This is a genomic window from Variovorax sp. GW821-FHT09D05, assembly GCF_059416325.1.
Genome location: NZ_JBWKOZ010000012.1, coordinates 1 through 54,886 on the forward strand (window position 1 = coordinate 1; position 54,886 = coordinate 54,886).

The 54,886-nt window shown below is 65.4% G+C and carries 53 protein-coding genes and 1 pseudogene (1 of these 54 cut by a window edge); 26 read left to right on the forward strand and 28 right to left on the reverse strand.

Annotation, left to right across the window (positions count from 1 at the left end; genetic code table 11):
* Positions 1-288 precede the first annotated feature (288 nt).
* Positions 289-2,397, forward strand: coding sequence for an ATP-dependent nuclease (locus AC07O3_RS28545; protein WP_495340901.1), 2,109 nt, complete (start codon positions 289-291; stop codon positions 2,395-2,397).
* Between the two features lie 58 nt (positions 2,398-2,455).
* On the opposite strand, the gene AC07O3_RS28550 is transcribed toward AC07O3_RS28545, so the two are convergent.
* The 6 genes from AC07O3_RS28550 to AC07O3_RS28575 form a co-directional block, all read right to left on the reverse strand.
* On the reverse strand, positions 2,456-3,196 hold the full coding sequence (locus AC07O3_RS28550; protein WP_495340902.1) for a hypothetical protein: 741 nt from the start codon (positions 3,194-3,196) through the stop codon (positions 2,456-2,458).
* 432 nt (positions 3,197-3,628) lie between these two features.
* Complete coding sequence (locus AC07O3_RS28555) at positions 3,629-4,579, reverse strand: retron St85 family RNA-directed DNA polymerase (RefSeq protein WP_495340903.1); 951 nt, start codon at positions 4,577-4,579, stop codon at positions 3,629-3,631.
* Positions 4,572-5,498 (reverse strand): retron St85 family effector protein, encoded by a 927-nt coding sequence (locus AC07O3_RS28560; RefSeq protein ID WP_495340904.1) that lies wholly within the window; start codon positions 5,496-5,498, stop codon positions 4,572-4,574. Before AC07O3_RS28560 ends, AC07O3_RS28555 begins: the two co-directional genes overlap by 8 nt.
* A 433-nt stretch (positions 5,499-5,931) precedes the next feature.
* Entirely contained in the window at positions 5,932-7,251 is a 1,320-nt protein-coding gene (locus AC07O3_RS28565) for a sulfatase family protein (protein ID WP_495340905.1), read from the reverse strand.
* Positions 7,252-7,279: 28 nt separating this feature from the next.
* Positions 7,280-8,266 (reverse strand): Bug family tripartite tricarboxylate transporter substrate binding protein, encoded by a 987-nt coding sequence (locus AC07O3_RS28570; protein WP_495340906.1) that lies wholly within the window; start codon positions 8,264-8,266, stop codon positions 7,280-7,282.
* A 154-nt stretch (positions 8,267-8,420) separates the two neighbouring features.
* On the reverse strand, positions 8,421-9,428 hold the full coding sequence (locus tag AC07O3_RS28575; protein WP_495340907.1) for a Bug family tripartite tricarboxylate transporter substrate binding protein: 1,008 nt from the start codon (positions 9,426-9,428) through the stop codon (positions 8,421-8,423).
* A gap of 125 nt (positions 9,429-9,553) precedes the next feature.
* Between AC07O3_RS28575 and AC07O3_RS28580 the strand changes: the two genes are divergently transcribed.
* Entirely contained in the window at positions 9,554-10,483 is a 930-nt protein-coding gene (locus AC07O3_RS28580) for a LysR substrate-binding domain-containing protein (RefSeq protein ID WP_495340908.1), read from the forward strand.
* 4 nt (positions 10,484-10,487) lie between these two features.
* On the opposite strand, the gene AC07O3_RS28585 is transcribed toward AC07O3_RS28580, so the two are convergent.
* Positions 10,488-10,742, reverse strand: a complete 255-nt coding sequence (locus AC07O3_RS28585; RefSeq protein ID WP_093057913.1) for a DUF1488 family protein — start codon at positions 10,740-10,742, stop codon at positions 10,488-10,490.
* Positions 10,743-10,891: 149 nt separating this feature from the next.
* Between AC07O3_RS28585 and AC07O3_RS28590 the strand changes: the two genes are divergently transcribed.
* From AC07O3_RS28590 to AC07O3_RS28600, 3 genes and pseudogenes are all read left to right on the forward strand, one after another.
* Complete coding sequence (locus AC07O3_RS28590) at positions 10,892-11,554, forward strand: suppressor of fused domain protein (RefSeq protein WP_354337518.1); 663 nt, start codon at positions 10,892-10,894, stop codon at positions 11,552-11,554.
* 86 nt (positions 11,555-11,640) lie between these two features.
* Positions 11,641-11,727 (forward strand): annotated as a pseudogene (locus AC07O3_RS28595) (hypothetical protein); the annotation flags it as partial.
* Between the two features lie 13 nt (positions 11,728-11,740).
* Entirely contained in the window at positions 11,741-11,974 is a 234-nt protein-coding gene (locus AC07O3_RS28600) for a TfoX/Sxy family protein (protein ID WP_495340909.1), read from the forward strand.
* Here the strand turns inward: AC07O3_RS28600 and AC07O3_RS28605 are convergent.
* The 3 genes from AC07O3_RS28605 to AC07O3_RS28615 are packed head-to-tail and all read right to left on the reverse strand — an operon-like array spanning position 11,959 to position 15,287.
* On the reverse strand, positions 11,959-14,364 hold the full coding sequence (locus AC07O3_RS28605) for an ATP-binding cassette domain-containing protein (protein WP_495340910.1): 2,406 nt from the start codon (positions 14,362-14,364) through the stop codon (positions 11,959-11,961). The two genes, AC07O3_RS28600 and AC07O3_RS28605, sit on opposite strands and share 16 nt — an antisense overlap.
* A 34-nt stretch (positions 14,365-14,398) precedes the next feature.
* On the reverse strand, positions 14,399-14,809 hold the full coding sequence (locus AC07O3_RS28610) for a VOC family protein (protein ID WP_093079807.1): 411 nt from the start codon (positions 14,807-14,809) through the stop codon (positions 14,399-14,401).
* Between the two features lie 10 nt (positions 14,810-14,819).
* On the reverse strand, positions 14,820-15,287 hold the full coding sequence (locus AC07O3_RS28615; RefSeq protein WP_495340911.1) for a helix-turn-helix transcriptional regulator: 468 nt from the start codon (positions 15,285-15,287) through the stop codon (positions 14,820-14,822).
* A gap of 106 nt (positions 15,288-15,393) precedes the next feature.
* On the opposite strand from AC07O3_RS28615, the gene AC07O3_RS28620 reads away from it, so the two are divergent.
* Positions 15,394-16,581 carry a DUF418 domain-containing protein gene (locus tag AC07O3_RS28620; protein WP_093079812.1) on the forward strand — a complete coding sequence of 396 codons (1,188 nt, stop codon included), beginning with the start codon at positions 15,394-15,396 and terminating at the stop codon, positions 16,579-16,581.
* 16 nt (positions 16,582-16,597) lie between these two features.
* On the opposite strand, the gene AC07O3_RS28625 is transcribed toward AC07O3_RS28620, so the two are convergent.
* Genes AC07O3_RS28625 through AC07O3_RS28640 form a run of 4 tightly spaced genes read right to left on the reverse strand, consistent with a single transcriptional unit; the run spans position 16,598 to position 21,420 of the window.
* Complete coding sequence (locus AC07O3_RS28625; protein ID WP_257014878.1) at positions 16,598-16,999, reverse strand: YbaN family protein; 402 nt, start codon at positions 16,997-16,999, stop codon at positions 16,598-16,600.
* Between the two features lie 7 nt (positions 17,000-17,006).
* Positions 17,007-18,080 (reverse strand): mechanosensitive ion channel family protein, encoded by a 1,074-nt coding sequence (locus AC07O3_RS28630; RefSeq protein ID WP_093057906.1) that lies wholly within the window; start codon positions 18,078-18,080, stop codon positions 17,007-17,009.
* Positions 18,080-20,332, reverse strand: a complete 2,253-nt coding sequence (locus AC07O3_RS28635; RefSeq protein WP_495340912.1) for an FUSC family protein — start codon at positions 20,330-20,332, stop codon at positions 18,080-18,082. The genes AC07O3_RS28630 and AC07O3_RS28635 overlap by 1 nt, the downstream gene beginning before the upstream one ends.
* Positions 20,333-20,334: 2 nt before the next feature.
* Positions 20,335-21,420, reverse strand: a complete 1,086-nt coding sequence (locus tag AC07O3_RS28640; RefSeq protein ID WP_495340913.1) for an inositol monophosphatase family protein — start codon at positions 21,418-21,420, stop codon at positions 20,335-20,337.
* Positions 21,421-21,532: 112 nt separating this feature from the next.
* Here AC07O3_RS28640 and AC07O3_RS28645 point away from each other — a divergent pair, with 112 nt between their 5' ends.
* Together AC07O3_RS28645 and cysE are read left to right on the forward strand one after the other, a co-directional pair.
* The gene (locus tag AC07O3_RS28645; RefSeq protein ID WP_093057903.1) at positions 21,533-22,264 is read left to right on the forward strand and encodes an RNA methyltransferase; all 732 of its coding nucleotides are present in this window, start codon (positions 21,533-21,535) and stop codon (positions 22,262-22,264) included.
* 84 nt (positions 22,265-22,348) lie between these two features.
* The gene (cysE, locus tag AC07O3_RS28650) at positions 22,349-23,119 is read left to right on the forward strand and encodes a serine O-acetyltransferase (protein WP_093177697.1); all 771 of its coding nucleotides are present in this window, start codon (positions 22,349-22,351) and stop codon (positions 23,117-23,119) included.
* A gap of 22 nt (positions 23,120-23,141) precedes the next feature.
* On the opposite strand, the gene cadR is transcribed toward cysE, so the two are convergent.
* Positions 23,142-23,612 (reverse strand): Cd(II)/Pb(II)-responsive transcriptional regulator, encoded by a 471-nt coding sequence (cadR, locus tag AC07O3_RS28655; RefSeq protein ID WP_495340914.1) that lies wholly within the window; start codon positions 23,610-23,612, stop codon positions 23,142-23,144.
* Between the two features lie 70 nt (positions 23,613-23,682).
* Here cadR and AC07O3_RS28660 point away from each other — a divergent pair, with 70 nt between their 5' ends.
* Positions 23,683-25,980: a heavy metal translocating P-type ATPase gene (locus AC07O3_RS28660; protein WP_495340915.1), complete on the forward strand. Its 2,298-nt coding sequence runs from the start codon at positions 23,683-23,685 to the stop codon at positions 25,978-25,980.
* Positions 25,981-25,996: 16 nt separating this feature from the next.
* Here the strand turns inward: AC07O3_RS28660 and AC07O3_RS28665 are convergent, their stop codons facing one another.
* Positions 25,997-26,569, reverse strand: coding sequence for a carboxymuconolactone decarboxylase family protein (locus AC07O3_RS28665; protein WP_495340916.1), 573 nt, complete (start codon positions 26,567-26,569; stop codon positions 25,997-25,999).
* Positions 26,570-26,695: 126 nt separating this feature from the next.
* On the opposite strand from AC07O3_RS28665, the gene AC07O3_RS28670 reads away from it, so the two are divergent.
* Positions 26,696-27,013: a winged helix-turn-helix transcriptional regulator gene (locus AC07O3_RS28670; RefSeq protein ID WP_093057898.1), complete on the forward strand. Its 318-nt coding sequence runs from the start codon at positions 26,696-26,698 to the stop codon at positions 27,011-27,013.
* Between the two features lie 36 nt (positions 27,014-27,049).
* Positions 27,050-28,303 (forward strand): cation:proton antiporter, encoded by a 1,254-nt coding sequence (locus tag AC07O3_RS28675; RefSeq protein WP_093057897.1) that lies wholly within the window; start codon positions 27,050-27,052, stop codon positions 28,301-28,303.
* Here the strand turns inward: AC07O3_RS28675 and AC07O3_RS28680 are convergent.
* Both AC07O3_RS28680 and AC07O3_RS28685 read right to left on the reverse strand, forming a co-directional pair.
* Positions 28,300-29,631 carry a heavy metal sensor histidine kinase gene (locus tag AC07O3_RS28680; protein WP_495340917.1) on the reverse strand — a complete coding sequence of 444 codons (1,332 nt, stop codon included), beginning with the start codon at positions 29,629-29,631 and terminating at the stop codon, positions 28,300-28,302. The two genes, AC07O3_RS28675 and AC07O3_RS28680, sit on opposite strands and share 4 nt — an antisense overlap.
* Before the next feature lie 10 nt (positions 29,632-29,641).
* Positions 29,642-30,319 (reverse strand): heavy metal response regulator transcription factor, encoded by a 678-nt coding sequence (locus AC07O3_RS28685; RefSeq protein ID WP_093057895.1) that lies wholly within the window; start codon positions 30,317-30,319, stop codon positions 29,642-29,644.
* Between the two features lie 161 nt (positions 30,320-30,480).
* Between AC07O3_RS28685 and czcI the strand changes: the two genes are divergently transcribed.
* The 7 genes from czcI (at position 30,481) to AC07O3_RS28720 (ending at position 39,086) form a co-directional block, all read left to right on the forward strand.
* Complete coding sequence (gene czcI, locus AC07O3_RS28690; protein ID WP_495340918.1) at positions 30,481-30,855, forward strand: cation efflux protein, CzcI family; 375 nt, start codon at positions 30,481-30,483, stop codon at positions 30,853-30,855.
* Between the two features lie 97 nt (positions 30,856-30,952).
* Entirely contained in the window at positions 30,953-32,290 is a 1,338-nt protein-coding gene (locus tag AC07O3_RS28695) for a TolC family protein (protein ID WP_495340919.1), read from the forward strand.
* A gap of 26 nt (positions 32,291-32,316) precedes the next feature.
* Entirely contained in the window at positions 32,317-33,666 is a 1,350-nt protein-coding gene (locus AC07O3_RS28700) for an efflux RND transporter periplasmic adaptor subunit (RefSeq protein ID WP_426392301.1), read from the forward strand.
* A gap of 10 nt (positions 33,667-33,676) precedes the next feature.
* Positions 33,677-36,880: a CusA/CzcA family heavy metal efflux RND transporter gene (locus tag AC07O3_RS28705; protein WP_495340920.1), complete on the forward strand. Its 3,204-nt coding sequence runs from the start codon at positions 33,677-33,679 to the stop codon at positions 36,878-36,880.
* On the forward strand, positions 36,870-37,787 hold the full coding sequence (locus AC07O3_RS28710; RefSeq protein WP_495340921.1) for a cation diffusion facilitator family transporter: 918 nt from the start codon (positions 36,870-36,872) through the stop codon (positions 37,785-37,787). The genes AC07O3_RS28705 and AC07O3_RS28710 overlap by 11 nt, the downstream gene beginning before the upstream one ends.
* Positions 37,788-37,915: 128 nt before the next feature.
* On the forward strand, positions 37,916-38,668 hold the full coding sequence (locus tag AC07O3_RS28715; protein WP_495340922.1) for an SDR family oxidoreductase: 753 nt from the start codon (positions 37,916-37,918) through the stop codon (positions 38,666-38,668).
* Positions 38,669-38,678: 10 nt separating this feature from the next.
* Entirely contained in the window at positions 38,679-39,086 is a 408-nt protein-coding gene (locus AC07O3_RS28720; RefSeq protein WP_373423679.1) for a cupin domain-containing protein, read from the forward strand.
* 4 nt (positions 39,087-39,090) lie between these two features.
* On the opposite strand, the gene mog is transcribed toward AC07O3_RS28720, so the two are convergent.
* Both mog and yjgA read right to left on the reverse strand, forming a co-directional pair.
* Complete coding sequence (gene mog, locus AC07O3_RS28725; RefSeq protein WP_495340923.1) at positions 39,091-39,681, reverse strand: molybdopterin adenylyltransferase; 591 nt, start codon at positions 39,679-39,681, stop codon at positions 39,091-39,093.
* Entirely contained in the window at positions 39,678-40,334 is a 657-nt protein-coding gene (gene yjgA, locus AC07O3_RS28730) for a ribosome biogenesis factor YjgA (RefSeq protein WP_093057887.1), read from the reverse strand. Before yjgA ends, mog begins: the two co-directional genes overlap by 4 nt.
* Before the next feature lie 95 nt (positions 40,335-40,429).
* Here yjgA and pmbA point away from each other — a divergent pair, with 95 nt between their 5' ends.
* Together pmbA and AC07O3_RS28740 are read left to right on the forward strand one after the other, a co-directional pair.
* Positions 40,430-41,800, forward strand: a complete 1,371-nt coding sequence (gene pmbA, locus AC07O3_RS28735) for a metalloprotease PmbA (protein ID WP_093079849.1) — start codon at positions 40,430-40,432, stop codon at positions 41,798-41,800.
* A 39-nt stretch (positions 41,801-41,839) separates the two neighbouring features.
* Positions 41,840-42,787: a helix-turn-helix domain-containing protein gene (locus AC07O3_RS28740; protein ID WP_354337505.1), complete on the forward strand. Its 948-nt coding sequence runs from the start codon at positions 41,840-41,842 to the stop codon at positions 42,785-42,787.
* A 21-nt stretch (positions 42,788-42,808) separates the two neighbouring features.
* Here AC07O3_RS28740 and AC07O3_RS28745 read toward each other — a convergent pair whose 3' ends face one another.
* The gene (locus tag AC07O3_RS28745; protein ID WP_495340924.1) at positions 42,809-44,044 is read right to left on the reverse strand and encodes an MFS transporter; all 1,236 of its coding nucleotides are present in this window, start codon (positions 44,042-44,044) and stop codon (positions 42,809-42,811) included.
* 15 nt (positions 44,045-44,059) lie between these two features.
* Positions 44,060-44,923: an alpha/beta fold hydrolase gene (locus AC07O3_RS28750; protein ID WP_495340925.1), complete on the reverse strand. Its 864-nt coding sequence runs from the start codon at positions 44,921-44,923 to the stop codon at positions 44,060-44,062.
* A gap of 285 nt (positions 44,924-45,208) precedes the next feature.
* Between AC07O3_RS28750 and AC07O3_RS28755 the strand changes: the two genes are divergently transcribed.
* From AC07O3_RS28755 to AC07O3_RS28775, 5 genes are read left to right on the forward strand one after another with little or no spacing between them, the layout of a single operon-like run.
* The gene (locus AC07O3_RS28755; protein ID WP_093177672.1) at positions 45,209-46,489 is read left to right on the forward strand and encodes an ABC transporter substrate-binding protein; all 1,281 of its coding nucleotides are present in this window, start codon (positions 45,209-45,211) and stop codon (positions 46,487-46,489) included.
* Positions 46,489-47,370: a carbohydrate ABC transporter permease gene (locus tag AC07O3_RS28760; RefSeq protein ID WP_093057883.1), complete on the forward strand. Its 882-nt coding sequence runs from the start codon at positions 46,489-46,491 to the stop codon at positions 47,368-47,370. The genes AC07O3_RS28755 and AC07O3_RS28760 overlap by 1 nt, the downstream gene beginning before the upstream one ends.
* A complete protein-coding gene (locus AC07O3_RS28765) occupies positions 47,367-48,215 on the forward strand; it encodes a carbohydrate ABC transporter permease (RefSeq protein WP_495340926.1) in 849 nt (282 codons plus the stop codon). Before AC07O3_RS28760 ends, AC07O3_RS28765 begins: the two co-directional genes overlap by 4 nt.
* Positions 48,216-48,247: 32 nt before the next feature.
* Complete coding sequence (locus AC07O3_RS28770) at positions 48,248-49,351, forward strand: ABC transporter ATP-binding protein (protein ID WP_495340927.1); 1,104 nt, start codon at positions 48,248-48,250, stop codon at positions 49,349-49,351.
* A 41-nt stretch (positions 49,352-49,392) separates the two neighbouring features.
* Positions 49,393-50,445: an NAD(P)-dependent alcohol dehydrogenase gene (locus AC07O3_RS28775; protein WP_354337500.1), complete on the forward strand. Its 1,053-nt coding sequence runs from the start codon at positions 49,393-49,395 to the stop codon at positions 50,443-50,445.
* On the opposite strand, the gene AC07O3_RS28780 is transcribed toward AC07O3_RS28775, so the two are convergent.
* Positions 50,432-51,337, reverse strand: a complete 906-nt coding sequence (locus AC07O3_RS28780) for a LysR family transcriptional regulator (protein ID WP_093057881.1) — start codon at positions 51,335-51,337, stop codon at positions 50,432-50,434. The genes AC07O3_RS28775 and AC07O3_RS28780 overlap by 14 nt on opposite strands.
* Positions 51,338-51,439: 102 nt before the next feature.
* On the opposite strand from AC07O3_RS28780, the gene AC07O3_RS28785 reads away from it, so the two are divergent.
* A complete protein-coding gene (locus AC07O3_RS28785) occupies positions 51,440-52,195 on the forward strand; it encodes a sulfite exporter TauE/SafE family protein (protein ID WP_354337498.1) in 756 nt (251 codons plus the stop codon).
* Positions 52,196-52,202: 7 nt separating this feature from the next.
* Here the strand turns inward: AC07O3_RS28785 and AC07O3_RS28790 are convergent, their stop codons facing one another.
* From AC07O3_RS28790 to AC07O3_RS28810, 5 genes are all read right to left on the reverse strand, one after another.
* The gene (locus tag AC07O3_RS28790; protein WP_093080012.1) at positions 52,203-52,679 is read right to left on the reverse strand and encodes an NUDIX domain-containing protein; all 477 of its coding nucleotides are present in this window, start codon (positions 52,677-52,679) and stop codon (positions 52,203-52,205) included.
* Between the two features lie 2 nt (positions 52,680-52,681).
* Complete coding sequence (locus AC07O3_RS28795) at positions 52,682-53,131, reverse strand: GatB/YqeY domain-containing protein (RefSeq protein ID WP_495340928.1); 450 nt, start codon at positions 53,129-53,131, stop codon at positions 52,682-52,684.
* A 110-nt stretch (positions 53,132-53,241) separates the two neighbouring features.
* A complete protein-coding gene (rpsU, locus tag AC07O3_RS28800; protein ID WP_007833691.1) occupies positions 53,242-53,454 on the reverse strand; it encodes a 30S ribosomal protein S21 in 213 nt (70 codons plus the stop codon).
* A gap of 111 nt (positions 53,455-53,565) precedes the next feature.
* Positions 53,566-54,804, reverse strand: a complete 1,239-nt coding sequence (locus AC07O3_RS28805) for a BaiN/RdsA family NAD(P)/FAD-dependent oxidoreductase (protein WP_495340929.1) — start codon at positions 54,802-54,804, stop codon at positions 53,566-53,568.
* A protein-coding gene (locus tag AC07O3_RS28810; protein WP_495340930.1) for a YaeF family permuted papain-like enzyme crosses the window boundary here: on the reverse strand, positions 54,801-54,886 show its final stretch. It continues 703 nt past the right edge of the window; 86 of the gene's 789 nt are visible here — the last part of the coding sequence; its start codon lies beyond the right edge, outside the window — the gene reads right to left on this strand; the stop codon is at positions 54,801-54,803. Before AC07O3_RS28810 ends, AC07O3_RS28805 begins: the two co-directional genes overlap by 4 nt.

The window sequence follows — 54,886 nt, forward strand, 5'->3', positions numbered from 1 at the left end:
ACTCTTCTTCATGGGCTCCTCTTCGGGCGGGAGCCATCTTCCTAGAAATCAATGTCTCGGAGAAACCGGGCAGGTCAGGTTGGGGTAGGGCGAAGCGCTAGCGCCCCAGTCAGCTTCAACTGGGCATCCCACAAAGAGGGGATGCCCAGGACCTTGCACTTCGCTACCGTAGTGCAGGGGAGCACCACAAAGGTACGGGTCGAAAGATGGCTTGGAAAGCGGCGAGCATAGCTATAGCGGCGTTTCCAGTTGCCGTCAGGTTGCCCTTTGCCTTCGAGGGAGGTCACTTTGAAGCTTGAGAAAATAACCATCTCCAACTTTAAGAGCCTGCGTCATCAGGTGTTTGAACCGACTCGGTTTGGCTGCTTGGTAGGAGAGAACAACGCAGGAAAGTCTTCAGTCCTTCAGGCAGTTGTTACTGCTCTAAATCGTCCAGCGCAGTTGCCGCTGAGTCACTTTTACGATCCAACAGAGCCAGTTGAATTCGTTGTTCGCTTCACCGATGTGAGTGAAAGGCATCTCGCTAGGCTGGCCCTTGAGCACAGAGCGAGGATTGGGGCTATCGTGGTCAACGAGGTTTTGACACTGTGCGTCCGCTACAGGGCAGCAGAAAGAGTTGAAGTCGCCGCGTATCGCCTAGTTCCGCGAGACGTTCGCTTTCGACAGGAAACCATTGATGCTGAGCTCGGTGGGCTAAGAGGCGCGGCGATACGAGAGACCGTCGCTCGGGTGTATCCCGAGTTCATAACAGTGATGCCAGAGACTTTTCCTACACTCGCGACGGCTAAAGCATTTCTGCAGCAAAGGGTCGAGGAACTGCCAAGGGAAGAGATGGAAATGATCGAAGGGCCTTTGCCTTCGGGAATTGCACCGTCTATCTCGATGTTGTTGCCCGAGGCAATCTACATCCCTGCAGTCAAGAACCTCAGTGATGACCTCAAGACGACGCAGTCGACATCCTTCGGACGACTGCTGTCTCTACTGCTCGAAGACATGACACCAGATTTGGAAGATGTAGAGCGATCACTGTCGATACTGAATGCGTTGTTTAATCGTGTGACTGAAGGGGATCGAGTAGTAGATCAACGGCATCCCAAAGTGCGAGCTCTTGAGTCGCGTGTTGAATCTCTCCTTGGAGAGAATTTCCCTAGCGTTAGAGTGCAACTCCACATACCACCTCCGGAACTAAAGACCATTCTGAGCACTGCTCAGATTTATATCGATGACGGCTCGCGCGACCTAATAGAGAACAAGGGTGATGGCATCAAGAGGTCGCTGACGTTCGCACTCCTGCAGGCATATGTTCTTCACCTAGAAGAGCAAGGGCAGGCAGACCCGAATGAGGGCGCGGTTTCACGACCTTTGTTCTTTCTTTTCGAAGAGCCAGAGCTTTACTTGCATCCAAAGTCGCAGCGAGTTCTGTTCAACACATTGGCGCGCATTGCAAGTACACATCAAGTCACGTTAACGACGCACTCGCCGTTGTTCTTTGCGCCGGGAGTGACCGCTGCGTTCGTACGTATTGCTAAGCGAGCAGTAGCGGAGGCGAAACCTGAAGGAGTTCTCTATCCGGTTAACTTTGATTTAGACCCTGCGAACGCAGAAATATTTCAGCTAGCTCGCTTTGAGAATGCTGATGCTGCATTCTTCAGCCAACGGGTGATTCTTTTTGAAGGAGAGTCAGATGACGCTTATTGTCGGCATGTTGCCAAGATACTGAACCCGGATTGGGACTTCGATAAAAGAAACGTCGCGCTTGTCCGTGTATCAGGTAAGGGAAACTTCGCGAAGTTCAGAAGATTCTTCTCCGCTTTCGGTATTGAGATTAAGGTGGTCGCGGATCTTGATGCGCTCTTCGAGGGGTATCAGCATCTTGGTGCCAGCGCCGATATCGCCGCTCTCCGGCAGACAATGCTTCGCCAGATAGACACCAGAATCGCTGTGCTAGGCATGGTTGCAGAGCCTAAAGCCCGTCAGATCAAAGCAAGGGTTCAGCAAGAGTCTTGGAAGGCGAAGTACGACATCGTGAAAGGAACCCTTCGTGCAATTCAAGCTTCTCGCCAAGTTAACGACGAGGCATTGGCACTGTTGGATGACTTGTTTACATGGGAGCAAGAGACGGCGCGCATACAGGCCTGCGAAGCGGACGCAGACGCTGCCGCAGCGTTGATTCCGGTCTTGGACGCATTGCGAGCCGAAGGGATCTGTGTTCTCGCTCGTGGCGCTATCGAAGACTACTATCCGACCGATGCCCCGACTTCGGGATCTAAACCGGAGCGAGCGATTGCAGCCTCGGGTTTAGTCACGAATCTTGGCGAAGCTGTAGCGCTGGGCAGACCGCTAGCGACTGGACGCCTTAGCGAACTTCAAGAGGTTTTTGAAGAACTCTTTCGGTAGCTGAGTTGGTTTTTGGCTGTACCTCGATAGCTCTACTTGTTTTCTATTTTGTTGCTCATCACATACGGCTAACACCAGGTATGCCGCTGATCAATTCATCTATCGGGTTGTCAGGGTGGGCGTATATGCGATGCTCGTCTTTCAGAAACGCGTCATCAAGCAGAGGCCTCTCCGATCGATAGAAAAGTGCCTTGCGCGAATAGACTTGAATGGCGTGATTGCACTGATCCACCTCCAGCTCGCGGAGCACTACCGTTGATAGGCGAGGAGAAGCCCTGAAGGACCGAGGCCTGCTAATGATCACACTCATCGAGGGCGTAATCGGAACTAACAACTTTGGGTTGCGCGGAGCGACAGTCAAAGCCTTGAGGTTATGGAAGAACCCGTCGCCGTAGATAAATTCCTTCTTTGGTGAAAATAGAACTACGAATTTTGCAGTTGCACCAATACTGTCGGCGATAGTCCGTTGATAGCTGCGTATGTTCAATCCGATGAGTGCATTGCGCTCGCTGGATGCCAAAGGACCTCGCAGATCTTCCGCAAATACTACTGATGCTTCACGAGTCGCAGGGCTACGCACAGCCAGCGAAACCACGCTTTCGGTGAATGCGCACAGCTGTTCATCAGTGGCGGTTTGAGCGAGATACCTAGTGGCAGGATCGGAAGAGTCCGAAGACTTTCTTTCGAGGCTTTCGAGCCAAGTGATCAACGACGGAAAGTTGTTGTCGGCTGCATCGAACTCCTTCTCGAAACTGAAATCCCAAGGCGTCGAGTCTGCCGCTTCTGAGGCGAGCTTCACGTGATGTCCATTGTTGATGAGCCCCAGTTGATCGGGTGGAACTCGAATCTCGGTGCCATCCGGTTTGATCCAACCAATCTTTCCGTCTGCTGCCGACCATTTACGGGATACGCACCGAGGCCACCAATGATGTCGCTCTGACTTCAACTTAGGCACGTGTTTTCCTACTGTTCTACGCTTCGAGAAATCAAACTGGCGCGACTGAACTCGCTGCTGTGCTGTTGCTATGGCGACAGCAACGGTGATTCGAGGAAACAAGGGACACCCGGATCGCATGCTCTGGATCGCTGCGGATCTAGCGTGGAAGGCGGAGGCGGGCTGCTGCTGCATGCGTATGACGAGCGGCGGCTTGTCCCTCGTGTGTTTCGGTACGACTGGAATGCGGGCGGTGAGCTGGGCGCCGGAGCACCGGTTGGATCGCGCAGCGAAAATTTATTCCACCGGCCGCAAAGACCGAAGTTCCTCTATTCTTTTGTAGTGTTTGAATGAGAGCTTGGTAAATAACGCGGGATCAACATGCTCAATGTAGGCAAGATGGCCTACTAGCTGAGGCACTTGGTCATGTGCCAATTTTTCGGAATCAAATAGCTTGAGAAGAAGCCGGACGTGATCGCGGTAATCTCCGTGAACGACTACGGCGCCTGAATTGTTCACTCTAAGACCAGTAATTATTGTCGAGCCGCCAGCGCGACTCATATAACGGGTCTTGTTTTCATTAATTTGAAGCGACGGGCTGCTTGTCGTTTTTACGACGTCGTGAAGCAACCCGACAAATTCTTTGCAGGCTCCCCGTTTATTCGTCGAAAAAACGAAATCATCCGCGTAGCGAGTTATGGCCGCAGCGCCAAAACGCGAATCATCCATCACAGCATTGGAAAGCACCGCATCGATACGATGCATCACGATATTTGCAATCGCTGGCGATGTCGAGTAGCCAATAGGAAGCCGATCATTTTGATCAAAGCAAACATCGGAAATAAGCCGAAGTGCGTCCTTTTTAATTGACCACTCTGGAAGTAGATGACGAGACTCGAGCATGACTCGCCAAAGATCTTTAGATTCGATTGAGGGAAAAAAGTCTTTTAAATCCAGTCGAACAGAATAGTTCGCTTCTTTGTGCGTGGAGGCATTTTCAAGAATTGATTTCCCTTTTCTGAAAGCAGTGGCCGCGCAATGTACTGGGAGCAAGTCAAGCACGTTTAGGCTCAGCCACGAAAGAATTGGCTTAACCTTTACCGAGGGTTGAATGATCAGTCGCCTATCCCCATTTTTCTTTGGGATTGAAAATTTTCGGCAGCGAGTTTTGGCCAGCCTGATCGCAATTTCTAATGCTGCGACAGGTATTTTTAAGTCGCCCGAGATTTTGGAGACTACGTTATTCATATGCAAATCGCTGAGGGCTGCGCTTCTGATGGAAAACGCGAAATGCTGCCATCAACGCGTAGACGTCATATTTATATCTGAGGAAAAAGTCAGTCGTCACAGCTTCATAGATGGGAAGCAAATTGGGGGTTGATTTGCTTGCCGAGATATCTGCAACAAGTCCTGCCTCCCTGAGAACAGCGAGCAGACTGCTCGCGGCATCAAAGCTTTTTTGCCCAAATAATGAGATCAGGCACGATATTAGCTCTTTATAGCTTACAGGCCCAGACAGTAATACCAAATCATGCAAAAAATAGAGACTGATCTTGTTCATGCGTAAATCGCCAAGAGTCTCATAATTAACGGGGCCGCCATCGACTGGCTGATGAGTAAGAGCAGCTTCCAGATCCTTAAATATCGCTCCAATGCCATCCGATACTTTAATTCCATTGGAAGCCATCGGATACCACATCACGGGAGATTTTGCCTCTTTCATTGCGGCAATTGGTCCGGTGTTTATGAAGGATTCGCTGTGTTCAAATCTGGCGTTATTAACTACGATTAATTTGTGGCGCAATTTTTCATGCGCAAATGCACCTAACTCGCAGAAGGCGCTTTCGCTTTCTAAAATTATTATTACCTTGTCTGCAACATCGGAAATTCTATGCTCAAGGTCGAGGACGTTTTTTTGCGGACCAAATTTTTTGATTTCATTGAAAATTCCTTCGGCATAAATGACCGTGTAATCCGGTGATATTTGATGAATAAATTTTCTTAAATTTGCGCGCCGTTGTGATGGAGTATTTGGGGCTTGGTTTGCGCCGCACAAAAAAATAAGCTGCTTGGATCGGGACAAAAAAGAAGGGCTGTCCTTTAGGGACAGCCCAAATTCATTAAGTCTGATGCCAACCGCACTATTTTCGTAGAAGAGATTGCGCATACGACTTGCCTACATAGAGCGTCGAAGGAGTCCAACTCGGACTTCCTGCCGACTGGCGGGAATCCGAGTTGGACTCCTTCGCCGTAAGGTAAAAATAAAAGGCGGATCGCAACCCGCGACCCGGCTCAGCCGAAGCTGAACAAATGCTAGGCGAGCCAATTATGCAGACGTTGTTTCTTTTTGTGAACAGCAGCTTCCAGGTTTACGCCAATGGTTTACCCGCACGCGCAATCGTGGGCGGCGACCTACATATCGACAATCAGTCTTAAGTAGTTACTCGACGAGGTTCCGTGGTTGCGCTGTCTGATTACCACGATCTATCAAGACACAACTCGAGCACGTCCATCAGCTCATACTCAGTGGTCTTTGTGCGTCGTTGGAAGCCGCATGCAGGTCCTTCTAACGATCTCACGCATGACCTTGCTGCTGCCCCTCATCTCTGCGGCATATCCTTGACCGAATACCCCAAACTAACCGTCGCATCCTCCGGAATAGCAGGCATCGTCGCATTCCAAGCCGCCCAATCCGCCCGCATTGCAGCCAGTCGTTCAGGCTCCTTCTTCCCAAGATTCGCCCGCTCGCGCTCATCCGCAGGAATGTTGAACAGGTACTCGTTCTCGTCCACCTTCAGATACTTCCAGTCCCCATCGCGCATCGCTTCCTGCCCGCGATGGTTCATGCGCCAGTGCAGCGGCCGGCGGAAGCTGTGCTTCGCGTCTTTCAGCACGGGCATCAGCGACACGCCGTCGAGCGGATAGTCCGGATGCGATGAAACCCCGGCCGCGTCGAGCATGGTGGCTGACCAGTCCATGGTCATGCACAGCTGCGTGCTCTCGCCGCCCTTGCCGATCACCGCAGGCCAGTGCGCGATCCATGGCACGCGGATGCCGCCTTCGGTCAAATCCATCTTGCCGCCCACCAGCGGCCAGTTGTCCGAGAAGCGTTCGCCGCCGTTGTCGCTGGTGAACACCACCAGCGTGTTGTCGGCCATGCCGTGCTTTTGCAGCGCGGCCATGATCCAGCCGATGCCTTCGTCCATGTGATGAATCATGCGGCGGTACACATGAATGTTGCCGCCGGCCAGGTCGAACAGGTTGTCCTTTACGGTGGGCGCCTTGGCTGCGTCGTCACGCGTTTCCCACGGCCAGTGGGGGGCGGTGTAGTGCAGGCTCAGGAAGAAGGGCGCTTCCTGCTCTGACATGCGCTCCACATACTCGACCGCGCGTTTGGAGAGGATGTCGGTGAGGTAGCCCTCTTCCTGCTTGTCTTCCTCGCCAAGCCACAGGTCGTGGCGGCCGGTGGAGTCGCAGTGGGTGAAGTAGTCGACACCGCCCGACATGGGCCCGAAGAATTCGTCGTACCCCGAGCGCAGCGGGCCGAAGGTGGGCGGGTAGCCCAGGTGCCATTTGCCGATGAGCGCGGTCTGGTAGCCGCTGGCTTTCAGCAATGAAGGCAGGGTGGGGTGGTCGGTGGGCAGGCCTAGCGTGGTGCTGCCGCGGCTCTTGCTGTTGATGGGCTCTTCGGCGGCGCCGCGCAGGCGGTACTGGTAGCGGCCGGTGATCATGCCGAAGCGCGTGGGCGAGCACACGGGCGAGTTCGCGTAGCCCTGCGTGAGCTTCAGGCCGTTGGCGGCCAGGCCGTCGAGCACGGGCGACACGGGGCCGAACACGGCATCGCGGCCGCCGTAGCAGCCGAGGTCGGCATAGCCGAGGTCGTCGGCAACGATGAAGATGATGTTGGGTCTTGTGCTCATGTCTCTTTGACGTTCTTCTTGAAGGGGTTCAGGGCTGGTAGCCCGATTTCTGCACTACGGGCGCCCATTGCGCGCGGTAGGCCTTGAGCATGGCGGCGGTCTGCGCCTGCGTGCTCACCACCGGCGTCATGCCTGAGTCCTTGAACTTGCGTTGCGTGTCGGGGTCTTGCATGACTTCGCGGATCAGGTTGGACAGGCGCTCGACCTTGTCCTTCGACATGCTGTTCGGCGCGAAGAAGGTGTTCCAGCCGGTGGCGGAGAGGTCGAGGCCGGCTTCCTTGAAGGTGGGCACGTTCGGCGCAAAGGGCGAGCGCTTGGCGCCCGACAGCGCCAGGATGCGCAGCTTGCCCGCCGCATGCTGCGGCACCACCACGTCTTCGGTGTCGACGGCAATGGGCACCTGCCCGCCGATCAGGTCGTTCAGCAGCGGGGCCGAGCCGCGGTAGCCGATCACCTGGGTCTGCACGTTGGCCTTTTCTCCGACCATGAGGCCGAAGAAGTGCGGCAGGCTGCCGGTGGCCGGCACGCCCACGTTGGCCTGCGTGGGGTTGGCGCGCATCCACGCGAGCAGGTGGTTCAGTTCGCGCACGGGCAGGCTGGGCGAGACGGCCAGCGCAAAGTTGTAGTCGTTGACGTACGACACGGGCACGAAGTCGCGCTCTGGGTCGTAGTTGTTGTCCTTGAAGACCAGCGGCGCGACGATCATCACGGCGGGGTTGGCGAGCATCAGCACGTTCTGGTTGGCGGGCGTGATCTTCACCTGCTGCGCCGCAAGGCGGCCGCCCGCGCCGGGCTTGTTGTCTACCACCACCGCCACGCCCAGCTTTGCACCGAGCTTGTCGCCCACGATGCGCGCCACGCGGTCGGTGGCGCCGCCGGGAGCGTAGCCGACCACGATGTGCAGGGGGGTGTCGAACTTGGCCTGGGCGCTTGCCTGGGGGGCGAAGGCTGCCGCAAAGCCGGCAATGGCCAGCAGGCCGGCGGCGCGGCGGGTGAAAAGGGAGGTCGGCAGCATGATGGGCAAGTCCTTGTCGTCGTCTTCGGTCGGTCGGGCGGTGACCAGTAAGTGTGACCGCGAGGCTCGCGGTTGCGGACGATTCTGAAGACGCTGCGTTCGATTGATCAAATCAACCATTGCGGGGGTTTACCCCGCGACAACACCGGCCTCATCAGTCCACCTTCATGCCGGTTGCCTTGACGATGCGGCCGTAGCGCGCCCGGCTGGCGGCCAGGTGCTCGCTGGCCGCGCTGCCGGTTTCGCCGAGCGGCACCATGTCTAGCGAGGCCAGCCGGGCCTTGACCTCGGGCAGGGCCATCGCCTTCTGCAGCGAGGCGCGCAGCGTCTGCATCACCGGTTCGGGCGTGGCGGCGGGCACCATCGAGATATAGAGCACCTCGAACTCCAGGCCCTTCAGGCCCAGTTCGCCCACGGTGGGCACCTGCGGCAACAGCGGCGAGCGTTGTTTGCCGGTAACGGCCAGCGCGCGCAGCTTGCCCGACTGCACCTGCGGCAGCAGGCCCGGCGTGGCGAGGATGCCAGCCTGCACCTCGTCGCCCATCAGCGCCAGCACGGCCGGCGAGTTGCCTTTGTAGGGCACGTGCGTGATCTTCGCGCCCGTTTCGGTTGCAAAGATCTCGGCGGCAATGTGGCCGGGGCTGCCGTTGCCGGCCGAGCTGAAGGTGGCCGGCTCGGCCTTGGCCTGCGCGATGAACTCGGGCAGCGTCTTCGCCTTGACGCCCGGGGCCACGCCGAAGCTCAGGCCCGAAGAGCTGAAGATCATCAGCGGCTTCAGGTCTTTGGCCGCGAAGGGCATCGACGCGTACAGGTGCGGGTTGATGGTGAAGGTGCTGTCGATGCCCAGCAGCACCGTGTAGCCGTCTGCCGGGCTCTTGGCGACCAGGTCGGCACCGATGTTGCCGCCGGCGCCGGGCCGGTTGTCGACGATGAAGGGCTGCTTCAGGTCTTTCTGCAGCGCGTCGGCCAGCGCGCGGCCGAGGATGTCGATGGGGCCGCCCGCCGGGAAGTTGGTGAGGAACTTCACCGCCTTGGTGGGGTAGGGCGCATCGGCTGCGGTGGCGTGGGGGGCGATGGTGCCAAGGGCGAGTGCCGCGCAGGTAGTGATGGCAAAGGCAAGGCGGCGCGTGCCGCCGAAGGCTTTCGGTGAACCGGTGGTCATGTCTCTGTTTGTCTCCTTGTTGGAGGCAACTCTAGGAGGCTGGGAGCACCGGCACAACTGAAAGCTCTTCTGCCAGGTATTCCTGATGGTTATATTCAAACGGCCGCTCGCTCAAGGAAAGCCCCATGTCAGCCATGAACTTTGCGCGCCTGAAGCTGCGCCATCTGCAATGCCTCGTGATGGTGGCGCAGGAGCGCAACCTCGTGCGCGCGGCCGAGGCGTTGTCGCTCACGCAGCCGGCGGTGTCCAAGACCATCGCCGAGCTGGAAGAGATCGTCGGTCGCCAGCTGCTGCTGCGCCGCCGCCGCGGCGTGGAGCTCACACCGGCCGCCGAGGTGCTGGTGCGCCATGCCGTCTCTGCCCTGCGCGGCCTGCGCGAAGGCATGGGCCTGGCCATGGACCAGCCCGAGGCCGACCAGTTGCGCGTGGCCGTCGGCGCCTTGCCGAACATGGTGGCCAACCTGCTGCCCGAGGCCGTCGCCCTGCTGAACGAAGCGCACCCCGCGCTGCGCGTGCGCGTGATGAGCGGCACCAATGCTCAACTGATGACGCAGCTGCGCCAGGGCGAAATCGACGTCGTGCTCGGCCGCCTCGCGCAGGCCTCGGCGATGGCTGACCTGGCCTTCGAACAGCTCTTCAGCGAGCCGCTGCTGCTGGTGGTGCGCCCCGGCCATCCGCTCGCGTCACGGCGCAAGCCGACGCTCGACGCGCTGGCCGCGCACCCGCTGGTGCTGCCGGTGTCGGGCACGCTCATCAGGCACACGGCCGATGCCTTCCTGATCGCGCAGGGCCTCGCGCTGCCCAATCGGCTGGTGGAGGCGACCGACACGAGCTTCGTGGTGGGGCTGCTGCAGCGCTGCGACGCAGTATGGTTCGCGCCGCAAGGAGCGGTGGAAGGCTTCATCGCGCGCGGCGAGTTGAAGCGCGTGGCCATCGACACGTCGAGCACCGAAGGCCCGGTCGGGTTCACGGTGCGCCGCAGCGGCGAGCTGGGGGAGGGCGCGCGGCTGCTGCTCGCAACGATCCGCGAGATCGTGCTCAAGCGAAAGAGTTGAGGCCCTAGGCGGGAGCCTTGAGGTCGTTTTCCCGCAGCATCACGGGCTCCATCGAGCCCTGTGCCAGCCGGCGCCGCACGGCCGCGTCGATTTCCTGGGCATGAAGGCCGTAGGTGTTCAGTGGGTCGGCGTCTTCGCCGGTGCGGTAGTGATAGCGCAGGGTTTCCCTTCCGATGCTCGCGTTCACGTCGTGGCCTTCCACCGCCACCGAAAAGCGCACCGTGCCCGAAGCGTCGTGAAAGAAGGCGGCGTCAGCCATCGCAAGGCCTGGTGTGTGTCATGGGAGTCCTTTCGGTGATGCGCAGAAAGACATCCGCGTGGGGCACTCTAGTCCTTAATGCCGGTGGCGTCTGTCCGGTCTCACGCTTATGCTCTCGCCGGCATGGACATACAGAGGAGGAGCAGCCGATGAGTTCGTTGGAAGAAGTCTGGGCCTACCGCGAGGAGACCCTTTACCCGCAGCTGTTCGGTGAAAAGCACAACGGCATCTTCGTGCTGGACCACGACGACTTCACGTCGCTGGGCGCCGAAAACGTCGATCCGCGCTGGCTGCATCTCGGCGTGTTCGAGTTCGAGCCGACGCCCGCGCGCAACTCGTGGCTCTACGTCACTTCGGGCGGATCGACGCCCTGGGAGACGGAGCCTGCCGACTACAACCCCGAGGAATATTCGTGGCTGGGCTCCGAGCTGGTCATCGAAGTGCCCTCGCAGCCCAAGGACCAGTGGCCGATCAAGCTGCTGCGCCGGCTGCTGGCCTACAACGTGCTGCTCGCGCACGGGCAATTCGGCGAAGACAAACCGTTGCTCGACTACGGCGGCCGCATCCCCATTGGCGATGTGATCCGCGAGAAGGGCGCCATCGGCCTGCGCTGCGTCGTGCTGGCGGAGCCGAAGCACTATCCCGCCACGGCGCAGCTGGCCTCGGGTCAATTCGACTTTCTTCATGCCGTGGGTATTACCGATTCAGAAAAGGACTGGGCCAGGGCGCACAGCTCCGAAGCGCTGCTCCGGCTGCTCGAAGTGCATGGTGGCTTTCCCGTGACGGACCCGCGACGCAAGGCCGTCGCATGAGCCGTGCAAAAGGAGCTACAACCGCACCAACAAAATCCGAACCGTCGCGTGAGCGTGCGCTCGAGCTGGCCGAGTCGCTGCATGCGATGGGCCCGATCGAGGTCAAGCGCTTCTTCGGCGGCTTCGGGCTGGTCATGCAGGGCGTGCAGTTCGCCTTCGTCATGAAGAGCACGCTCTACCTGCGTAGTGGACGACACCACCCGCCCGGAGTTCGAACGCATCGGGGCGACGCCTTTCACGTATGCCACGCGCGTCTCGAACGTCAAGGTGGCGAGCTACTACCAGGCGCCGGTCGATGCGATGGACGACCCGCACGTGCTGCGCGAATGGGCCGTGAAGGCTTATGCGAGCGCGGTGGGTGCGCAGCGGCCTAAGCCTGCTGCGCCGCGCAAGAAGCGCCCCGCTCAGGCGCCGACGTAGGCCGCGAGATGCTCGCCCGTGAGGGTGGAGCTGGCGGCGACGAGGTCAGCAGGCGTGCCTTCGAACACGACCTGGCCGCCGTCATGCCCGGCGCCGGGGCCGAGGTCGATGATCCAGTCGGCGTGCGCCATCACCGCCTGGTGGTGCTCGACGACGATGACTGACTTGCCTGCATCTACCAGCCGGTCGAGCAGGCCGAGCAGTTGCTCGACGTCGGCAAGGTGCAGGCCGGCGGTCGGCTCGTCGAGCACGTAGACGCCGCCTTTTTCCGCCATGTGAGTTGCCAGCTTGAGCCGCTGCCGCTCGCCGCCCGACAGCGTGGTGAGCGGCTGGCCCAGGCTGAGGTAGCCGAGCCCGACGTCGGCCAGCCGGTCGAGGATGGCGTGCGCAGCCGGCGTGCGTGCATCGCCAGCGCCGAAGAACTCTTTGGCTTCAGTCACCGACATGGCGAGCACTTCGCTGATGTCGCGCCCGCCGAAGTGATGCTCGAGCACCGAGGCGTGAAAGCGCTTGCCCTCGCACTCCTCGCAGGTGGTGGCAACGCCGGCCATCATCGCGAGGTCGGTGTAGATGACGCCCGCGCCGTTGCAGGCGGGGCAGGCGCCCTCGGAGTTGGCGCTGAACAACGCAGGCTTCACGCCGTTGGCCTTTGCGAACGCATTGCGGATCGGGTCGAGCAGCCCGGTGTAGGTGGCAGGGTTGCTGCGCCGCGAGCCGCGTATCGAGCCTTGGTCTACCGACACCACGCCCGCGCCAGCAGGAATCGACCCGTGCACGAGCGAGCTCTTGCCGGAGCCGGCCACGCCGGTCACCACGACCAGCACGCCGAGCGGCACGTCGACGCTCACGTTGCGCAGGTTGTGCGTCTTTGCCCCGCGGATCGGCAGCTTGCCCGTGGGCTTGCGCACCTTCTTCTTGAGAGCGGCCCGGTCGTCGAGGTGCCGGCCGGTGAGAGTGTTGCTGGCCCGCAGTGCTTCGACAGTGCCCTCGAAGCACACGGTGCCACCGGCAGTGCCGGCCCCGGGGCCGAGGTCGACGACGTGGTCGGCGATGGCGATGGCCTCGGGCTTGTGCTCCACCACGAGCACGGTGTTGCCCTTGTCGCGCAGCCGCAGCAGCAGGCTGTTCATGCGCTGGATGTCGTGGGGGTGCAGCCCGATGGTCGGCTCGTCGAAGACGTAGGTCACGTCGGTGAGCGAGGAGCCGAGGTGGCGAATCATCTTCGTGCGCTGCGCCTCGCCGCCCGAGAGCGTGCCCGAGGGCCGGTCGAGGCTCAGGTAGCCGAGCCCGATTTCCACGAACGAGTCGAGCGTGTGTGCCAGCTTGGCGAGCAGCGGCGCCACCGATGGCTCGTCGAGGCCGCGCACCCATTCGGCCAGGTCACTGATCTGCATGGTGCAGGCATCGGCGATGTTGATCTTCTTGATCTTCGAAGACCGGGCCGCCTCGCTGAGCCGGGTGCCTTCGCACTCGGGGCAGGTGCTGAACGTTACCGCGCGCTCCACGAAGGCACGGATGTGCGGCTGCATGGCATCGACGTCTTTCGCGAGGAAAGACTTCTGCACCTGCGGAATCAGCCCCTGGTAGGTGAGGTTGATGCCATCGACCTTGATCTTGGTCGGCTCCTTGTGGAGCAGGGCGTCGAGCTCTTTCTTGGTGAACTTGCGGATCGGCTTGTCGGGGTCGAAGAAGCCGCAGCCGTTGAAGATGCGGCCGTACCAGCCCTCCATGCTGAAGCCGGGAATGGTGAGTGCGCCCTCGTTGAGCGACTTGCTGTCGTCGTAGAACGCGGTCAGGTCGAAGTCGGTAACGGCGCCCCGGCCTTCGCAGCGCGGGCACATGCCTCCGGTGCGGTTGAAGCTTTGTTTCACGGTCTTGCTGGCACCGCGTTCGACGGTGATGACGCCGGTCGCCTTGACCGATGGCACGTTGAATGCAAAGGCGCTGGGCGAGCCGATGTGCGGCTTGCCGAGGCGGCTGAAGAGAATGCGCAGCATCGCGTTGGCGTCAGTCGCGGTGCCGACGGTGGAGCGCGGGTCGCCGCCCATGCGCTCCTGGTCCACGATGATCGCGGTCGTCAGGCCGTCGAGCACGTCGACCTCGGGCCGCGCCAGCGTGGGCATGAAGCCCTGCACGAAGGCGCTGTAGGTTTCGTTGATGAGCCGCTGCGACTCCGCGGCGATGGTGCCGAACACCAGCGAACTCTTGCCCGAGCCCGAGACGCCGGTGAACACGCTCAGCCGCCGCTTCGGCAGCTCGACGCTGATGTCCTTGAGGTTGTTCACGCGGGCGCCCTGCACGCGAATCAGGTCGTGGTGGTCGGCGGCGTGGGGTGCGTTCTTCTGCGTGTCCTTCGAGTACTTCGAGTCCTTCTTTGGGGCCTTGCTCATCGTGTCTCCGTGTCTCCGTCTTTCGGGTGGTGGGTCAGCGCAGCTGCTGGATGCGGATCATGTTGCCCGCCGGGTCGCGCACGGCGCAGTCGCGAACGCCGTAGGGCTGTTCGGTCGGCTCTTCGACGATCTCGGCCTTGGCGGCCTGCAGCCGCGCGAAGGCGCCGTCGAGGTCCTTGGTGGCAAACAGGATCGTGGCGTAGGTGCCCTTGGCCATCATCTCGGCGATGGTGCGGCGCTCGTCGTCGGTGAGGCCGGGCGTGGCGGCCGGCGGATACAGCACGATCGAAATGCCGGGCTGGCCTGCGGGGCCGATCGTGATCCAGCGCATGCCGCCGTATCCGACGTCGTTGCGAATCTCGAAGCCGAGGGTGTCGCGGTAGAAAGCCAGCGAGGTTTCCGGGTCGTCGTGCGGGAGGAAGGTCGAGTGAATGGTGATGTTCATGGCGATAGTGCTAGGTAGGCAGGGGTGGCGATGCTAGCTGCGGCTCCGGGGCCGGCGCTTCTCGATTCCTGATCGGTCGTGTCACCTGCTTGGCCACGCACGAAGGCATTCCCTCGGTCGCGCTCGCTTCCTGGCGCCGGTAGCTGCCGGGCGGCATGCCGACGAGTTCGCTGAAGCGGGTGGTGAAGGTGCCCAGCGACCCGCAGCCGACCGCGAAGCAGACCTCGGTAACGCTCAGGTCGCCGCGGCGCAGCAGCGCCATGGCGCGCTCGATGCGCCGCGTCATCAGGTAGGCGTAGGGCGGCTCGCCGTAGGCGATGCGGAACTGGCGGCTGAGGTGCCCGGCCGACATGCCCGCGTCGCGGGCGAGCGTTTCAAGGTCCAGTGGCTGCGCGTATTCGCGGTCGATCCGGTCGCGAACGCGGCGCAGCCGTGCGAGGTCGCGCAGTTGCTGCGCAGCGGTGGGTCTGCTGGTCATCCGGCGGATCGTGCCACGGTGCGCCGCAGTGCTCAAGCCGAGCGGGGCGTTCGAGATCAAGGGGCTTTTGAATCGCAGATCGGCCGCTTGGTCTAATGGTGGACTCATGAGAAAAGTCGACCCCGAACGCCAGTCGCTGGTCGACGCCCTGCGCGGCTTCGCGCTGCTGGGCATCCTGGTCGTGAACATCGCGAGCTTTTCCTCGACCTACTACGGCGTTGGCGTGCCCGACCCGATGGCGCAATCGGCGCTGGAGCGCGCGGCCCTGCTCGTCAGGACGCTGGTGTTCGAGACCAAGTTCTACCTGCTGTTCTCTTTTCTCTTCGGCTACAGCTTCACCTTGCAGATGCGCGCGGCCGAGCGCGACGGCAAGCCCTTCGCGCCGCGCCTGCTGCGGCGCCTGGGGGCGCTGTGGGTCATCGGCCTGTTGCATGCTGTGGTGCTCTATCACGGCGACATCCTCACCACCTATGCGGTGCTGGGCGCGGTGCTGCTGATGCTGCGGCGGCGCAGCGATGTGTTCCTCGCGCGCTGCGCGGTCGGGCTGGTGCTGGCGACGGCGCTGCTCTGGGCCGGCATGGGGTATCTGTGGGCGCTGGCCGGCATTCCGCAGGACACGATGCGCAATGCCTACGGCGAGGCGGCTGCGGCACTGGGGGCCTATCGCGGAACGCCCGCCACGGTGATCGTCCAGCACCTGCGCGAGCTGTCGCAGATCTGGTGGGTCACGGGGCTGGTGCAGGCGCCGACGGCGCTGGCGATGTTCTTCGCGGGCTTCATCGCCGGGCGGCGCGGGCTCTTCGCAAATGCCGATGCGCATCGTGCGCTGTTCCGGCGACTGCTGTTCTGGGGGCTGGCCATCGGGCTGCCGGGGGCCTTGGTGTATGCCTTTCCGTCGATACGGCTGGACAACGCCGTCCGCGAGCTCTACGGCCTCGCAGCCACGCTGTTGACCGCGCCTTTTCTTGCCGCCGCCTATGCGTCTGGCCTGGTGCTGCTGATGCAGACGCCGCGCGGTCACGTGCTCGAAGGCCTGCTGGCGCCGGCGGGGCGCATGGCGCTGACCAACTACCTGATGCAGTCGCTGGTGTGCGCATGGCTCTTCCTGGCGTACGGGCTGCGCTGGATCGGCACGGTCGGCCCGCTCGCGGCCACGGCAATTGCTTTCGCGATCTTCGCGGCGCAGCTGGTGCTGAGCCGCTGGTGGATGAGCCGCTTCGTCTACGGGCCGGTGGAGTGGCTGCTGCGCGCGTTCACGAACCTCGCGCTTCCTGCGATGCGCCGCAGGCGCTGATCCCTGATCGCAGCGTTTACGGTGGCGGAAGTGGCCGCGACCACAGCCACGCCAGCACCGTCGCCATGCACGCGATGGCCAGTACGGCGAGCCAGGTGCGGTGTGCGGTGAAAGAAACGATCACCGCGCACACCGCCATCGTTGCCGTCGCGCTCCACTTGGCGCGGCGGCTCACGGTACGGCCGTTGGCCCAGTTGTGCAGCAGCGGGCCGAACAGGCGGTGATTCAGCAGCCAGGCGTGCAGCCGCGGCGAGCTGCGGGCGGCGGCCCATGCGGCCATCAGGATGAACACCGTTGTCGGCATGCCGGGCACGACGACGCCGATGAGACCGAGCACCAGGCACAGCAGCGCAAAGCCGTACAGCAGGGCCCGCGTGAGCGCGGAGTGCCGTTCGGGGGGCGGTTGCTCTGGCTTCAAGGCCGGATCAGGCCACAGCCTGCTGGTGTTCGCGCTCCTGGTTGCCTTCGCTCGCGATGCGCGTCTTCGGCAGGAACTGCGGGTACTCGCGCTGCATGAAATCGATCAGCCCCTCGCGCACGCTGCAGCGCAGGTCGAAGGCCAGCCCCGAGGTGGCGGCGGTGCAGAGCACGCGGACCTGCATGGTGCGCTCGGTGGCGTCGGTCACGCGCAGGTTGAAGAAGCGGCCGTCCCACTCGGGCGCGGCCTTCACGATGCGCTCTGCCTCTTCGCGCAGCGGCGCGAGCGGCATGCCGTAGTCGACGTAGATGAAGACCGAGCCGAGCAGCTGGGCCGAGTGACGCGTCCAGTTCTGGAACGGCTTCTCGATGAAGTAGGTCAGCGGCAGGATCAGGCGCCGGTCGTCCCAGATGCGGATGACGACGAAGGTGCCGGTGATTTCTTCGACGCGGCCCCATTCGCCCTCGACCACCAGCACGTCGTCGATGCGGATCGGCTGCGCCAGCGCAATCTGCAGGCCGGCGATGAGGTTGCTGAACACCGGCTTGGCCGCAAGACCGGCCACGATGCCGATCACGCCGGCCGAGGCCAGCAGGCTAGCACCCACCTGCCGCGCGCCGGGAAAGGTCATGAGCATCATCGCGCCGCCGGCCACCACGACCACTGTCATGGCGGTGCGCGCGAGCACGCGGGTCTGCGTGAGCACGCGGCGGGCCTGCAGGTTGTCGGCGATGTCGGAAGGGTTCTGCGCCAGCACGCCGTCGGCGAAACCGCTGATGGCCTTCACGGTGAGCCAGGTGGCGGCGGCGATGAGCAGCAGTCCGTTGAGGTGGCGAACGTTGCCGATGAAGCGCAGGTCGTCAGGCGCCGCCTGGAAGATGAGCAGCAGCGCAACCAGCGGCAGCACCAGACGCGCCGGCGCGTTGCAGTTGATCACCATCGCGTGCACCGTGGGTACGGGGCGGGTGATGCGCTTCAGGACAAGGCCGCCGATGCGGTGAACCAGAAGAGCGAGCGGGATGGCGACGAGGATGGCAATCCATGTGCCGAACCAGGGGTGGGCAAGTATCTCTTTGGTCATCAGGCGGTGGTCGTCGTGGCTGCTGTTGTCTCGTTCAGGGGTTGAAGAATTCGCGCCGCGTCGTCGCGCAGCTGCGTGGCCAGGGCCGTGGCCAGGTCGAGCCGGCGCAGCAGCCAGGGGCTGATGTCGTTGTCGAACGGGTCGGGCAGGGGGATCGGGCCACCGACGGTGGTCGAGCCGGCGCTCTCGGGGTGAGAGGGGCCGGTGGTGGGAGTGGTTCCGATGGCCGCCTCGATACGTTGCGCGGTGCGGCTGATGGGGCCCTCGACCTCTGCCGGCGTGAGGCGGTCGCGCCGCAGCACGAGCATTGACTTCACCGCGCTCAGTTGCGCGAGCAGCTGGTAGCTGTGGGCCTGCAGGTGTTCGAGCGGCTCCAGCGGCGGTTGCACCGCGCGCGGCTCCGACAGCGAGCGCTGCGTGGCCTGCACCAGCGCCGAGAGGCTGTCGTAGGCCTCGCGGCGCGCGAGCCGCCATTCGAGCTCGGGGCTGCTGTCGATGGCCTGCAGTTGGCCCAGGCCGAGCGCCAGGCGCGCATGCCGGGCCTGCGCGGTGAGCACGCGCGACACCAGCGCCGGAATCTGCGTGCGCTCCCACGAGGGCAGCACGTAGCAGAAGCCCCAGGCCAGCGCTGCGCCGATGAGCGTGTCGGCGATGCGCTCGAACAGCGCGAAGATGGGCGCCACGCCCACGTTCAGCATGTGGGCCTGCACCAGGCCGAGCACGGTGGCCGCCACGGCGGTGATGAGGTAGCGCCGCACCGCGAAGCTGTGCGCAATGGCCTGCGCCACGGTCACGATCACCAGCAGCATCAGCGCCGACGGGTGCGCCGACAGCAACCCCACCGCGAGCACGCAGCCCAGCAGCGTGCCGGCCACGCGCGCGTTGCGCCGCTCCAGCGTCTGCGAGAGGCTGCCGCGCAGCACGACCACGATGGTCAGCAGGATCCAGTAGTCGTGAGAGCCCCAGGGCATCGACACGGCGATGGCGTAGCCCGCGGCAATGGCCAGCGCCGCGCGGATGGCGTGGCGCAGCGGCGGCTGGTCCCAGCGCCACAGCGTGAGGAAGGGGCGCAACGACCAGTCGGTCGGGCTCACGAACAGCTGCCAGTTGGCGCGCACCACGGCAAGGTTGGGCTCGGCATCGCCGCGCGCCATGGCCGACAGGCGCAGCACTTCGTCGTTGATGTGGCCGATGCGGCTGGCCAGCCCGCGCGCGAGCATGGCAGCCGTGGGGCCGATGTGGCCGCCGCCTCCACCGTGCATGTTTGCGCTGTCGTCGGCCGAAACGTGGATGGCCGCGAGGCGCGGGCGCCGGTCGGCTACGGCCTCGGGGTGGCGGCCCATCATGAGGGCGTCGGCCAGCGCGATGGTTTCGTCGGCGAGTTCTTCGAGCACGCAGCGCATTTCGATCAGCGCCTCGGCGTGCGCGGGGTGGGCGCGCAGGGTGTCGAGGTCGAGCTCGCTGGCCAGCAGCTGGTCGCGCATTTCGAGCACGATCACCAGCATGGCGGCCAGGCGCTGGCGGCGCGGGGTGCGCGGCGATTCGAGCACGATGTCGCGCGTGGCCTGCAGCTGGTCGGCCAGCGCGGCCTGTTCACGCAGCAGCTGGCCCAGCACCGGCGCGGGGGTGTCGCGCACGTCGCGGGTTTCGTCCTGCGGCAGGAACTGGCTGGCCTCGGTGCGCATCAGCGCGGCCAGCGAATACAGCACGTCGGCTACCGACTGGGTGCGAAAGCGCCCGTTGAGTGCCAGGTTGGCGAGCGTGGCCCAGATCACGTACAGGCCCGCGCCCAGGCCGAAGTGCCAGGTGCGCTCCAGCGCGTCGACCATGCCGGTGGGCGCCGGCGTGGCCATGGAGAACACCATCGAGAACATCACCGCGATCGCGATCGGGATGCCCCGCTTGCCCCAGGCCATGGCCAGGAAGGCCATGAAGGTGGCGGGCACCAGCAGCAGCCCGAGGCGGATTGGCGCGGTGTGCAGCATCTGCACGGCAAAGAACAGCGGCAGGCCGATGAGCGGCGCCGGCAGCATCTGGAAGAACTTGCCGCGGCGCGGGCCGGGCAGGTCGGGCGGCGCGGTGACGATCACGCCGGTGGCGGCGGCCGAGGCAGCGATGGTGCCGAGCCAGAAGTGGATGCCGCCCGAGATGAACAGCAGGCCCAGAGCAACGGTGAGCCCGCTCGCGACGTAGTGGCTCAGCGCAATGCGCAGAGCGGCACGAACGCGGGGCGCGGCGTTGGGCCCCAGCATCGTCACTTGGCGGAAGCGTCGCCCTCGCGGGGCTGGGAAGGCTGGGAAGACTGCGGAGAGGCACCGTTGGCGGGCGCGTCACGGCGCACGCGCGTGAGCTTGCGGGGGGCGGGCTTCGCTTCGGCCGTGGCCGGGGTGGCGCCTTCGGCAGCTTCGTCGGCAAAGTCGACCACGGTGCTGCGGGCGTAGAGGTCAGCCGAGGCATCGTCCGCGTTCGACTTGGTCGAGGCGGACACGGCGCGCACGCGGTCGCTGGCGCGCAGCTTGTCGTCGACGTTGGCGAACTTGGAGTACTTGGCGAGCAGCGGCACCAGCTGGCCATAGATGCGCGGGGCGCCGGCCAGGCATTCGCGCTGTTCGAGGAATTCGGGCTCGCCCGTGAAGTTGCCGATGAGGCCGCCGGCCTCGGTGACCAGCAGCGAACCCGCGGCCACGTCCCAGGGGTTCAGGCCGGTTTCGAAGAATGCGTCGGTGAAGCCGGCGGCCACGTAGGCCAGGTCGAGCGCAGCGGCGCCGGGGCGGCGCAGGCCGGCCGCGCGGGGCATCATGTCCGCCATGATGGCCAGGTACTGCTTGAAGTTGTCGCCGGTGCGGAACGGGAAGCCGGTGGAAATCAGGCACTCGTTCAGGCGGGTGCGCTTCGACACGCGGATACGGCGCTCGTTCATGTAGGCGCCGCGGCCCTTGGTGGCGGTGAACAGGTCGTTGCGGGTGGGGTCGTAGACCACGGCCTGCTCGATCTTGCCGCGCACCGACAGTGCGATGGACACGCAGTACACCGGGAAGCCGTGGATGAAATTGGTGGTGCCGTCGAGCGGATCGATGATCCAGACGTAGTCGGAGTCTTTGGCGCCGTATTCGGTGCCCGATTCTTCGGCCAGGACGCCGTGCCCCGGGTATGCGCCAAGCAGCGTCTCGATGATCGCTTTTTCGCTGGCGTGATCGACTTCGGTGACGAAGTCGTTGACCTGCTTCTGGGAGATGCGCACGGCCTCGACGTCGAGGGCGGCGCGGTTGATGATCGCGCCGGCGGCGCGTGCGGCCTTGACGGCCACGTTGAGCATGGGATGCAGGTTGGGGGACGACATTCTGGATTGTGAGAAGAACGGTGGGGTTGGTCCCCCGGAGGCGACCCGGCGATGCGGGCGGCGAGAATCGGGCATTTTACCGGCTCCGCCCGTTAGTGTCTCCAAACCCGCCATGCGCACCCGTTTCATCCTGATCCAGACCAGCCACGCTGGCAATGTGGGCGCCGCCGCCCGCGCCATGAAAACCATGGGTTTCGACGACCTCGTGCTGGTGGCGCCCCGCTGGGCCAACGTGCTGCGGCGCGAGGAAACCATCCAGCGCGCGAGCGGTGCGCTCGACGTGCTGACCAACGCTCGCATCGTCGAAACCCTGGATGAAGCCCTGGACGGCGTGACCCACCTGTGCGCCACGGCCATGATCCCGCGCGACTTCGGCCCGCCCACCCGCACGCCCCGGGAGCACCTGGAGCCGCTGGCGAAGCAGGGCGACCAGCACGTGGCTTTCCTGTTCGGCTCCGAGCGTTTCGGCATGCGGAACGAAGACGTCTACCGCTGCAACGTGGCGCTGAGCATCCCGACCGACCCGAAGTTCGGCTCGCTGAACCTGGGTGCGGCAATCCAGGTGGTCGCCTACGAGTGGCGGCTGGCGCTCGGCGGCTACGAGGTGCGCGAGGCCATCAACCCGGTGCAGGCGGCCGATGCGCAGGCGGTGGCCGGCATGCTCGACCACTGGGAGCGCTCCCTCGTGGAGATCGGCTTTCTCGACCCAGAGGCGCCCAAGAAGCTCATGCCGAGGCTGCAGCAGCTCTTCAACCGCGCCCAGCCCACACCGGAAGAGATCCACATCCTGCGCGGCATCGCCAAGGCCATGAGCGACGCCACCCGCCCGCCGCGAGGCTCGTAGCCTTTTAAAACCTTATCGCCTGTAAGCGATGACGGCGGGTTATAGACTGCCCGCCCCATATCGATATAACGACAAAAGGCAGCGATGTTCTCTCGACTGCGCGCCGACATCCGGTGCATCCTCGAACGCGACCCGGCCGCCCGCAGCGCCTGGGAAGTGATCACGGTCTACCCCGGCTTCCATGCCGTGGTGCTGCATCGCTGGGCACACGCCTGTTGGACGCATGGCTTCAAGTGGCCCGCCCGCTTCATCGCGCACTGGGCGCGCTGGATGACCGGCATCGAGATTCACCCGGCGGCCAAGATCGGCGAGCGGGTGTTCTTCGACCATGCCATGGGCGTGGTGGTCGGCGAAACGGCCGAGATTGGCGACGGCTGCACCATCTATCAGGGCGTGACGCTGGGCGGCACCTCGCTCTACAAGGGCACCAAGCGGCATCCGACGCTGGGGCGCAATGTGGTGGTGAGCGCGGGGGCCAAGGTGCTGGGCGGGTTCGTCGTCGGCGACGGCGCCAAGATCGGCAGCAATGCGGTGGTCATCAAGCCGGTGCCGGCAGGGGCGACGGCGGTGGGCATTCCCGCACGCATCATCCCGTCGAAGACCGACGAGAGCGCCGATGTGGCCGAACCGCAGAAGTTCTCGGCCTATGGCATCACGCAGGACGACGATCCGCTGAGCCAGGCGCTGCGCGGGCTGGTCGACAGCGCATCAGGGCAGGAGCACCAGATCGCGCTGCTGTGGCAGGCCATCGAGAAGTTGTCGGCGCAGCCCGGCACCAAGGACTGCGTGCCCGGCGACGCGGCGCGCGACGAGAGCTTCGAGGCGGACAAGCTCACGCAGCTCATCGGCAAATAGCGAGCCCGGCCGGCCGGCCTGACTAGCCGGCGCGCTTGGCGGGCGCGTGCAGCGCCCCATGCACGTGGCCTGCGTGCTGGCTGAAGGTTTCGGGTGCGAGCGCGGCGGTGTCCAGCTCCTGCAGGATGCCGCAGGCGCTTGCCGATTCGGGGCCGCAGCACTGTTGGCGCAGCGCCTTCAACTGCTTTTCCAATGTCTTGAGCTCGGTGATGCGCGCGGCCACGTGGCCGATGTGGTCGTCCAGCAGCTGGTTGACCTCGCCGCAGTCTTCCTGTGGTGCGTCGCGAAATTTCAGCAGGCTGCGGATCTCGTCGAGGGTCATGTCCAGCGAGCGGCAACGGCGGATGAAACCCAGGCGCTGGGCGTGGTCTTCGTCGTAGATACGGTAGTTGCCGTCGGTGCGCGCGGGCTCGGGCAGCAGTCGCTCGCGCTCGTAGTACCGGATGGTTTCGACCGGCGTGTTCGCGACCTTGGCCAGTTCACCGATTTTCATGATGCGGCAAATGTACGAGTGGAAATGAGCGGTTGACTCTACACCTGCTTCAGGGTTTCCAATCGATTCCATGACGAATCAGACCACTTTGAACCCGGTCACTCCGGCCCTTCACCCGCACGATCACGACCATGGTCACAGCCATGCGCACGGACACACGCATGTGCATGCTCCGGCCGAAACCTCCTGCTGCGGCAATCCGGTCTGCGGCTCGTCGCCAGCCGTCGTCGACACGGCCGACATCCCGAAGGGCGCCTTGCTCTTTCGCATTCCCACGATGGATTGCGCCGTCGAAGAGTCCGAGATCCGCCGCGCGCTGGAGCCGGTAGCCGGTGTCCAGGGTCTGCGCTTTCGCCTTGGCGAACGCACGATGGCGATCACGGCGGACGCTGCTGCCTTGCCCCTGGCGCTCGATGCAATCCGCAAGGCCGGCTTCAAGCCCGAGCCTGTAGTCGAAGCGACAGGCGCGAAACCCGTCGCGCCGGCGCGCATTGCGGGCATGAGCATGGGCCTCGCGCGCCTCGTCGCCGCATTGGTGCTGGCCATCGCGGCCGAGTCGATCTCCTTCATGGGGCTCGAGGGCAAGGGCTTCATGGCCGCCGAGATGGTGCTCGCGCTGGGCGCCATAGGCCTTGCCGGACTCGACACCTACAAGAAGGGCTTCGGCGCATTGGTGCGCGGGCGCCTCAACATCAACGCCCTGATGGCCGTGGCCGTGACGGGCGCTTTCATCATCGGCCAGTGGCCCGAAGCCGCGATGGTGATGGCGCTCTATGCGATTGCCGAGCTCATCGAAGCCCGCGCCGTGGACCGCGCGCGCAACGCCATCCAGAGCCTGCTGGCGCTTGCACCCGAGCAGGCCGAGGTGAAGCAGGCCGACGGCAGTTGGAAGACTGTGATGGCCGACACCGTGGCACTCGACGCCATCGCGCGCATCCGCCCCGGCGAACGCGTGCCGCTCGACGGCATTGTCACCGCCGGCATCAGCGCCATCGACCAGGCACCGGTCACGGGCGAGAGCATTCCGGTCGACAAGACCATCGGCGACGCCGTGTTCGCAGGCACCATCAACCAGACTGCCGCGCTGGAATTCCGCGTGACGGCCGTGGCGGCCAACACCACGCTCGCGCGCATCATCCACGCGGTCGAAGAGGCGCAGGGCTCGCGCGCGCCGACGCAGCGCTTCGTCGACAGGTTTGCCGCCATCTACACGCCCACCGTCTTCGTGCTGGCGCTGGCCGTCGCGACGCTCACGCCGCTGTTCATGGACTGGACCTGGCTGCAGGCCATCTACAAGGCGCTGGTGTTGCTGGTCATCGCATGCCCGTGTGCGCTGGTGATCTCCACGCCCGTCACGGTGGTGAGTGCGCTCGCATCGGCCGCGCGGCGCGGCATCCTCATCAAGGGCGGCACGTATCTCGAAGAAGCGCGCAAGCTCAAGGCTGTGGCGCTCGACAAGACCGGCACGATCACCGAAGGCAAGCCGAAGCTTGTGGAGTCCGTGCTGATCGACGCATCGGGCAACGAGGCAACGGTGTTCGCCATTGCCGCCAGCATCGCGGGCCGCTCCGATCACCCCGTGTCGAAGGCCATTGCCGAAGGCTTGAAGGGGCAGCGAGACGAGGTCGGCGACTTCACCGCGCTGCCCGGCCGCGGCGTGCAGGCCACGCACGCGGGGCAGGCCTACATGCTCGGCAACCACCGCCTGATCGAGGAACGTGGCCTGTGCACGCCGTCGCTCGAAGCCGAATTGAAGCGCCATGAAGAAGCGGGCCGCACTGTCACGTTGCTCGCATCGGACAAGGCCGTGCTCGCGCTGTTTGCCGTGGCCGACACCATCAAGGAATCGTCGCAGGCAGCGGTGGCGGAGTTGCGCGCCCTGGGCGTCGTGCCTGTGATGCTCACCGGCGACAACACCGCCACGGCAAAGACCATCGGCGCCCACGCCGGCATCGACGATGTGCGCGGCAACCTGCTGCCCGAGGAAAAGCTCGACGCCATCAAGGCCATGCAGCAGCGCTACGGCGCGGCCGCGATGACCGGCGACGGCATCAACGATGCCCCCGCGCTCGCGCAGGCCGACATCGGCTTCGCGATGGGTGGGGCCGGCACCGACACCGCGATGGAAGCGGCCGACGTGGTCATCATGAACGACGACCTGCGCCGCATCCCCGAGACCATCCGCCTTTCGCGCCGCGCGCATTCGGTGCTGTGGCAGAACATCACGCTCGCGCTGGGCATCAAGGGCGTGTTCTTCGTGCTCGCCGTGTTCGGCAGCGCGACGATGTGGATGGCGGTGTTCGCCGATATGGGCGCGAGCCTGCTGGTGGTGGCGAACGGGCTGCGGTTGATGCGCGCGCCGAAATAGGTCGTTGCTGTCGGCCTTACCAGCGCGCTGCCCACTTCTCCAGCGGCACGCGCGCTGCATTGCACACGTAGCTCACCGAGTGGTACCAGCCCGCGAGCATCATCAGCTCGACCAGCTGCGCGTGGCTCCAGTGTGCGTTCAAGGCTTCCCAGAGCGCATCGTCTACGTCGCTGGTGTCGTGCAGCTGGTCGACCATCGACACCAGCAGCCGATCGCGCGCCGCGAGCAATGAGAGATCTCCGTCTGGCGAGGCCATCACGCGCCGATCGGTCTCGCTGAAGCCGGCCGCGTCTGCGAAGCCTGTCCAGTGCACACCCCATTCATACTCCGCGCCGCAGCGGGCGCAGACCCGCAGGATCACGATCTCGCGTTCGCGCAGGCTGATGGCGGCCTTGCGGCCGAGCAGGTAGCGACCCAGGTCGAGCGTGCGCTCGGCCAGCGCGGGGTTCACGGCCATCACGCGGAACAGCGCGAGAACTTCGGGCGCCTGTGGCGGCGTCATGCGCGTGAGCAGTTCGCCGATGGGTTCGGGGTAGGGGGCTTCGAGTGGGGGGATCCTCGGCGCGCGGTTCGCGGCTGTCTCGGCCATGGGTGATTCCTTCGGTGAAGTGGATGAAGTCGCTACGGAAAGCGTAGCGATCGGGCGCAGTCTATCGCTACGAAATGCGTAGCGCAAGGACGTACACTCGCCAATCAGTCATTCGAAGGATTCGGCATGGAAGACGCACAACCCACGGCATCGCGCCGACCCATCATGCGGCTGCTGGAGCAGCTCGGCCGCAAGGGCACGCTGCGCATCCTGTGGGAGCTGCGCGACGGCCTGCCGCAGAGTTTCAGGGCGCTGCGCGTCAGCACGGACGACATGTCGCCCTCGGTGCTGAACGACCGGCTCAAGGAGCTGCGCGCCGTCGGCGTGGTCGAGCTTGCCGACGCGGGCTATGTGCTCACCGAGTCGGGCAGCGAACTCGTCAAGCGCCTCACGCCGCTGAACCAGTGGGCCAACCGCTGGCTCGACGACGCGGCTTCGAACTAACATCGGCCGAATTTCTTCACCGATTCCAACCCCTCGATGTCCGTCACTTCGCTCCTGCTGCAGCTCATCGTCATCCTGGCCACCGCGCGTTTGTGCGGGTGGGTGCTTCGCCATGTGGGGCAGCCCGGCGTGGTCGGCGAGATGGCGGCGGGGCTGATGCTCGGGCCGGTCGTCATGGGCGCGTTGTTTCCCTCGCTGCACGCGCAGCTGTTCTCCAAGGAGTCGCTGCAGGGGCTCTCATCGTTGTCGACGCTGGGGCTGGTGCTGTTCATGTTCGTGGTCGGCCTGGAGCTGCGGGCGTCGCAGGGCGTGCGTGAGCAGCTTCGCTCGGCGGGTTACGTGGGTGTGCTGAGCGTGGTTGTGCCAATGGCGCTGGGCATCGCGATTGCGCCGGCGCTGCATCCCACGCTTGCGCCGGCCGGCGTCGGCTTCTGGCCGTTTGCGCTGTTCATCGCGGCGGCGCTGTCGATCACGGCCTTCCCCGTGATGGCGCGCATCCTGAAAGACCGCGGCATGACGCGCACGCCCTTCGGCCAGCTGTCGCTGGGCGCTGCGGCCGTGGTCGACGTGTTCGCCTGGATCCTGCTGGCCTTCGTGGTCGCGATGGTCGGCGCGGGCGAGGGCTACCAGGGCCTGCTCAAGACCACGCTGGGCATGGCGGTTGTGCTGCTGGCGCTGTTCTTCGGGCTCAAGCCGGCCTTCGCACGGCTGCTGCGCGCCAAGGCGCCCGAGGGCGAACCATCGACCACCGTGATGGCGGCGCTGATGCTCGGCCTGCTGGCGACGGCGCTGGTCACCGAGTGGCTGCACCTGCACGCGGTGTTCGGCGCCTTCCTGTTCGGCGCCTGCCTGCCGCGCGACGACCGGCTGCTGAAGTCGCTCACCGAGCGGATCGAGCCGATCTCCATCGTCGTGCTGATGCCGCTGTTTTTCGCGCTGGCGGGGCTGGGCACCACGTCCAACGCCTTCTCGGGCGCGAGCCTCGGCGCGATGCTGCTGATCGTGGGCGTCGCCACCGTCGGCAAGATCGCCGGCGGCGCAGCCGGCGCGCGCATGGCGGGCTATGGCTGGCGCGACAGCCTGGCCACCGGCTCGCTGATGAATGCGCGCGGGCTGATGGAACTCATCGTGATGAAGATCGGCCTTGACGCGGGGCTGATCGGCCCGGAGCTTTTCACGATGCTGCTGGTGATGGCGCTCGTGACCACGGCGATGACGGGGCCGCTGATCAACCTGTTCATCGGCCGCAAGGCAGCGGTTGCGGCAGATGCCGCGCACGCCAAGCCCTAGTCGCTGCCGCCGCGCCGCACAGTAAATCCGATGCGCGTCTCGCCGCCTTGGCTGACGGCGAATACACGCCCGTCGTGCATGCGCGCGATGGCTTCCACGATGGACAGACCCAGGCCGTGGTGCCGGGTCGAACCGTCCCGCGCCTGCGCCGCGCGGTAGAAGCGCTCGAACAGGCGGGGCAGGGCGGCGGGGTCGATCGGCTCGCCACGGTTGACGACCGCGACTGCGAATTCATCGTCGCTCTCTACCCCGATCTCGATGCGAATCGTCGAAGCCGGCGCCGCGAAGCGGATCGCATTGCCCAGCAGGTTGAAGAGCGCGCGTCGGACAAGCGCGGCGTCCACGTCGGCCATGGCGTCGCCCTTCACTTCCGCACGCAGGCCGGCTTCTTCCAGCATGGCGTCGTAGAAGTCGATCACGTCGCCGGCCTGCACCGCCAGGCTCGTCACCGCCCGCGTACGCATCGGCGCGCCGCGCTCGGCCTGCGAGAGAAACAGCATGTCGGTGACGATGCCCGAGAGCCGGCCGATCTCTTCGAGGTTGGAGGCGAGCACGGTCTGCAGCTCCTCGTTGCTGCGCGGGCGTGTGAGCGCGAGTTCGGTGGAGCCGATCAGGTTGGCAAGCGGTGTGCGCAGCTCGTGCGCCACGTCGGCGTTGAATGATTCGAGCTGCACGTAGGCGCGCTGCACCCGCAGCAGCAACGCGTTGAACTGCGTGATCCATGGGCGCAGTTCTTCGGCGAAGTCCATCGCGTCGATGGGGCGGTTGGCCTTGTCGGGCGCCATTGCAGCGGTGCGCTGGGCCAGCGCCTTGAGCGGGCGCAGGCCGCGCCGCACCAGCCACATGCCCGTGAGCGAGACCAGCGCCGTGCCCAGCGCGACGGCGCCCAGCAGCGTCCATCCGAGCCGCTCCAGCAGGCGGGCTTCCTGTGCCGTGTTCACGCCGAGCTGCACCTGCAGCTGCGTCGTCAGGCCACTCTGCTGCCAGGGCACCACGAGGTCGCGCCGCATCCAGCGGCCGCCGGCCGTGGGGCTGGACTGGAAAAGCTGCTTGCCCGCATGCGAGATCGACAGGCTCACGTCGTCCTGCATCGAGAAGAAGTCGTCGAGCTTGTGCCGCAGGAAGACGAGGTCCCCGCCTTTCTCTGCCTCCTTGAGCAGGTGCTCCACCAGCACTGCCTTCTGGTTGAGCTCCTCTTCCTGTTTCTGTCCGAAGCTCCAGGCCGTGACGAGGTAGATGGCGAAGCAGATCACGCTGAGCCCGAACAGGGTCTGCGCGGCGAACCAGAGCGACAAGCGGCTCTGGAGTGAGTGCGGCCGGGCGGTCAAGGCCGGGCGGTCAAGACCAGGAGCGGTCTTCGAGGACGTAGCCCATGCCGCGCACGGTGTGCAGCAGCTTCACCTCGAACGGGTCGTCGAGCTTGCTGCGCAGGCGCCGGATGGCCACTTCGACCACGTTGGTGTCGCTGTCGAAGTTCATGTCCCACACCTGCTCGGCAAGCGTGGTGCGCGACAGGATCTGGCCGCGTCGGCGCAGCAGCACCAGCAGCAGCGTGAACTCCTTGGCCGTGAGGTCGAGGCGCGTGCGGTTGCGCACGCACTTGCGGCTGAGGAGGTCGACCTCCAGGTCGGCCAGCCGCAGTACGGTCGATTCCTGCGGTTTGCCGCGTCGCAGCAGGGCCTGCACACGGGCCAGTAGTTCGGAGAAGGAGAAGGGCTTGACGAGGTAGTCGTCCGCGCCCTGTTGCAGCCCCTGCACGCGGTCTTCGACCTTGTCGCGCGCCGTGAGCACCAGCACGGGCACGTTCTTTGTGCGCCGGATGGCCTGCAGCACGGCAAAGCCGTCGATGCCGGGGAGCATCACGTCGAGCAGGACCAATGCGTATTCCCCCTCTGTGGCGAGGTATCTCCCCTCGATGCCGTCGCGGGCGATGTCCACGACGTAACCGTTCTCCTCCAGCCCCTTTTTTAGGTAGTCGCCTAGTTTGGGCTCGTCTTCGATGACAAGTATTCTCATTGCCGCATGGTATCGAAGCACTTTCAATAAGCGGGTTACGTTTCGGTAATCCTATTGACGGACAAACCCCTGCCCCCGTGTCATACATTGCGCCGGGCCTGCAGTTTGCAGGGCCATTGCCGGAATGCCCGCCGCAGGCCGTCGATATACTTTTTGCCTCCATGCGCCGCTGGCTCCTCATCTTCCTGCTCGTCCTGTTGCCGTTCCAGTTCAGCTGGGCGTCGGCATCGGCGTATTGCCAGCATGAGCGCGATACGCAGCCCGAGCACTGGGGCCACCACGAAAGCGAAACCCGCGGCACCGACCGCAGCCACAGCGGCGAGGGCGCGCAGAAAAACTCCAGCACCCAGCCCAATGCAGTGGTCGGCGAATGCGCGATCTGCCATGCAGGCTATGCCCAGCATGCGGATGCTTCGGTGGCGCCGGTGCTGGCTGCGGCGCGCGTGGCCCAGGCCCTGCGCGCAATGCCTGCCGAGCGCTTTGCCTCGCACATCTCCGACGTTCCGGTCCGTCCCGACTGGTCTCTCGCCCTCTGATTCGGCGAGAGAACACAACCCCCTCTGATCCCCATCATCAGCTGAGCTCTTCTCGCCGAATTCGTCCGTCCGTTGTTTCGCAACCCAGGAGAATTCGATGCGCACGCTCTTCGTGCCGCTGGCCATGTTGGCCATGGCGGCGCCCCCGGCTTTTTCACAACAGGTCGCAGTGCCGGCCGCTGCCGGCACCCCGTATTCACAGCAGTCCAACGTAGCTGCCCGTACTCTGGAGCCCGCGGGCCCGCTGACCCTGCGCAACGCCGTTGCAATGGCGTTGCAGGCCAACCCCGGCCTGTCTGCCGCGTTCCGCGAGCAGGAGGCTACCGAGGCCGCCATCGTCCAGGCCGGCGCCTGGCCCAACCCCACGCTCGACGCGCAGGTGGAAGACCTGCGCCGCGACAACCGCACCACCACGCTGCAACTGAGCCAGCCCCTCGAACTGGGTGGCAAGCGCGCGGCCCGCGTGACGGCGGCCGAACGCGCGCGCGACCAGGCCGCGTCGGCGCTGGCAGGCCGCCGCGCCGAGGTGCGCGCGACGACTGTCACCGCCTTTTTCGACGTGCTCACCGCGCAGGAGCGCCTGCGGCTCGCGCAGGACTCGGTGAGCCTTGCACAGACAGCCACCCGCGCAGCGGCCAACCGCGTGGCCGCCGGCAAGGTCTCGCCGCTGGAAGAAACCAGGGCGCGCGTGGCCGAGGCCGGCATCCGCGTCGAGTTGCTGCAGGCCGAGGGCACGCTGCGCTCGTCGCGCCAGCAGCTGGCCGCGTTGTGGGGCAACCCGAACCCGCGCTTCACGCAGGTGGATGGCGCTGTCGACCAGCTGCCGGCACCGGTGCAGGACGTGGCCAGCCGCCTGGGCGCGGCGCCCGTGGTGCAGCAGGCGCGGCTTGAAGTCGAGCGGCGCAAGGCGCTGTCCGACCTGGAGCAGGCCAAGCGAATCCCCGACGTGACCGTGTCGCTCGGCGCCAAGCGTGTGCCGGCATCCGAAGGCGAAACCGGCAGCAGCCGGCGCAACCAGGTGGTCGTGGGCCTGTCGATTCCATTGCCGATCTTCGACACCAACCGCGGCAACGTGGCCGAGGCGCTGAGCCGCGAAGAGAAGGCGCGCGATGACCTCGTCGCTGCCGAGCTGCAGCTGGGCACCGATGTCGCACAAGCTTCGGAGCGCCTGCGCTCCGCGCGCGCCACCGCTGAAACGCTGCAGCGCGACGCGCTGCCCGGCGCCGAGACCGCCTACAAGGCCGCCACCAAGGGCTTCGAGCTGGGCAAGTTCAGCTTCCTGGAAGCACTCGACGCGCAGCGCACGCTGTTCCAGGTGCGAGCGCAATACCTGCTGGCACTCGCCGACGCGCACCGCGCCGCCGGTGACCTCGACCGACTGCTGGGCAACGAAGGCAACGACATCTCTGCCGCGACACCACCCGTCGCGCGCTGACAAGCAAGCAAGGAACTCCACACATCATGAACACCGAAGAACGCAAACCTTTCGCCGAGCGCGTCGGCAAGAAGCAATGGATCGCCATCGCGGTTGTCCTGGTGCTGGGCCTCGGCGCGGGCGCGATGATCCTGCGCACATCACCCGCCAAGCCCGAAGCGGCCGGCCATTCGGAAGCTGCCGGGCACGGCGACGGCGAGCATCACGAAGAAGGCGGCAAGCAAGCCAAGGAAGAGGGCAAGGACCACGACCACGATCACGGCGAGGCCAAGGGCCATGCCGACAACGAGCACCACGAGGAAGGCAAGGACAAGGAAAAAGCCGCAACGTCGGAGCACAAGGAAGACGAAGAGAAGATCGCCTTCACCGACGAGCAGGTCAAGGCCGCCGACATGACCATCGAGAGCGCAGGCCCTGCGCGCATCAAGTCGTCGCTGCAACTGCCCGGCGAAATCAAGTTCAACGAGGACCGCACGGCCCACGTGGTGCCGCGCGTGGCGGGCGTGGTCGACAGCGTATCGGCCGACCTCGGCCAGGAGGTCAAGCGCGGCCAGGTGCTGGCGGTGCTTTCGAGCCCTTCGTTGTCGGAGCAACGCAGCGCGCTGCAATCGGCACAGCGCCGGCTGGAGCTGGCCCGTTCCACCTACGAGCGCGAGAAGAAGCTGTGGGAAGAAAAGATATCCCCGCAACAGGACTACCTGCAGGCCCAGCAGGCCATGCAGGAAGCGCAGATCGCGGTGGCCAATGCCAACCAGAAGCTGCTGGCACTCGGTGCCACTCCGGGCTCGTCGGCGCTGGGCCGCTACGAGTTGCGCGCGCCCTTCGACGGCATGGTGGTCGAAAAGCACATCTCGCTCGGCGAATCGGTGGGCGAGGCCGTCAACGTCTTCACCATCTCTGATCTATCGACCGTGTGGGCCGAGATCAGCGTGGCCGCCAACAACCTGAACCTGGTGCGCATCGGCGAGCCGGTGAGCATCCGCTCCAGCGCCTTCGACCAGACCGCGACCGGCAAGGTGTCGTACGTGGGCTCGCTGATCGGCGCGCAGACGCGCACCGCCACCGCGCGTGTCACGCTGACGAACCCGCAGCGCATCTGGCGCCCGGGCCTGTTCGTGAATGTCGAGCTGGTGGCCTCCGAGACGGATGCCCCCGTGACCGTATCGGCCGAAGCGGTGCAGACGGTGGAAGACAAGCCCACCGTGTTCCTGCGCGTGCCCGGCGGCTTCCTGCCGCAGCACGTGCAGACCGGGCGCAGCGACGGCAAGCGCATCGAGATCGTGAGCGGCCTGAAGCCCGGCGCGCCCTATGCGGCCAGCGGCAGCTTCGTCGTGAAGTCGCAGCAGGGCAAGAGCTCGGCCACGCACACCCACTGAGGAAGCCCGCATGTTCGAACGCATCATCCGCTTCTCCATCGAGCAGCGCTGGCTGATCCTGCTTGCCGTGCTCGGCATGGCGGCACTCGGCATCTTCAGCTACCAGAAGCTGCCCATCGACGCCGTGCCCGACATCACCAACGTGCAGGTGCAGATCAACACCGCCGCGCCCGGCTACTCCCCGCTGGAGGCCGAGCAGCGCGTGACCTACCCCATCGAGACCGTCATGGCGGGCTTGCCGGGCCTGCAGCAGACCCGTTCGCTATCGCGCTACGGTCTTTCGCAGGTCACGGTGATCTTCAAGGACGGCACCGACATCTACTTTGCGCGGCAGCTCGTCAATGAGCGCATCCAATCCGCGCGGGAGAGCATGCCCGGCGGCATCTCGCCGGTGATCGGGCCCATCTCGACCGGCCTCGGCGAAATCTACCTCTGGACCGTCGAAGCGGAAGAGGGCGCGAAGAAGGCCGACGGCAAGCCCTATTCGCCCACGGACCTGCGCGAGATCCAGGACTGGATCATCAAGCCGCAGCTGCGCAACGTGGCGGGCGTGACCGAGATCAACTCCATCGGCGGCTATGCCAAGGAGTTCCACATCGCGCCCGACCCGGCCAAGCTGCTGGCCCACGGCCTCACGATGACCGACCTCGTCACCGCGCTGGAACGCAACAACGCCAACGTGGGCGCGGGCTACATCGAGAAGCGAGGCGAGCAGTACCTCATTCGCGCGCCGGGGCAGGTGAAGTCGGCGGAAGACATCGGCAACGTCATCCTCGGCAACGCCAACGGCATTCCGCTGCGCGTGCAGGACGTGGCCGAGGTCGGCATTGGCAAGGAACTGCGCACCGGCGCGGCCACCGACAACGGCCGCGAGGTGGTGCTGGGCACCGTGTTCATGCTGATCGGCGAGAACAGCCGCACCGTGTCGCAGGCGGTCGACAAGAAGATGCAGGAGATCAACCGCACGCTGCCCGCCGGCGTGAAGGCGGTGACGGTGTACGACCGCACCGTGCTGGTCGACAAGGCCATCACCACGGTGAAGAAGAACCTGTTCGAGGGCGCGGTGCTGGTCATCGCGATCCTGTTCCTGTTCCTCGGCAACATCCGCGCGGCGCTGATCACCGCGCTGGTGATTCCGCTGTCGATGCTTTTCACCTTCACCGGTATGGTGAACCAGAAGGTCAGTGCCAACCTCATGAGCCTGGGGGCGCTGGACTTCGGCATCATCATCGACGGGGCGGTGGTGATCGTGGAGAACTGCGTGCGAAGGCTGGCCCATGCACAGGCGCACAAGGGGCGGCCGCTGACGCGCAGCGAGCGTTTCCACGAAGTGTTCGCGGCCTCGCAGGAGGCGCGCCGGCCGCTGCTGTTCGGCCAGCTGATCATCATGATCGTGTACCTGCCGATCTTTGCGCTCACGGGCGTGGAGGGCAAGCTGTTCCACCCGATGGCCTTCACCGTGGTGATTGCGCTGCTGGGCGCGATGATCCTGTCGATCACCTTCATTCCCGCGGCAGTGGCGCTGTTCATCGGCAACAAGGTCAGCGAGAAGGAAAACCGCCTGATGGTGTGGGCCAAGCGCGGCTACGAGCCGCTGCTGGCGCGCGTCATGGCGGCCAAGCCGCTGGTCATTACCCTGGCCGCCGTGGCGGTGGTGCTGTCGGGCCTGCTGGCCACGCGCCTGGGCACGGAGTTCGTGCCGAGCCTGAGCGAAGGCGACTTCGCCATCCAGGCGCTGCGCATTCCGGGCACCAGCCTCACGCAGTCGGTCGAGATGCAGAAGCAACTCGAACGCACGCTGAAGGCGAAGTTTCCGGAGATCGAGCGCGTGTTTGCGCGCACCGGCACAGCGGAGATTGCTTCGGACCCGATGCCGCCGAACATCTCCGACGGCTACATCATGCTCAAGCCCGAGAGTGAGTGGCCCAAGCCTCGTCGCACGCGAGACGAACTCCTTGCAGCTGTGCAGGAAGAAGTCGAGAAGCTGCCGGGCAACAACTACGAGTTCTCGCAGCCCATCCAGCTGCGCTTCAACGAGCTGATCTCGGGCGTGCGCAGCGACGTGGCCGTGAAGATCTTCGGCGACGACATGGACGTGCTGAACAAGACGGCCGCCGAGGTGTCGGGCGTGCTGGGCAAGATCGCCGGCGCGGCCGAGGTGAAGGTCGAGCAGACCACCGGCCTGCCGATGCTCACCGTGAACATCGATCGCAACAAGACCGCGCGCTACGGCCTCAACGTGGGCGACGTGCAGGACGCGATCTCCACCGCGGTAGGCGGGCGCGAGGCGGGCACGCTGTTCGACGGCGACCGTCGCTTCGACATCATCGTGCGCCTGCCCGAGAACCTGCGCACCGACCTCGAAGCCATCAAGCGCCTGCCCGTGGCCCTGCCCAAGGGCGCGGGCGCCGAAGGCCAGCGCACCAGCTTCATCCCGCTGGGCGAGGTGGCCACGCTCGACATCGCGCCTGGCCCCAACCAGGTGAGCCGCGAGGACGGCAAGCGCCGCATCGTGGTGAGCGCCAATGTGCGGGGTCGCGACCTCGGTTCCTTCGTGGCCGAGGCAGAGGAGGCCATGCGCAACGTGAAGATTCCCACCGGCTACTGGACCGTGTGGGGCGGCCAGTACGAGAACCTCGCCTCGGCCACGCAGCGGCTGCAGATCGTGGTGCCGGTGTCGCTGCTGCTGGTGTTCACGCTGCTGTTTGCGATGTTCGGCAACCTCAAGGACGGCCTGCTGGTGTTCACCGGCATTCCGTTCGCGCTCACGGGCGGCATCGTGGCGCTGTGGATGCGCGGCATTCCACTGTCGATATCGGCGGCGGTGGGCTTCATTGCGCTGTCGGGTGTGGCGGTGCTCAACGGGCTGGTGATGATCTCGTTCATCCGCAACCTGCGCGAAGGCGGCCTGCCGCTGGACGCTGCCATACGCGAAGGCGCGCTCACGCGGCTGCGGCCGGTGCTGATGACGGCGCTGGTCGCCTCGCTGGGCTTCGTGCCGATGGCCATTGCCACCGGCACCGGCGCCGAAGTGCAGCGGCCGCTGGCCACGGTGGTGATCGGCGGTATTCTTTCGTCGACCGCGCTGACGCTGCTGGTGCTTCCGCTGCTCTACCGCATTGCGCACCGGCGCGATGAAGAAGAGGAAGAAGTGCAGGAGCAGGTTCATGGCGCGCCACTCGATCCTGCATTGCAAGGCTCCCATGGCACATGAGCATTCACACACTGTAGGCGGCAACGAGAAAGCGCTGCGCTGGGCGCTGCTGCTGACCACGGTCTACCTCGTGGCCGAGGTGGTCGGCGGGCTGGTGTCGGGGAGCCTCGCGCTGCTGTCCGATGCAGCCCACATGTTCACCGACACCGTGGCGCTGGCAATTTCGCTGGCCGCCATCTGGATCGGCAAGCGGCCCGCCGACAGGCGGCGCACCTTCGGCTACTACCGCTTCGAGATCCTGGCGGCGGTGCTGAATGCGGTGCTGCTGTTCTTCGTGGCTATCTACGTGCTGTACGAGGCCTGGCGGCGCATCTCCACGCCGGCCGAGATCCAGTCGACCATGATGCTGCTGGTGGCCGTGGGCGGGCTGGTCGTCAACCTGATCGGCATGCGGCTGCTCGCGGCAGGCAAGGACAAGAGCCTCAACGTGAAGGGCGCGTACCTGGAGGTGTGGGCCGACATGCTGGGCTCGATCGGCGTGATCGTCGGGGCTCTGGTGATCCGCTTCACCGGCTGGGCGTGGGTCGATTCGGTGATCGCGGTCGCCATCGGCCTGTGGGTGCTGCCGCGCACCTGGCGGTTGTTGCGCGAGAGCCTGAACGTGCTGCTCGAAGGCGTGCCTGACGACGTGGACCTGCCCGAGGTCGAGCGTGCGCTGCTGGGCAGCGAAGGCGTCGCCAGCCTGCACGACCTGCATGTATGGGCACTCTCGAGCGGCAAGGTGAGCCTGAGCGTGCACGTGGTGTGCACGCCGGATGTGGATGACATGGCGCCGCTGATGCTGCGGTTGCGTGCCCTGCTGGCCGAGCGCTTCGACATCCACCATTCGACCGTGCAGGTCGAACGCGTGCCTTGCGAACAGGCGGCCGAGAGCCATGGCTTCGGGCCTGCGGTAGCGGCCACCTAGCTGGCTCGATCGGTCGATTCCCGGGATTTTTCGGTCCCGGTGTCACAAACGCCCCCCGCTGGACGTCTTTCTCGCATGGACGTCCACGGGGGGCGTTCTTTTTGACTCCATCCACCGAGGAATCAACCATGAAGATCGTCATCATCGGAGGCTCCGGCCTCATCGGCTCCAAGCTCGCCACGCGCCTGCGCAATGCAGGCCACGAGGTCAACGCCGCGTCGCCCTCGACGGGCGTCAACGCGCTCACCGGCGAAGGCCTGAAGGCCGCGCTGGCGGGCGCCAATGTGGTCGTCGACGTGGCCAACTCGCCCTCGTTCGAGGACGAGCCGGCGCTCCGGTTCTTCGACACCGCTGGGCGCAACCTGCTGGCCGCCGAGGCGGAAGCCGGCGTGACGCATCACATAGCGCTGTCGGTGGTCGGCACCGATCGCCTGCTGGCCAGTGGCTATTTCCGCGCCAAGCAGCGCCAGGAAGAGCTGATCGAGGCCTCGCCCGTGCCCTGGACCATCGTGCAGGCCACGCAGTTCTTCGAATTCGTGGCCGGTATCGCCGACGGGAGCGTGCGGGGCGGCGAAGTCCGGCTGTCGAACGCGCTGATACAGCCGATGGCGGCGGACGACGTTGCGGCCGCGCTCGCCGCCGTGGTGGCCGAGCCGCCCGCGCGGGGCCGGATCGAGATCGCGGGCCCGCAGGCCATGCCGCTCGATGCACTGGTGCGTCGCCTGTTCGCGGCGACCGGCGACAAGCGGCCGGTGGTCACCGATGCCGGGGCGAGCTACTTCGGCGTGCAGCTCGACGACCGGTCGCTGACGCCCGGCAACGCCCCGCGCCTCGGGACGATCCGCTTCGAAGACTGGCTTGCACAGCGTGCGCTGGCCTGAAAGGCAACCCATGACCCGTTTTCAGAAAACCTGCATTTCCCTGGGCCTCGCGTTCGGCACGTTCGTCGCGATGCCCGCCCTGGCGGCCCCCGAAGCCGCCGTGACCATGCTCATGACGAAGGATCTGGCGGACATGCCCGGCAAGGAAGCAGTCACGTTCGTTGTCGACTTTCCGCCAGGCTCAATCGATCCCGTCCACCGCCACGATGCCCACGCCTTCGTGTACGTGCTCGAGGGATCGATCGTGATGGGCGTGAAGGGCAGCAAGGAGGTCACGCTGACCCCCGGCCAGACTTTCTACGAAGGCCCGGCCGACATTCACACGGTCGGCCGCAACGCCAGTGCCACCAAGCCCGCAAAGTTCCTCGTGACGATGGTCAAGGACAAGGGCGTGCCGTTGCTCACGCTGGTCAAGTAGACGCTCAGCGCGGCGGGCGGATGGCCGACTTGGGCCTGAAAGCCTTGCAGACCGTGTCGTCGGTCTCCAGGTACGGCCCGCCGATCAGGTCGATGCAGTAGGGCACCGCCGCGAAGATGCCCGGCACGACCTGCATGCCCTCGGTGTCCTTCAGCCCTTCGAGCGTTTCCGCAATCGACTTCGGTTGGCCCGGCAGGTTGATGATCAGGCTCTTGTCGCGGATCACCGCCACCTGCCGCGACAGGATCGCCGTCGGCACGAAGCGCAGGCTGATCTGTCGCATCTGCTCGCCGAAGCCGGGCATTTCCTTGTGGGCCACGGCCAGCGTGGCCTCGGGCGTCACGTCGCGCAGGGCGGGGCCTGTGCCGCCGGTGGTCAGCACCAGCGAGCAGCCGGCGTCGACCAGTTCGATCAGCGTGGCGCTGATGCGGTCGGCCTCGTCGGGGATCAGCCGGGGTTCGAATTCGATGGGGTTCTTCAGCGCCCGGCCAAGCCACTCTTTCAGCGAGGGCAGGCCCTTGTCTTCGTAGGTGCCGCTGGAGGCACGGTCGCTGACCGAGACGATGCCGATGCGGACCGGGTCGAACGAACTCATGCGTCCTCTTCCCGGTCTTGGGCGGCGGCCGCTGCCGCGTGGTCGGCTCCGCCGTGCACCGCCAGTTGGGCACGCACCAGCTGGAAGATCTCGCGGTAGGCCTTGCCCTGGCGCGGCGCTTCGCCGGCCGGGCCGGTCTTCATGTCCTTGCGGGCCTGGCGCACCAGGGCGCGCAGCTGCTGGGAATCGGTGGCGGGGTGGGTTTCTATCCAGCCGCCGAGGGCGTCGTCGTCGGCAATCAGCCGGTCGCGCCAGCGCTCGGCCTCGTGCAGGGCGGCGGTTTCAGCGGCCGGCGCGATGCTTTGCTCGGACAGGGCTTGTTTAACGGCCTCCAGCACCTCGGGCTCGAGCTTGCGCATGAGCTTGCCGATGAACTGCATCTGGCGGCGCTTGCCCTCGAAATTGGTGATGCGCTTGGCCTCGGCGATGGCGTCGACCAGTTTTTCGTCGAGCTGGAGCGTATCGAACAGGCCGGCGCGCAGCGTGAGCAGCTCGGTGCCTAGCTTCTGCAGCTCGTCGCTTTCGCGCTTGAGGTCGGTACGGCTGGCTTCGTCGGTGCCCTTGAGCTCGCGCTTGAGCTCAAGGTCGAGTTCGCTGCCTTCGGCAACGAATTGGCCACGGACGAAATAGCCTTTTTTGGGTTTGCGGGACATGGAGTGGATTCTGGGCCGCACCGTGCGGCGTTGCAACGCGGTGGGAAGCTGGGGAGAAAACGTGAAACAGGGGGCGCAAGTATCATAGCCACCACATGACGACATCCTCCTCGCGCGCCGATTCCGGCTTCGCCTACAGCCGCTCCTTCTTCGAAAACCTGGTCGACACCGCCTTGGCGCATGCCAAAAAGCTCGGTGCCACCGACGCCGGGGCCGAGGCCTCCGAGGGCTGCGGCCTGAGCGTGTCGGTGCGCAAGGGCGAACTCGAGAACGTCGAGCGCAACCGCGACAAGTCGCTGGGCATCACGGTCTACGTGGGCCACCGCCGCGGCAATGCCAGCACCTCCGACTTCTCCGAAGGGGCCATCAAGCAGACCGTTCAGGCGGCCTACGACATCGCCCGCTTTACGGCCGAAGACCCCGTCAGCGGCCTGCCGGACGAGGAAGACATCGCCAAGGTGCACCCCGAACTCGACCTGTTCCACCCCTGGGACGTGACGAGCGAACAGGCCGCCAAGCTGGCGCTGGAGTGCGAAGAAGCGGCCCTGTCGACCGACAAGCGCATCACCAACAGCGAGGGCGCGGGCGTCTCGGCTCAGCAGAGCCACTTCTTCAGCGCCCACACGCACGGTTTCCGTGGTGGCTACGCCAGCTCGCGGCATTCCATTTCGGTGGCGCCCATCGCCGGCAAGGGCGACGACATGCAGCGCGACGCCTGGTACAGCTCCATGCGCTCGGCCGATGAACTGGCCAGCCCGCAGGCCGTGGGCCGCTACGCCGCCGAACGGGCGCTCAGCCGCCTGAAGTCGCGCAAGATCAAGACCACCGAATGCCCGGTGCTGTTCGAGTCGCCGCTGGCCGTGGGCCTGCTGGGCGGGCTGGTGCAGGCTGTGAGCGGCGGGTCGCTGTACCGCAAGAGCAGCTTTCTGCTCGATTCGCTGGGCAAGCCCGTGTTGCCCAAGCACGTCGATGTGGCCGAAGACCCGCACGTGCTGCGCGGCAAGGGCAGCTCGCCCTTCGACGACGAAGGCGTGACCACCCGGGCGCGCAAGGTGGTCGATGCCGGCCGCCTTGAAGGCTACTTTCTCTCGACCTACTCGGCCCGCAAGCTGGGCATGAAGACCACCGGCAATGCCGGCGGCTCGCACAACCTGACGCTGAGCTCGCGCCTGACCAAGCACACCGACGACCTCGACGCCATGCTCGCCAAGCTGGGCACCGGCCTGTTCGTGATCGAGCTGATGGGCCAGGGCGTGAACTACGTGACCGGCGACTACTCGCGCGGCGCCAGCGGCTTCTGGGTCGAGAAGGGCAAGATCGCCTTCCCGGTGCAGGAGATCACCATCGCCGGCAACCTCAAAGACATGCTCATGGGCATCGAGGCCATCGGGGCCGATGCCTACACCTTCGGCGCCAAGACCACGGGATCGGTCCTGGTGAACCGGATGAAGATCGCCGGCAGCTGAGAAAGCACCGCCGGCCACCGCGCGAAGGCTCACAGAACCATGAGACACAACGCAGCGCGCAAGCCGGAACTCGAGCACGAACTGCTGCGCGACCCGAGGCTCGGCTTCGAGCCGGCGGGCGGCAGCTCGGTGCGCTGCCTGCAGCACGGCGTGCCCTGGCCCTTCGACTGCTGGCACTACCACGACGAATACGAGCTGCAGTGCATCAACCGCAGCAGCGGTGACGCCTTCGTCGGCGACCACATCGGCCGCTTCGAGCCCGGCTACGTGGCCCTGGTGGGCGCCCGGCTGCCCCATACCTGGATTTCGCACGACGTGCCGCCCGAGGGCATAGCCGAGCGCAGCATGGTCATCCACTTTCGCGACGAGCCGCTGCGCAAGGGCACCGACCTGTTCCCGGAGCTGAAGGCGGTGCTGCCGATGCTCGACCGCGCAAAGCTCGGCATCGAGTTCTTCGGCATCCACGCGCTGGTGCGCGAACGCTTCCTGCGCGTGCAGGCGCAGGAGGGCATGGCCCGGCTGGCGGAGTTCATCGGCCTGCTGCACGAGCTGGCCCGCTGGCCCGACTGGCGCCAGATTTCGAACACCACAGGCACGGCGAGCGAAGACCCGAGCGCCAACACCCGCATGCGCCGCGTGCTCGACTACCTCGATCAGCACCTGACCGAAGAGCTGTCGCTGCCGGCCGTGTGCGCCGTGGCCAACATGGCCGAAAGCAGCTTCTCGCGCTACTTCCACAAGCACATGGGCGCCACCTTCACCGACTTCGTCACTCGGCTGCGCATCGCCAAGGCCTGCGAGATGCTGCAGACCTCCGACCGGCTTGTGAGCGACATCTGCTACGAGGTGGGCTTCGCGAACCTCGCGAACTTCAACCGGCGCTTCCTGCAGCTCAAGGGCATGACCCCCTCGGCCTACCGCCAGCAGGCGCAGGACCGCTTCGGCCTGCGCACCGCGCAGAACACGCCGCTCGCCACCACGGCCTGAGCTTCCCGGTGCTGAAGCTCATCAGGGGCTGGCATCCTGCGGCGTCAGGTGCCGGGTCATGGCCCAGAACGCCAGTGCCAGGCCGCTGGTGAGGGCCCCGGCCAGGCAGACGATGTTCCAGCCGCCGTGTGCATACAGCATCGTCGAGACGATCGATCCGGTGGCGGAGCCGATGGAATAGAAGATCATGTAGCCGGCGGTCAGGCGGCTCTGGGCTTCCGGGCGCACGCGGTAGATCAGGCTCTGGTTGGCGACGTGCACCGACTGCAGGCCGAAGTCGATCGTGACGACGCCGACCACCATCGCCCAGATGGACCACGGCAGCATGGCGATGAGCGCCCAAGACAGCAGCATCACCGACAGCCCGATGCCGGTAGTGCGCTGTGCGCGGCCCCGGTCCGCCTGGCGGCCCGCGCGCGCAGCGCCCATGGCGCCGGCCGCGCCCGCCAGGCCGAACAGGCCCACCTGCGTGTGCGACAGCGAGAACGGCGCCGCCGTCAGCGGCAGCACCATCGGCGTCAGCAGCATCGTGATGGCCATGAAGATCAGCATCGCGAGCACCGCACGGATGCGCAGCACAGGCTCTTCGGCGAAGAGCGTGAACACCGACCGGATCAGCTGCAGGTACGAAATGCGCACCGAGGGCAGTGCGCGTCGCGGGAGCGCCTTCCACAACAGGCCGGAGACGACCAGCGTGGCCGCGGCCGACACCAAATACACCGAGCGCCAGCCGACAAGATCGGACAGCGTGCCCGACACCGCCCGCGCCAGCAGGATGCCGACGATGATGCCGCTGGTGACGATGCCGACCACGCGGCCGCGCTCGCCCGGCGGGGCCATGAGTGCGGCGTAGGCGACCAGCACCTGCGTCACGACGGCCAGCAGGCCCACGGCGGCCATCGCCGGCAACAGGACCGCCGCGCTGGGCGCCAGCGCAACGCAGAGCAGGGCGATCACCGACAGCAACGATTGCCCCACGATCAACTGCCGCCGGTCGATCAGGTCGCCCAGCGGAACGACCAGCAGCAGCCCCAGGCCGTAGCCGACCTGGGTGATGGTGATCACGATGCCGACCGTGGCGGGGCGGATGCCGAAGGTGGCCGCCAGCGTGTCCAGCAGCGGCTGGGCGTAGTAGACGTTGGCCACGGCCAGCCCGCAGGCGACTGCGAACAGCAGCGCCATCGCGGCTGTTATCTGTGGCGTGGCAGTCCGTGTCTGCGCATCACGGGCCGCGGCCGCATCGATGTTCAATTGCATGGCGATGCCCTGCCGTCAGGCACGCAGGGCGTCGTGGAAGCGCTCGATGTGGGCGGCGATCGTTTCGCCCAGTTCTTCGAGCGCGAAATGGCCGGTGTCGAGCAGCTTGAAATCGATCTGCCGTAGGTCGCGCTGGTAGGGATACGCGCCCGACGGTGGAAAGATCACGTCGTTGGCGCCCCATACGACCAGCGTCGGCGGCTGGTGCTGGCGGAAGTAGGCCTGCCAAGCCGGGTAATGCGAGAGATTGCGGCCGTAGTCGTGCAGCAGGGCCGCCATTGCGTCTTTGTTGCCGGGACGGGCCAGCAGGGCGCGTTGCAGCAGCCAGCTGTCGGGGTTGATGCGCGCCGCGTCTTTCACGCCGTGGGTGTAGTTCCATTCCAGGGCTGCGTCCGACATGGCGGCTTCGCGGATCCTGGCGTAGTTGGCCGGCGACGGGTCCCTCCACAGCTCGCGGGCCAGGCCCCAGAAATCGTCCGGCAGGCCTTCTTCGTAGGCGTTGGCGTTCTGCACGACCAGGAAGCTCACTCTTTCGGGGTGGCGGCTGGCCAGCCGGAATCCCACCGGGCCGCCGAAGTCCTGCATGTAGAGGCCGTAGTGCTTCAGGCCGAGTTGTTCCGTGAACTTCTCGACGACGTCGGCGAGGCGATCGAAGGTGTAGCTGAACTCGACGACCGATGGTGCATCGCTGTGGCCGAAGCCGGGGTAGTCGGGTGCGATGACGTGGAAGCGATGGGCCAGCCGTTCGATCAGCTCCCGGTACATGAAGGAGGAGGCCGGAAAGCCATGCAGCAGGAGCAGGGGCGGCAGCGCCGGGTCTCCCGCCTCGCGGTAGAAGATGTTCAGGCCGTCGATGGTGGCGGTGCGGTAGTGGGTCATGGCGGATTCCGGAAAGGGGTGGATTGGGGCGATTGGCGATCGGCCGGTCGCTGCACGTTCTGCTTTCGGCGTTCTCGGTTTCAAAACAAAACCACGCGAATTCTATCTATCTGGTTTTACATTGCAACCGATTGGCGATTTCGCACACCACCCCCGGCAAAACCCCAAGCCCGCTGGTCATCGAAGTACCAGTCCACCGGCGCGCGTGTACGCAGCGCCGGCCCACGGCTGCATACGCTTCGTCCCTCTCGCAAGCCCTTCACAAACAAGACCAGGAGACGAACGATGACGAACCGAGCCACGCGCTGCATCAAGGCCGGCGCACTGTTGCTGGCGGCATTGGCCGCAGCGGGCCATGCGCAGGCGCAGCAGGCCTGCAAGGACGATGTGCGCGTGCTGTCCCAGCCGCGCGACGGACTGACCCTGCTGGAAAAGTACAAGGACGAGTTCAAGGCGCTGAGCGGCGCGTCGTTCAGCATCGACAACCTCAACGAGAACGACCGCCGCACCAAGACCCGCGCCGACGCCTCGACCGTCGGCAAGTACAACGTGTACTACGTCGACGAGGCCAACGTGCCGCTGTTCGCCCAGTCGAAGTGGATCGTGCCGCTTGCCAGGTACTACCCGGCCGACTACGACTACGCCGACTTCGACCCCGGCCGCCAGAAGGTCGCCACCTTCGACGGCCAGGCCTGGTTTGCGCCGCTCACCGGTGGCGGCGACTTGCTGGTCTACCGAAAGGACCTGCTCGAGAAGGCCGGCATCAAGCCGCCCACCACGCTCGAGGAATTCGCCGAAGCCGCGAAGAAGCTCAACGACCCGGCCCACGGCATCTACGGCGTGGCCCTGCGCGGCCAGCGCGGTTCGGGTGCCAACGTGTGGCGCTGGATGCCGTTCTTCCGCGGCTACGGCGGCCAGTGGTTCGATGGCGACAAGCCCGTGTTCGATTCGCCCGCCGCGGTGAAGGCCACGCAGACCTACCTCGACCTGTTCAAGTACTCGGCGCCCGGCACCAAGACCGGCGGCTGGGACGAGGCCACCGGCGCCTTCCTCGCGGGCAAGGTGGCGATGCTGATCGAGTCGACCCCGCTGGCCGGCAACGCGCTCGACCCCAAGATGTCGACCGTGATCGGCAAGGTTGCCTACCTGCCGCCGCCCACGCCGCTGACCGGCGGCGGCTACGGCCACGGGCTGGCCATCGGGGCCAAGGCCAACAAGACCGAGGAGGCGAAGAAGTGCGCGGGCCTGTTCGTCGCCTGGGCCACTTCCAAGCAGCAGGAGCAGCGCCGCCTCGCCGAAGGCCAGTTCGGCGAGCTCAACCGCACCAGCGTGCTGGGCAGCCCCGAGTTCGCCAAGCGCTACGGCGCCGACCTCGGCAAGGCGCTGGCCGACACCGGCAAGCTCACGGCCGTGAACTTCTGGCAGGACGCCGCCTGGCCCGATCTCGGCGACCGCTGGGGGATCATTCTCGAAGAGCTGATCACCGGCTCGCGCACCGACATCAAGGCCGGCCTCGACGAGCTCGACGCCTACGCGAAGCAACTGATCGCACGGCGCAAGAAGTGATGGCCGCCAGGGAGAAACGAAAAAAGACAAGGCTGCCGGTCGTCTTCATCGGGCCGGGCCTGCTGGTGCTCGCGGTGCTGGCGCTGGTGCCGACGCTGTTCGCGATCGGCATCTCCTTGCAAGACCGCGAGCTCGGGCAGGCCGATTCCAGCTGGGTCTGGCTGTCGAACTACATCCAGCTGTTTTCCGACCGGCGCTTTCTCAACTCCGTGCGGGTGTCGCTGGTGTGGGAGGTGCTGACGGTCAGCGCGACCATGGGGCTCGCGGTGCTGCTGGGTGTGCTGCTGTTCCAGTGCACCACCGCGCGCTGGCGCAACGTGTTGTCGATGCTGTTCATCGTGCCCGTGCTGCTGCCGCGCGTGTCGGCCGCCTTCGTGTGGAAGTTCGCCTTTCATCCGCTGTTCGGACTGCTGACGTATCCGTACAAGGCGATCACCGGCGAACCGCTGGACCTGCTGGCCAGCCCGCTCACGGCGCTGATGACGGTGGCGTTCGTGGACGTGTGGCAGTGGGGGCTGTTCTTCGCGGTCATCGTGCTGAAGCTGCTCGAGACGCTGCCGCCACAGCCCTTCGAGGCCGCGCGCATGGACCATGCGAAGACCTGGGAGGTGTATGCGTACGTCGCGCTGCCGATGCTGAAGGCGCCGCTCATCAGCCTGACGTTCGTGAAGATGGTCGAGTCGCTGCGTGCCTTCGACCTGATCTACGTGATGACGCGTGGCGGGCCCGGCATCTCCACCGAGACGCTGGACATGTACGCCTTCTCGCAGGGCTTCATCGAGTCTGGGCGTATCTCGTACGCGTCGAGCATGGCTGTGCTGATGATGGTCGCCTCGACCGTGGCGTTCACCTACATCTGGAAATGGACGCGACCGAAATGAGCGCTTTGCCAAAAAAGAAACCCCCGTTCTCCCCAAGCACGCTGCTAGCCCGGCTGGTGCTGGTCGCCGCAGGGCTCTCCGCACTGGTGCCGGTGTTCTGGACCTTTCTCAACTCGTTCAAGAACCGGGTGGACATCGTCTCGGCAGTGCCGAAGATCTTCTTTACGCCGACACTGGAGAACTACGTCTACGTGCTGAGCCGCGAGGCCGTGGCGCAGGGGCTGCTCAATTCCATCGTGGTGGTGGGCGCGGCAGTGATTGCCGGCGCGGTGCTCGGGCTGCCGGCTGCCTATGCGCTCGCCCGCTATCCGCTGCGCTGGGCTGACGACATCCAGTTCTTCGTGCTGTCGATGCGCTTCCTGCCGCCCGTGGCCGTGGCCATTCCGCTCATGGTGATCTGGCTGCAGCTGGAGTTGTACGACACGCGCTTCGCGCTGATCGTCACCTACACGCTGCTCACGCTCTCGACCGTGATCTGGCTCGCCATACCCGCCTTCAAGGCGGTGCCGAAAGAGGTGGAAGAGGCGGGTCGCGTCGACGGCTACGGCCCCTACGCGATCTTCTTCAAGGTGGCGCTGCCGATTGCCGCGCGCTCGCTGGTCGGCGCCATCGCCTTCGGCTTCGTGCTGGTGTGGAACGAGTTTCTCATTGCGCTGATGCTCACCACTTCGGACGCGAAGACGCTGCCCATCGTTGCCTCGGAGCTGAGCCAGCTCGGGCGTGACGTGCCGTGGGGCATCTTGAATGCCTCGGTCATCCTGCTGTCGCTGCCACCGCTCTTGATGGTCGGCGTGCTCAGCGGCTTCCTCAACGCCGCCTTCAAGCGCAAGCGCGACGCAGCATGAGCCAGATCATTTCCTTTCCCTCGAAGAACAACATGTCCGCAATCAGCTGTCACAACATCATCAAGCGCTATGGCGACACGCAGGTCGTGCACCAGTTCGACCTCGACGTGTCGGACAACGAGTTTGTCGTGTTCCTGGGCCCCTCGGGCTGCGGCAAGTCGACCATCCTGCGCATGCTCGCAGGGCTGGAAGATATTTCCGACGGCGACCTGCTGATCGGCGGCCAGCGCGTGAACGACTTGCCGCCGCAGGAGCGCGGCATTGCCATGGTGTTCCAGAACTACGCGCTCTATCCGCACATGAGCGTGCGCGACAACATCGCGTTCGGCCTCAAGCGCCTGAAGGTGCCCAAAGCCGAGATCGATGCGCGCATCAAGGAGGTGTCGGACACACTGGGCCTGGAGCGGTACCTGCAGCGCAGGCCCACCGAGCTGTCGGGTGGCCAGCAGCAGCGCGTGGCGATTGCGCGCGCCATGATCAAGACGCCCAAGGTGTTCCTGTTCGACGAACCGCTGTCCAACCTCGACGCCAAGCTGCGCAACCACATGCGCATCGAGATAGCCCGGCTGCACCAGGCGCTGAAGACCACCACCGTGTACGTCACGCACGACCAGCACGAGGCCATGACGCTGGCCGACCGCATCGTGCTGCTGCGCGACGGGCGCATCGAGCAGGTCGGCTCGCCGCGCGAGATCTTCGAGCGGCCTCGCTCGGCCTTCGTGGCCGGCTTCATCGGTACGCCGCCGATGAATCTGGTCGAGATGATGGTGCGTGACGCCGATGGCTACTTCGAGCTGGCGGGCCGCGAGGGCACCGTGCTTGTGGACGCGCGCCGCTTTGCACTCGAAGGCCGCGAGCGCGTGACGCTGGGCGTGCGGCCCGCGCACCTGCAGGTCGACACGCAAGGCGGTCGCGGAGGGGGCTTTGCCGGCGAGGTGCAGCTCATCGAGTACCTCGGCAACGAGGTGCTGGTGAGCTTCGGGCAGGGCGAGAGCGAAATCGCCGCGCTGATGCCCTCGGCCCAATGCCCGCGGCTGCGCGATGCGGTGCGTTTCGTGGCCGATCCGTTGCAGGTGCACCTGTTCGACATCGACACCGGTGCCTCGCTGCTGCGCACCGACACCCCTTTGCATTGACGCACTGACACACCCAAACACCCCTTCAAGGACGCAAAGAAATGAAAGCACTGGTTCTGGAAAAAGCGCACGAGCTCAGGCTGCGCGACGTAGACCTTCCCCTGGACATGGGGCCGCGCGACGTGAAGATCCGCATGCACACCGTGGGCGTGTGCGGCAGCGACGTCCACTACTACCAGCACGGCGGCATTGGCCCCTATGTGGTGGAAGATCCAATGATCTTGGGCCACGAAGCCTCGGGAGTGGTGGCAGAGGTGGGGGCGGAAGTCACGCACCTGAAGCCCGGCGACCGCGTATGCATGGAGCCCGGCATTCCGCAGATGGACTCGCGCGCCACGCTCGAAGGCATCTACAACCTCGACCCTGCCGTGCGTTTCTGGGCGACGCCGCCGATCCACGGCTGTCTTACGCCCTTCGTGGTGCACCCGGCGGCCTTCACCTTCCGCCTGCCCGACAACGTGAGCTTCGGCGAGGGCGCCATCGTCGAGCCGCTGGCCATCGGCCTGCAGGCCGCGAAGAAGGCGGCGCTGAAGCCGGGCGACGTAGCGGTGGTCATCGGCGCGGGCACCATCGGCGCGATGACGGCGCTGGCTGCACTTGCGGGCGGCGCGGCGCGCGTGATCCTCGCGGACCTCGTGCCCGAGAAGCTGGCGCTGTTTGCGGACAACCCGGCCGTCACCACGGTCGATGTGCGCAACACCAAGCTCGCCGACACCGTGAAGTCGCTGACCGACGGCTGGGGCGCCAACGTGGTGTTCGAAGCCAGCGGCAGCGCGCGCGCCTTCGACGACATCTTCGAGCTGCTGTGCCCCGGCGGCTGCCTCGTGATGGTGGGCATACCCGCTGGCAAGGTTGCCTTCGACATCGTGGCCATTCAGGCGAAGGAAGTGCGCATCGAGTCGGTGTTCCGCTACGCCAACATCTTCCCGCGCGCGCTGGCGCTGATCGCGTCGGGCCAGGTCGACGTGAAGCCCTTCATCTCGCGCACCTTCGCGTTCGAAGATGGCATCGAGGCCTTCGAGGAAGCCGCGGCGGGGCGCGCAACCGACGTGAAGATCCAGATCGAGTTTGGGGAGCCCGTCACTTCCTCGTAGCTTCTTCCGGAGGCGCGATCAGGTGCTCGAGCATGCGCCGGGCGTTGAGCGGCAGGTCTTCCGACGAGCGCACGCAAGCCATCAGCGTGCGCTCGGCCCATTTGTCGGCGAGCGAGGCGCGCGCGATCTTCATCGAGCGGGCGCAACGTTCGGCCGCGGTCTGCGGCACGATGCCGACGCCAATGCCGTACTCGACCATGCGGCACACGGCCTCGAAGTTGCGCACCCGCACCCGGTAAGCCAGGTGTTTGCCTAGCGCACGCACATGCTGGGTGATCAGCAGCTGCAGCGCGCTGTCCGCGGGCAGGCCCACGAATTCGCTGTCGACCACATCGGCCAGCTGCAGGCGCCGGCGTCCGGCAAGGGCGTGGCCGCGTGGCATCACGAGCACGAGGTCGTCGCGGCGGAAGGGGTGGCATTCGAGGCCTTCGCTGTCGATGGCGTCCGAGACGATGCCGATGTCGCACAGGCCGGCGCGCAGCGCGTCCACCGTGTCGGGGCTGGGGCGTTCCTCGAGGTCGACCGAGATGCGTGGATGCTCGGCGAGAAAGCGGCTCAGCACCTCGGGCAGGTGCTCGGTCAGCGCCGAAGTGCCGCACATGAAGCGCACGTGTCCCTTGAGGCCCTGGCCGTATTCGCCGAGTTCGCCGCGCAGCCGCTCCATCTGCTGCAGCACGACGCGCGCGTGGTGCAGCAGCGTGCGGCCGGCCTCGGTGGGGCGCACGCCCTGCGCGTGGCGGGTGAGCAGCGGGCTGCCGAGCGCGTCTTCCATGCCGCGCACGCGCTGGCTGGCGGAGGCCAGCGTCATGTGCGAGCGCCCGGCGCCTCCGGTGAGGCTGCCGGCTTCGACGACGTTGAGGAAGAGCCGCAGGTCGGTGAGATCGAATCGCATGGTTCGGCGGAGTGTGCACCAGGAGCCTCAGCCGCAGCCTGAGGCTACCTCTGCGAATGCCCGATTTCCAGAGGCCGGCTTCGTCGGCAGAGTCGTGTCCCGATGACGCATTCGATCGACACAACGAGTTTCTGGGCCGCCGCCGCGGCGGTGTACCTGCTGGCCGGGGTGATCAAGGGCGTGGTCGGCCTCGGGCTGCCGACGGTGTCGATGGCGCTGCTCGCGCTGTGGATGTCGCCGGTACAGGCCGCGGCGCTGCTGATCGTGCCGTCGCTCGTCACCAACATCTGGCAGACCGGGCCGCGCGCGACCCTCATGCCGGTGCTGCGGCGCATCGGCGGCATGCAGGTGGGGGTGGTGATCGGCACGCTGGGCGGGGCGCTGTGGCTGGGCGTGCCGGCGGGGGCCTGGGCTTCGTTCGCGCTCGGGGTGGCGCTGGTCGTCTACGCGGTCTGGGGGCTGACCGGGCGGCAGCTTCACGTGACCGACGCGCAGGCGCGCTGGATGGGGCCGCTGGTGGGCATCGTCACGGGGCTGGTGACGGCGGTGACCGGGGTGTTCGCGGTGCCGGCGGTGCCGTACCTGCAGGCGCTGGGGTTCCAGCGCGATTCGCTGATCCAGGCGATGGGGATCTCGTTCACCACCTCGACGGTGGTGCTGGCCATCGGGCTGGTCGGGAACGGGGGCTACCCGATGTCGGCGATGGGCGGGTCGATCGCGATGCTGGTGCCGGCCATCGGCGGCATGGTGCTCGGGACCTGGCTGCGGCAGCGGCTTTCGGTGGCGGTGTTCAAGCGCTGCTTCCTGATCGGGCTGGCGCTGCTGGGGCTTTACATGGCCGCGCGCGCCGGGCTGTGAGCCGAAGTCAGGCTGCCAGCAGCAGGGCAGCGCGAACGCGCTCGATGGTCTGGCGGTAGGGCAGGGCGAAGTCATCGAGTGCATCGCCCGCTTCGAGCCAGCGGAACGCGAACACCAGGCCTTCCTCTTCAGGGCTGCCCGTGGCCATGTGCGTGAAGGTTTCAGGCAGGGCGCCTTGGGCGCGCATCAGGAACAGGTGCCACAGCTGCGGGTGGCGGTGCGTGTTGCCTTCGACGCCGGCTTCGCATTCGCGGTGCAGCGTGCCCAGCGATTGCAGCGGGCCGGTGTAGTCGAGGCCCGATTCCTCGAGCAGCTCGCGGCGCACCGCCACTTCAGGCGATTCGCCGGGCTCGATGGTGCCCTTGGGCAGCTGCATGTTGCCATCCTCGGGATGGCGGAACACCAGCAGCCGGCCCCGCGCGTCAACCATGCAGGCGCAGGCCTTGGGGATCGTGGCGGAGGGGCTGCTGCCGGTGCTGTTCATCATCAGGCGCCCGTCAGAGCGGCCTTGACCGCTGCGCTGACCTGGCCCATGTCGGCCTTGCCGGCGAGGCGGGTCTTGACCACGCCCATCACCTTGCCCATGTCGCCGGGGCCGCTGGCGCCCAGCTCGGCCACGATGGCCTTCACGGTGGCCACCGTTTCATCGGCGCTCATGCGTTGGGGCAGATAGGCCTCCAGCACCTTGATCTCGGCAGCTTCCTTGTCGGCCAGATCGGGGCGGCCACCGGTGGTGAAGGCCGCGATCGAGTCCTTGCGCTGCTTGACCATCTTGTCGACGATGGCGACGACCATGGTGTCGTCGAGTTCCACGCGCTCGTCGACTTCCTTTTGCTTCAGGGCCGCGAGCAGCAGGCGGATGGTGGCCAGGCGCTCGGAGTCCTTGGCGCGCATCGCCGTCTTCATGTCTTCGGTGATTTGTTCTTTGAGAGTCATTCGGCAACCTTTCGGAAAAAACAAAAGCCGCGGCAGGTTTCCCTGGCGCGGCTGAGGCAACGGGGCGGCGGTGCTGACTTTCGTCTGGAGCCGGCCGCCCTGGGTGTTGCTTAGTACAGCTTCTTGGGCAGCTGCATGCTGCGCACGCGCTTGTAGTGGCGCTTGACCGCGGCGGCCTTCTTGCGCTTGCGCTCGGCGGTCGGCTTTTCGTAGAACTCGCGGGCGCGCAGGTCGGTCAGCAGGCCGAGCTTTTCGATGGTGCGCTTGAAACGGCGCAGTGCGACGTCGAAGGGCTCGTTTTCTTTAACGCGGATGGTGGTCATTGATGAATCGTTGAAATGAATTTGGCCTGGAGAGATCGAGGCCCCAAGCCGGGGTTCCTCAACTGAAAACTTTTTGCGGCCGTTGAGGGGAGGCCAAGAGTTAGCCCGCGATTATAGCGCGGTTGCGCACGCGTGGGCGCTCGCCCAGGCCCATTGGAAGTTGTATCCGCCCAACCAGCCGGTCACATCGACCACTTCGCCGATGAAATACAGGCCCGGCTGCTTCGATTCCATGGTCTGGGACGACAGGTCGCGGGTGTCGACACCGCCGGCCGTGACCTCGGCTTTTTTGTAACCTTCGGTGCCGCTGGGGGTGATCTGCCAGCGGGCGATGCGCTCCGACAGGGCCGCCAGCGCCTTGTCCGCAGCTTCGTTGACGGGGCGCTGCAGCGCCGGATCCTGCCCGACCCAGGCGTCGGCCAGCCGGGAGGGCACCAGCGTGGCCAGTTCGTTGGCGATGCGTTTCTTCGAGCGCAGCTTGGCTTCGCCCAGCGCCTCTGCCACGTTCACGCCGGGCGCGAAATCCAGCGTGAGCGGGGTGCCGGGCTTCCAGTAGCTCGAAATCTGCAGCACCGCCGGGCCCGACAGGCCTCGGTGGGTGAAGAGCAGGTCCTCGAGGAAGGCCATTTTTTCCTTCTTCGCCCCGGTCTCGATGCGCACCGGCAGCGCCAGGCCGGCCAGTTCGGCATACGGCGCCCAGCCTTCGCCGCCGAAGGTCAGCGGCACCAGTGCCGGACGGGGCATGACCAGGCGCAGGCCGAACTGCTCCGCAAGGCGGTAGCCAAAGTCGCTGGCACCGATCTGCGGGATCGACAGGCCGCCCGTGGCCACCACGATCTTCGGCGTTTCGATCAGCCCGCGATCGCTCTCGATTTGATAGCTGCCAGCACCCGATCCATCGGCGTCAGCGCCAGAAAACGCAATCTTCCCGACCTTGCACGGCTGCCACCGCTCCACCCCACCCGCCGCGCATTCCGCCAGCAGCATGTCGACGATCTGCTGCGACGAGCCGTCGCAGAACAGCTGCCCCTTGTGCTTCTCGTGGAAGGCGATGCCGTGCTTCTGCACCAGCTCGATGAACTGCTGCGGCGCATAGCGCGACAGCGCCGAGCGGCAGAAATTCGGGTTGTCGCCGATGAAGTGGCGCTGCGGTGCGCGCACGTCGAGGTCGCGGTTCGTGAAATTGGCCCGCCCGCCGCCTGAGATGCGGATCTTCTCGCCCACCTTTTCGCTGTGGTCCACCACCAGCACCCTGAGCCCGCGCTGGCCCGCCACGCCGGCGCAGAACAGCCCGGCAGCCCCGGCGCCGATCACGACGACGTCGAAGCGCGATGAAGCTGCCGCGCTCAAGGGCCGTCTGCCGCGAGCAGCGGCGGCGGGTTGTATTTCAGGTGGCCCACGTAGCGCAGCGGCTGCGTGGCGGCAATGGAAG

What these genes read in the sequence shown, in the direction of transcription:
- AC07O3_RS28715 (WP_495340922.1), top strand. Translation starts at nt 37,916, where the DNA reads ATGAAGATCGTCATCATCGGAGGCTCCGGCCTCATCGGCTCCAAGCTC.
- AC07O3_RS28685 (WP_093057895.1), bottom strand. Translation starts at nt 30,319, where the DNA reads ATGAGAATACTTGTCATCGAAGACGAGCCCAAACTAGGCGACTACCTA.
- AC07O3_RS28745 (WP_495340924.1), bottom strand. Translation starts at nt 44,044, where the DNA reads ATGCAATTGAACATCGATGCGGCCGCGGCCCGTGATGCGCAGACACGG.
- AC07O3_RS28665 (WP_495340916.1), bottom strand. Translation starts at nt 26,569, where the DNA reads ATGGCCGAGACAGCCGCGAACCGCGCGCCGAGGATCCCCCCACTCGAA.
- AC07O3_RS28765 (WP_495340926.1), top strand. Translation starts at nt 47,367, where the DNA reads ATGAGCGCTTTGCCAAAAAAGAAACCCCCGTTCTCCCCAAGCACGCTG.
- AC07O3_RS28780 (WP_093057881.1), bottom strand. Translation starts at nt 51,337, where the DNA reads ATGCGATTCGATCTCACCGACCTGCGGCTCTTCCTCAACGTCGTCGAA.
- AC07O3_RS28660 (WP_495340915.1), top strand. Translation starts at nt 23,683, where the DNA reads ATGACGAATCAGACCACTTTGAACCCGGTCACTCCGGCCCTTCACCCG.
- AC07O3_RS28565 (WP_495340905.1), bottom strand. Translation starts at nt 7,251, where the DNA reads ATGAGCACAAGACCCAACATCATCTTCATCGTTGCCGACGACCTCGGC.
- AC07O3_RS28640 (WP_495340913.1), bottom strand. Translation starts at nt 21,420, where the DNA reads ATGTCGTCCCCCAACCTGCATCCCATGCTCAACGTGGCCGTCAAGGCC.
- AC07O3_RS28580 (WP_495340908.1), top strand. Translation starts at nt 9,554, where the DNA reads ATGTCAGCCATGAACTTTGCGCGCCTGAAGCTGCGCCATCTGCAATGC.
- AC07O3_RS28675 (WP_093057897.1), top strand. Translation starts at nt 27,050, where the DNA reads ATGTCCGTCACTTCGCTCCTGCTGCAGCTCATCGTCATCCTGGCCACC.
- AC07O3_RS28590 (WP_354337518.1), top strand. Translation starts at nt 10,892, where the DNA reads ATGAGTTCGTTGGAAGAAGTCTGGGCCTACCGCGAGGAGACCCTTTAC.
- AC07O3_RS28670 (WP_093057898.1), top strand. Translation starts at nt 26,696, where the DNA reads ATGGAAGACGCACAACCCACGGCATCGCGCCGACCCATCATGCGGCTG.
- AC07O3_RS28630 (WP_093057906.1), bottom strand. Translation starts at nt 18,080, where the DNA reads ATGACCAAAGAGATACTTGCCCACCCCTGGTTCGGCACATGGATTGCC.
- yjgA (WP_093057887.1), bottom strand. Translation starts at nt 40,334, where the DNA reads ATGTCCCGCAAACCCAAAAAAGGCTATTTCGTCCGTGGCCAATTCGTT.
- AC07O3_RS28785 (WP_354337498.1), top strand. Translation starts at nt 51,440, where the DNA reads ATGACGCATTCGATCGACACAACGAGTTTCTGGGCCGCCGCCGCGGCG.
- AC07O3_RS28605 (WP_495340910.1), bottom strand. Translation starts at nt 14,364, where the DNA reads ATGAGCAAGGCCCCAAAGAAGGACTCGAAGTACTCGAAGGACACGCAG.
- rpsU (WP_007833691.1), bottom strand. Translation starts at nt 53,454, where the DNA reads ATGACCACCATCCGCGTTAAAGAAAACGAGCCCTTCGACGTCGCACTG.
- AC07O3_RS28695 (WP_495340919.1), top strand. Translation starts at nt 30,953, where the DNA reads ATGCGCACGCTCTTCGTGCCGCTGGCCATGTTGGCCATGGCGGCGCCC.
- AC07O3_RS28585 (WP_093057913.1), bottom strand. Translation starts at nt 10,742, where the DNA reads ATGGCTGACGCCGCCTTCTTTCACGACGCTTCGGGCACGGTGCGCTTT.
- pmbA (WP_093079849.1), top strand. Translation starts at nt 40,430, where the DNA reads ATGACGACATCCTCCTCGCGCGCCGATTCCGGCTTCGCCTACAGCCGC.
- AC07O3_RS28575 (WP_495340907.1), bottom strand. Translation starts at nt 9,428, where the DNA reads ATGACCACCGGTTCACCGAAAGCCTTCGGCGGCACGCGCCGCCTTGCC.
- AC07O3_RS28755 (WP_093177672.1), top strand. Translation starts at nt 45,209, where the DNA reads ATGACGAACCGAGCCACGCGCTGCATCAAGGCCGGCGCACTGTTGCTG.
- AC07O3_RS28795 (WP_495340928.1), bottom strand. Translation starts at nt 53,131, where the DNA reads ATGACTCTCAAAGAACAAATCACCGAAGACATGAAGACGGCGATGCGC.
- AC07O3_RS28750 (WP_495340925.1), bottom strand. Translation starts at nt 44,923, where the DNA reads ATGACCCACTACCGCACCGCCACCATCGACGGCCTGAACATCTTCTAC.
- AC07O3_RS28710 (WP_495340921.1), top strand. Translation starts at nt 36,870, where the DNA reads ATGGCACATGAGCATTCACACACTGTAGGCGGCAACGAGAAAGCGCTG.
- AC07O3_RS28700 (WP_426392301.1), top strand. Translation starts at nt 32,317, where the DNA reads ATGAACACCGAAGAACGCAAACCTTTCGCCGAGCGCGTCGGCAAGAAG.
- AC07O3_RS28610 (WP_093079807.1), bottom strand. Translation starts at nt 14,809, where the DNA reads ATGAACATCACCATTCACTCGACCTTCCTCCCGCACGACGACCCGGAA.
- AC07O3_RS28740 (WP_354337505.1), top strand. Translation starts at nt 41,840, where the DNA reads ATGAGACACAACGCAGCGCGCAAGCCGGAACTCGAGCACGAACTGCTG.
- AC07O3_RS28705 (WP_495340920.1), top strand. Translation starts at nt 33,677, where the DNA reads ATGTTCGAACGCATCATCCGCTTCTCCATCGAGCAGCGCTGGCTGATC.
- cadR (WP_495340914.1), bottom strand. Translation starts at nt 23,612, where the DNA reads ATGAAAATCGGTGAACTGGCCAAGGTCGCGAACACGCCGGTCGAAACC.
- AC07O3_RS28790 (WP_093080012.1), bottom strand. Translation starts at nt 52,679, where the DNA reads ATGAACAGCACCGGCAGCAGCCCCTCCGCCACGATCCCCAAGGCCTGC.
- AC07O3_RS28555 (WP_495340903.1), bottom strand. Translation starts at nt 4,579, where the DNA reads ATGAATAACGTAGTCTCCAAAATCTCGGGCGACTTAAAAATACCTGTC.
- AC07O3_RS28760 (WP_093057883.1), top strand. Translation starts at nt 46,489, where the DNA reads ATGGCCGCCAGGGAGAAACGAAAAAAGACAAGGCTGCCGGTCGTCTTC.
- AC07O3_RS28570 (WP_495340906.1), bottom strand. Translation starts at nt 8,266, where the DNA reads ATGCTGCCGACCTCCCTTTTCACCCGCCGCGCCGCCGGCCTGCTGGCC.
- czcI (WP_495340918.1), top strand. Translation starts at nt 30,481, where the DNA reads ATGCGCCGCTGGCTCCTCATCTTCCTGCTCGTCCTGTTGCCGTTCCAG.
- AC07O3_RS28615 (WP_495340911.1), bottom strand. Translation starts at nt 15,287, where the DNA reads ATGACCAGCAGACCCACCGCTGCGCAGCAACTGCGCGACCTCGCACGG.
- AC07O3_RS28560 (WP_495340904.1), bottom strand. Translation starts at nt 5,498, where the DNA reads ATGCGCAATCTCTTCTACGAAAATAGTGCGGTTGGCATCAGACTTAAT.
- AC07O3_RS28775 (WP_354337500.1), top strand. Translation starts at nt 49,393, where the DNA reads ATGAAAGCACTGGTTCTGGAAAAAGCGCACGAGCTCAGGCTGCGCGAC.
- AC07O3_RS28620 (WP_093079812.1), top strand. Translation starts at nt 15,394, where the DNA reads ATGAGAAAAGTCGACCCCGAACGCCAGTCGCTGGTCGACGCCCTGCGC.
- AC07O3_RS28645 (WP_093057903.1), top strand. Translation starts at nt 21,533, where the DNA reads ATGCGCACCCGTTTCATCCTGATCCAGACCAGCCACGCTGGCAATGTG.
- AC07O3_RS28770 (WP_495340927.1), top strand. Translation starts at nt 48,248, where the DNA reads ATGTCCGCAATCAGCTGTCACAACATCATCAAGCGCTATGGCGACACG.
- cysE (WP_093177697.1), top strand. Translation starts at nt 22,349, where the DNA reads ATGTTCTCTCGACTGCGCGCCGACATCCGGTGCATCCTCGAACGCGAC.
- AC07O3_RS28720 (WP_373423679.1), top strand. Translation starts at nt 38,679, where the DNA reads ATGACCCGTTTTCAGAAAACCTGCATTTCCCTGGGCCTCGCGTTCGGC.
- mog (WP_495340923.1), bottom strand. Translation starts at nt 39,681, where the DNA reads ATGAGTTCGTTCGACCCGGTCCGCATCGGCATCGTCTCGGTCAGCGAC.
- AC07O3_RS28635 (WP_495340912.1), bottom strand. Translation starts at nt 20,332, where the DNA reads ATGCTGGGGCCCAACGCCGCGCCCCGCGTTCGTGCCGCTCTGCGCATT.